General features: G+C 62.0%; 46 protein-coding genes (1 of these 46 running past the window's edge). 27 read left to right on the plus strand and 19 right to left on the minus strand.

Features of this window, described 5'->3' with window-relative positions:
• Positions 1–147 precede the first annotated feature (147 nt).
• Positions 148–1,242, minus strand: coding sequence for a 2Fe-2S iron-sulfur cluster-binding protein (locus DWU99_RS09115; protein WP_233511014.1), 1,095 nt, complete (start codon positions 1,240–1,242; stop codon positions 148–150).
• 39 nt (positions 1,243–1,281) lie between these two features.
• Here DWU99_RS09115 and DWU99_RS09120 point away from each other — a divergent pair, with 39 nt between their 5' ends.
• The 4 genes from DWU99_RS09120 (at position 1,282) to DWU99_RS09135 (ending at position 4,509) form a co-directional block, all read left to right on the plus strand.
• A complete protein-coding gene (locus DWU99_RS09120; protein ID WP_115477741.1) occupies positions 1,282–1,722 on the plus strand; it encodes a hotdog fold thioesterase in 441 nt (146 codons plus the stop codon).
• Between the two features lie 20 nt (positions 1,723–1,742).
• Positions 1,743–2,690 (plus strand): serine/threonine protein kinase, encoded by a 948-nt coding sequence (locus tag DWU99_RS09125; RefSeq protein WP_115477742.1) that lies wholly within the window; start codon positions 1,743–1,745, stop codon positions 2,688–2,690.
• Between the two features lie 23 nt (positions 2,691–2,713).
• A complete protein-coding gene (locus tag DWU99_RS09130; protein WP_115477743.1) occupies positions 2,714–3,151 on the plus strand; it encodes a hypothetical protein in 438 nt (145 codons plus the stop codon).
• A 185-nt stretch (positions 3,152–3,336) separates the two neighbouring features.
• Entirely contained in the window at positions 3,337–4,509 is a 1,173-nt protein-coding gene (locus DWU99_RS09135; RefSeq protein ID WP_115477744.1) for a class I SAM-dependent rRNA methyltransferase, read from the plus strand.
• Here the strand turns inward: DWU99_RS09135 and DWU99_RS09140 are convergent.
• The gene (locus DWU99_RS09140) at positions 4,476–5,147 is read right to left on the minus strand and encodes a Pr6Pr family membrane protein (RefSeq protein WP_115477745.1); all 672 of its coding nucleotides are present in this window, start codon (positions 5,145–5,147) and stop codon (positions 4,476–4,478) included. The two genes, DWU99_RS09135 and DWU99_RS09140, sit on opposite strands and share 34 nt — an antisense overlap.
• A gap of 103 nt (positions 5,148–5,250) precedes the next feature.
• Here DWU99_RS09140 and DWU99_RS09145 point away from each other — a divergent pair, with 103 nt between their 5' ends.
• Positions 5,251–6,609 carry a DNA recombination protein RmuC gene (locus tag DWU99_RS09145; protein ID WP_115477746.1) on the plus strand — a complete coding sequence of 453 codons (1,359 nt, stop codon included), beginning with the start codon at positions 5,251–5,253 and terminating at the stop codon, positions 6,607–6,609.
• A 252-nt stretch (positions 6,610–6,861) separates the two neighbouring features.
• Here the strand turns inward: DWU99_RS09145 and DWU99_RS09150 are convergent, their stop codons facing one another.
• Complete coding sequence (locus DWU99_RS09150; protein WP_115477747.1) at positions 6,862–7,680, minus strand: shikimate 5-dehydrogenase; 819 nt, start codon at positions 7,678–7,680, stop codon at positions 6,862–6,864.
• Between the two features lie 178 nt (positions 7,681–7,858).
• Here DWU99_RS09150 and folE point away from each other — a divergent pair, with 178 nt between their 5' ends.
• From folE to DWU99_RS09210, 12 genes are all read left to right on the plus strand, one after another.
• Positions 7,859–8,458 (plus strand): GTP cyclohydrolase I FolE, encoded by a 600-nt coding sequence (gene folE / locus DWU99_RS09155; protein ID WP_115477748.1) that lies wholly within the window; start codon positions 7,859–7,861, stop codon positions 8,456–8,458.
• Positions 8,458–8,784 carry an EF-hand domain-containing protein gene (locus DWU99_RS09160; protein WP_115477749.1) on the plus strand — a complete coding sequence of 109 codons (327 nt, stop codon included), beginning with the start codon at positions 8,458–8,460 and terminating at the stop codon, positions 8,782–8,784. Before folE ends, DWU99_RS09160 begins: the two co-directional genes overlap by 1 nt.
• Positions 8,785–8,949: 165 nt before the next feature.
• On the plus strand, positions 8,950–10,305 hold the full coding sequence (locus tag DWU99_RS09165; protein WP_115477750.1) for a TCR/Tet family MFS transporter: 1,356 nt from the start codon (positions 8,950–8,952) through the stop codon (positions 10,303–10,305).
• Complete coding sequence (locus DWU99_RS09170; RefSeq protein ID WP_115477751.1) at positions 10,302–10,808, plus strand: DUF1993 domain-containing protein; 507 nt, start codon at positions 10,302–10,304, stop codon at positions 10,806–10,808. The genes DWU99_RS09165 and DWU99_RS09170 overlap by 4 nt, the downstream gene beginning before the upstream one ends.
• 399 nt (positions 10,809–11,207) lie before the next feature.
• The gene (locus DWU99_RS09175) at positions 11,208–14,234 is read left to right on the plus strand and encodes a TonB-dependent receptor (RefSeq protein WP_233511016.1); all 3,027 of its coding nucleotides are present in this window, start codon (positions 11,208–11,210) and stop codon (positions 14,232–14,234) included.
• A gap of 190 nt (positions 14,235–14,424) precedes the next feature.
• On the plus strand, positions 14,425–15,078 hold the full coding sequence (locus DWU99_RS09180; protein WP_115477753.1) for a DsbA family oxidoreductase: 654 nt from the start codon (positions 14,425–14,427) through the stop codon (positions 15,076–15,078).
• A 92-nt stretch (positions 15,079–15,170) separates the two neighbouring features.
• Positions 15,171–16,826 carry an NAD(P)/FAD-dependent oxidoreductase gene (locus DWU99_RS09185; RefSeq protein WP_115477754.1) on the plus strand — a complete coding sequence of 552 codons (1,656 nt, stop codon included), beginning with the start codon at positions 15,171–15,173 and terminating at the stop codon, positions 16,824–16,826.
• Entirely contained in the window at positions 16,816–18,918 is a 2,103-nt protein-coding gene (gene dinG / locus DWU99_RS09190; RefSeq protein WP_115477755.1) for an ATP-dependent DNA helicase DinG, read from the plus strand. The genes DWU99_RS09185 and dinG overlap by 11 nt, the downstream gene beginning before the upstream one ends.
• The gene (locus DWU99_RS09195; RefSeq protein ID WP_115477756.1) at positions 18,915–19,475 is read left to right on the plus strand and encodes a HutD/Ves family protein; all 561 of its coding nucleotides are present in this window, start codon (positions 18,915–18,917) and stop codon (positions 19,473–19,475) included. Before dinG ends, DWU99_RS09195 begins: the two co-directional genes overlap by 4 nt.
• 217 nt (positions 19,476–19,692) lie before the next feature.
• On the plus strand, positions 19,693–20,271 hold the full coding sequence (locus DWU99_RS09200; RefSeq protein ID WP_115477757.1) for an NnrU family protein: 579 nt from the start codon (positions 19,693–19,695) through the stop codon (positions 20,269–20,271).
• 77 nt (positions 20,272–20,348) lie between these two features.
• On the plus strand, positions 20,349–20,546 hold the full coding sequence (locus DWU99_RS09205) for a hypothetical protein (RefSeq protein ID WP_115477758.1): 198 nt from the start codon (positions 20,349–20,351) through the stop codon (positions 20,544–20,546).
• A 31-nt stretch (positions 20,547–20,577) separates the two neighbouring features.
• Complete coding sequence (locus DWU99_RS09210) at positions 20,578–21,177, plus strand: DUF938 domain-containing protein (RefSeq protein WP_115477759.1); 600 nt, start codon at positions 20,578–20,580, stop codon at positions 21,175–21,177.
• Positions 21,178–21,198: 21 nt separating this feature from the next.
• Here DWU99_RS09210 and DWU99_RS09215 read toward each other — a convergent pair whose 3' ends face one another.
• Positions 21,199–23,127, minus strand: a complete 1,929-nt coding sequence (locus tag DWU99_RS09215; protein ID WP_115477760.1) for a CocE/NonD family hydrolase — start codon at positions 23,125–23,127, stop codon at positions 21,199–21,201.
• Between the two features lie 196 nt (positions 23,128–23,323).
• Here DWU99_RS09215 and DWU99_RS09220 point away from each other — a divergent pair, with 196 nt between their 5' ends.
• On the plus strand, positions 23,324–23,725 hold the full coding sequence (locus tag DWU99_RS09220) for a YchJ family protein (protein WP_115477761.1): 402 nt from the start codon (positions 23,324–23,326) through the stop codon (positions 23,723–23,725).
• A gap of 9 nt (positions 23,726–23,734) precedes the next feature.
• Here the strand turns inward: DWU99_RS09220 and DWU99_RS09225 are convergent, their stop codons facing one another.
• From DWU99_RS09225 to gltB, 7 genes are all read right to left on the minus strand, one after another.
• Positions 23,735–24,499: an NRDE family protein gene (locus DWU99_RS09225; protein ID WP_115477762.1), complete on the minus strand. Its 765-nt coding sequence runs from the start codon at positions 24,497–24,499 to the stop codon at positions 23,735–23,737.
• Between the two features lie 10 nt (positions 24,500–24,509).
• Entirely contained in the window at positions 24,510–25,388 is an 879-nt protein-coding gene (locus DWU99_RS09230; protein ID WP_115477763.1) for a methylglyoxal synthase, read from the minus strand.
• A gap of 14 nt (positions 25,389–25,402) precedes the next feature.
• Entirely contained in the window at positions 25,403–26,641 is a 1,239-nt protein-coding gene (locus tag DWU99_RS09235) for a nucleoside recognition domain-containing protein (protein ID WP_115477764.1), read from the minus strand.
• A gap of 167 nt (positions 26,642–26,808) precedes the next feature.
• Positions 26,809–29,652 carry a TonB-dependent receptor gene (locus tag DWU99_RS09240; RefSeq protein WP_158543252.1) on the minus strand — a complete coding sequence of 948 codons (2,844 nt, stop codon included), beginning with the start codon at positions 29,650–29,652 and terminating at the stop codon, positions 26,809–26,811.
• A 457-nt stretch (positions 29,653–30,109) separates the two neighbouring features.
• On the minus strand, positions 30,110–32,956 hold the full coding sequence (locus DWU99_RS09245; protein WP_115477766.1) for a TonB-dependent receptor: 2,847 nt from the start codon (positions 32,954–32,956) through the stop codon (positions 30,110–30,112).
• A gap of 289 nt (positions 32,957–33,245) precedes the next feature.
• Positions 33,246–34,685 carry an FAD-dependent oxidoreductase gene (locus tag DWU99_RS09250; RefSeq protein WP_115477767.1) on the minus strand — a complete coding sequence of 480 codons (1,440 nt, stop codon included), beginning with the start codon at positions 34,683–34,685 and terminating at the stop codon, positions 33,246–33,248.
• Positions 34,682–39,118, minus strand: a complete 4,437-nt coding sequence (gene gltB, locus DWU99_RS09255) for a glutamate synthase large subunit (RefSeq protein ID WP_115477768.1) — start codon at positions 39,116–39,118, stop codon at positions 34,682–34,684. Before gltB ends, DWU99_RS09250 begins: the two co-directional genes overlap by 4 nt.
• A 271-nt stretch (positions 39,119–39,389) precedes the next feature.
• Here gltB and DWU99_RS09260 point away from each other — a divergent pair, with 271 nt between their 5' ends.
• Both DWU99_RS09260 and DWU99_RS09265 read left to right on the plus strand, forming a co-directional pair.
• Positions 39,390–40,595 carry a murein hydrolase activator EnvC family protein gene (locus tag DWU99_RS09260; RefSeq protein ID WP_115477769.1) on the plus strand — a complete coding sequence of 402 codons (1,206 nt, stop codon included), beginning with the start codon at positions 39,390–39,392 and terminating at the stop codon, positions 40,593–40,595.
• 117 nt (positions 40,596–40,712) lie between these two features.
• Positions 40,713–42,083 (plus strand): S41 family peptidase, encoded by a 1,371-nt coding sequence (locus tag DWU99_RS09265; protein WP_115477770.1) that lies wholly within the window; start codon positions 40,713–40,715, stop codon positions 42,081–42,083.
• 82 nt (positions 42,084–42,165) lie between these two features.
• Here DWU99_RS09265 and DWU99_RS09270 read toward each other — a convergent pair whose 3' ends face one another.
• Positions 42,166–44,388, minus strand: coding sequence for a TonB-dependent receptor (locus DWU99_RS09270; RefSeq protein ID WP_115477771.1), 2,223 nt, complete (start codon positions 44,386–44,388; stop codon positions 42,166–42,168).
• Positions 44,389–44,589: 201 nt separating this feature from the next.
• On the opposite strand from DWU99_RS09270, the gene DWU99_RS09275 reads away from it, so the two are divergent.
• Positions 44,590–45,285: a hypothetical protein gene (locus DWU99_RS09275; protein ID WP_115477772.1), complete on the plus strand. Its 696-nt coding sequence runs from the start codon at positions 44,590–44,592 to the stop codon at positions 45,283–45,285.
• Positions 45,286–45,345: 60 nt separating this feature from the next.
• Positions 45,346–46,092, plus strand: a complete 747-nt coding sequence (locus DWU99_RS09280; protein ID WP_115477773.1) for a pteridine reductase — start codon at positions 45,346–45,348, stop codon at positions 46,090–46,092.
• Here the strand turns inward: DWU99_RS09280 and DWU99_RS09285 are convergent.
• From DWU99_RS09285 to tsaD, 4 genes are all read right to left on the minus strand, one after another.
• Positions 46,089–46,949, minus strand: coding sequence for a DUF6159 family protein (locus DWU99_RS09285; RefSeq protein WP_115478147.1), 861 nt, complete (start codon positions 46,947–46,949; stop codon positions 46,089–46,091). The genes DWU99_RS09280 and DWU99_RS09285 overlap by 4 nt on opposite strands.
• An 80-nt stretch (positions 46,950–47,029) precedes the next feature.
• On the minus strand, positions 47,030–47,518 hold the full coding sequence (gene folK, locus DWU99_RS09290; protein ID WP_115477774.1) for a 2-amino-4-hydroxy-6-hydroxymethyldihydropteridine diphosphokinase: 489 nt from the start codon (positions 47,516–47,518) through the stop codon (positions 47,030–47,032).
• Positions 47,518–47,877 (minus strand): dihydroneopterin aldolase, encoded by a 360-nt coding sequence (gene folB / locus DWU99_RS09295; protein WP_115477775.1) that lies wholly within the window; start codon positions 47,875–47,877, stop codon positions 47,518–47,520. The genes folK and folB overlap by 1 nt, the downstream gene beginning before the upstream one ends.
• Before the next feature lie 23 nt (positions 47,878–47,900).
• A complete protein-coding gene (tsaD, locus tag DWU99_RS09300) occupies positions 47,901–48,953 on the minus strand; it encodes a tRNA (adenosine(37)-N6)-threonylcarbamoyltransferase complex transferase subunit TsaD (RefSeq protein ID WP_115477776.1) in 1,053 nt (350 codons plus the stop codon).
• Positions 48,954–49,207: 254 nt separating this feature from the next.
• On the opposite strand from tsaD, the gene rpsU reads away from it, so the two are divergent.
• The 5 genes from rpsU to DWU99_RS09325 all read left to right on the plus strand — a co-directional run bounded on the left by rpsU (position 49,208) and on the right by DWU99_RS09325 (position 52,878).
• Positions 49,208–49,423 (plus strand): 30S ribosomal protein S21, encoded by a 216-nt coding sequence (gene rpsU, locus DWU99_RS09305; RefSeq protein WP_115477777.1) that lies wholly within the window; start codon positions 49,208–49,210, stop codon positions 49,421–49,423.
• 163 nt (positions 49,424–49,586) lie between these two features.
• Positions 49,587–50,033: a GatB/YqeY domain-containing protein gene (locus DWU99_RS09310; protein ID WP_115477778.1), complete on the plus strand. Its 447-nt coding sequence runs from the start codon at positions 49,587–49,589 to the stop codon at positions 50,031–50,033.
• 118 nt (positions 50,034–50,151) lie between these two features.
• A complete protein-coding gene (locus DWU99_RS09315; protein WP_115478148.1) occupies positions 50,152–50,322 on the plus strand; it encodes a DUF1328 domain-containing protein in 171 nt (56 codons plus the stop codon).
• Positions 50,323–50,406: 84 nt separating this feature from the next.
• Entirely contained in the window at positions 50,407–52,200 is a 1,794-nt protein-coding gene (gene dnaG / locus DWU99_RS09320) for a DNA primase (RefSeq protein ID WP_115477779.1), read from the plus strand.
• Between the two features lie 63 nt (positions 52,201–52,263).
• Positions 52,264–52,878 (plus strand): DedA family protein, encoded by a 615-nt coding sequence (locus DWU99_RS09325; RefSeq protein ID WP_115478149.1) that lies wholly within the window; start codon positions 52,264–52,266, stop codon positions 52,876–52,878.
• Between the two features lie 70 nt (positions 52,879–52,948).
• Here the strand turns inward: DWU99_RS09325 and DWU99_RS09330 are convergent, their stop codons facing one another.
• The 3 genes from DWU99_RS09330 to DWU99_RS09340 all read right to left on the minus strand — a co-directional run.
• Positions 52,949–53,743 carry a bestrophin-like domain gene (locus DWU99_RS09330; RefSeq protein WP_115477780.1) on the minus strand — a complete coding sequence of 265 codons (795 nt, stop codon included), beginning with the start codon at positions 53,741–53,743 and terminating at the stop codon, positions 52,949–52,951.
• Between the two features lie 117 nt (positions 53,744–53,860).
• Complete coding sequence (locus DWU99_RS09335) at positions 53,861–55,360, minus strand: efflux transporter outer membrane subunit (protein ID WP_233511018.1); 1,500 nt, start codon at positions 55,358–55,360, stop codon at positions 53,861–53,863.
• Between the two features lie 2 nt (positions 55,361–55,362).
• On the minus strand, positions 55,363–57,671 hold the 3' portion of the coding sequence (locus DWU99_RS09340; protein WP_115477781.1) for an efflux RND transporter permease subunit. The gene runs 787 nt beyond the window's last position; 2,309 of the gene's 3,096 nt are visible here — the last part of the coding sequence; its start codon lies beyond the right edge, outside the window; its stop codon occupies positions 55,363–55,365.

Raw genomic sequence — 57,671 nt, forward strand, 5'->3', positions numbered from 1 at the left:
TGGACATCACCCTTCGGGCCAGTCCTGTCTGTCCGCATCCCTTCGGCCCATCGTCTCAACAGACAGCCAGTCTGCCTTCGCCGATGGCCCTGTGGTCTGCGGACAGACAGGGGCGGTGACGCCTGCGCAAACTTGTTCAGAGCATCCCTAGGCTTCGTTGATGCCGGCACGGCCGGCGAGAATCTGCGCCAGCACATCGGGCGCGTAATCGAACGAGTCGTAATACAGCCGGTCTTCCGCCAGGCCGGCATCGACGAAAAGCTTGCGCCCGGCGTCGATCATCGCGGGCGGTCCGCTCATGTAGACATCGAAGCCGGACAGATCGGGATGATCGTCGAGCACCGCTTCGTGCACGAGGCCGGCACGCATGCCGGCCATGCCCGCCTGCTCCGGATCGGACACCACGGCGTGAAAACGCACGTTGGATGCACCGGCGGCCCATTGCTCGGCCTGCGCGCGCAGATAAAGATCCGCCGCACTGCGCGCGCCCCAGTACACGTCGATCGAACGACGCGTACCCAGCGTCAGAAAATGCTCGAGGATCGCCTTCACCGGCGCAAAACCGGTGCCGCCCGCCATGAAAACGATGGGACGTTCGGAATCTTCGCGAGGCACGAACGTACCCAGCGGACCTTCGATGCGAAGCGTGTCGCCCTCTTTCAGCACATCGCTCACCCATGACGTGAAACCACCGCCGGCGACGTGACGGACATGCAATTCGATCACACCATCCGGCTGCGGTACGTTCGCAATCGAAAACGGACGGCGGCGGCCTTCGTCGAGCAGCACATCGAGGTACTGCCCCGGCAGCCAGTTCAATCGCGGCTCGCCTCGCGCAGGTTGCAGATGCAGCCCGATGACATCGGGCGCGAGCTGCCATTTGCGACTCACCTGCACGTCGAGCTGGCGACGCGCGATGTCTTCGACGGACGTGACTTCGCGCGCCTCCACCAACAGATCGGTGGCGGGAACGGCCTGGCACAGCAACACCGCGTGACGCGCACGATCGTGGACGTCCAGCGCCGTCGGCGGATTGCGTGGATACTCGCAACGGCCTTCGATCAAGGCCGCCTTGCAGCTGCCGCAAACGCCCGCACGGCAGGAATACGGCAGGGCGATGCCGGCGCGCTGCGCAGCTTCCAGCACGGTTTCGCCGGGCAAGACGTCGAAACGACGGCCGGACGTATGGAGAGTGACGGTAAACACGGGCGCATTGTCGTCGCTGGGGTGGTCGGCGGACAATGCGGGCTTCCCACACAAGTATCAACCGAGCATCCGCCCATGCGCATCTGGAAACAGGACATCGACGTCGAACAGCTCAACGGCTGGAGCGCCAACACCCTGATGGAGGCCATCGGCATCCGCATCACCGCGATCGGCGACGATTGGCTGCAAGGCACCATGCCGGTGGACCGCCGCACGCACCAGCCTTATGGCCTGCTGCATGGCGGCGCCTCGGTGGCACTGGCCGAAACGTTGGGCAGCACGGCGGCCATGCTGACGCTCGATCCCGCCAAGGAGCGCGCCGTGGGCCTGGATATCAACGCCAACCACATCCGCGGCGTGCTCAGCGGCACGGTGACGGGCACGGCGCGGCCGCTGCATACCGGCCGGTCCACGCAGGTGTGGGAGATTCGCATCGAAGACGAGGCCGGCAAGCTGGTGTGCATCTCGCGCCTGACCATGGCGGTGGTGCCGGCAGCCGCGGTAGGCGCGCGTTGATGCCGCTGCCGCGCTGATCGATGTCGAACGAAACGCCTTATGCACGGCTCACGCCCGACCTGGTGCTGGACGCGGTGACCACCTGCGGCCTCTGGCCCGACGGTCGTTTGCTTGCGCTGAACAGCTACGAAAACCGCGTCTGGCAGGTGGGTCTGGAAGACGGCAAACCCGTGGTGGCGAAGTTCTATCGCCCTGGCCGGTGGAGCGATGCGGCGATCCTGGAAGAACACGCCTTTGCGCGGGAACTCGCCGACGCCGAAATACCCATGATCGCAGCACTCGCCTTTACCGGGCGCACGCTGCTGCATCACGACGGCTTTCGCTACGCCTTGTCGCCACGGCATGGCGGTCGCGCGCCGTCGCTCGAATCGGCCGATCAACTGGAATGGCTGGGGCGCCTGATCGCGCGCATCCACAGTGTCGGTGCGCGCTCATCGTTCGCGCATCGCGGCCATGTGGATCGCGAGACCTTGATCGCGCAACCCATGCGGGCCGTGCTTGCGTCGAACCTGTTGCCTCCTTCGTCGACGGATCGCTATCGCGCCGCAGTCGAGCGCGTGGACCGCGCCGTCGCCGCGCGCTACGAAGCCGTCGGGCCCGTGCGGAATTTGCGCCTGCACGGCGATTGCCATCCCGGTAACGTGCTATGGACCGATGACGGCCCGCATTTCGTCGACCTCGACGATGCGCGCACGGGTCCGGCCGTGCAAGACTTGTGGATGCTTGCGCACGACGAACGTGCGATGGAGGCATTGCTCGAAGGCTATGGTTCAATGCGTGACTTCGATCACGCAGAACTTGCCTTGATCCCTGCGCTGCGCGCCATGCGACAAGTGCATTATGCAGGCTGGATCGCCGCGCGCTGGCACGACCCGGCGTTTCCCGCTGCGTTCCCCTTTGCCGCCGAACCGCGGTGGTGGGAACAACACATCACGGACCTGCACGAGCAGGCGGACGAACTCGAATAATTTTTCTTTTGATGGGGTGTTGAATGCGTCAGATTCTGTTTCGCCTGATCGGTATCCTGGAAGTCGCCGGCGGCTTTTACGGCATGGCCTCGGTATTGCCGCGACTGCTCGAATTCGGTCCGTTGCGCACGGCGGCGATCGGGTTGATCGAGTTTGCGCTCTATGCGTTTGTATTGATCGCAGGCGTGCTGCTGCTGGAAAACAGCGAGCGCGGCGTCCGCTTTTCCAGCGTCGCGCAGCTATTGCAACTGCCGCTGATCGCCACGCCGATTTTCAGCTATGCATTGCATTGCGGTGCCTTTATCAACTTGTCCTTGATCTTCCACACCCCCGTGCACCCGAGTCTGACCTGGCACTTCGGCAGTCAGGGCTTCGCATTGGCTTTTGGAGGACCTTCCCCTTCGCGGCTGGGCATCAATCTGCTCGCACTGCTGTCCTGGCTGGTCCTCAAGCTGCGCTGATGCACAAGCGCGGCACCCTCTCCCCTTCGGGGAGAGGGCTGGGGTGAGGGGCCACTCTTGCCTCGACTTTTAAAACTGCCGAAGTCCGCTTAAAGATTGCAGGCCGTCGCAAGGCTGCCCCTCATCCCAACCTTCTCTCCAACGGGGAGAAGGGGCCAAAGCCCGCTGCCGGTTATCATAGGCGGATGACTACCTCCGCCGAACTCCCCGTCATCCGCCTCAAATCCGACCGCGCCCCTGGCCACCCCTGGGTATGGTCGGCACAGGTGCACAAGCCCGAATCGCGCCTGCCGCCCGGCAGCGTGGTGGATGTGATGGATGCGAAGTACCGCTTCGTGGGGCGCGGGTTCTGGAACGGTCACGCTCGCATCGCGCTGCGCCTGCTCACGGCCGATGCCGGCGAGTCCATCGACGCCGCGTGGGTCGCATTGCGCATCGATCGCGCCGTCGCGCTTCGCCGCGAGCTGCTCAAACTGGACGACACCACCGATGCATGGCGCGTGGTGCACAGCGAAGGCGATGGACTATCGGGGCTGATCGTCGATCGCTACGCTGACATTCTGGTGATCGAATACTTTGCGGCGGGCATGTGGAAATTCCGCGACGCGATTCATGCCGCGCTGCTGCGTCATTTCCCCGGCGCGCGCCTGTACTGGTTTGCCGAAAGCCACGTGCAGAAGCAGGAGTCGTTCGACTGTCGCCCGATGGAAGCACCCACACCCGTGGAAGTTCACGAACACGGCCTGCGTTTTCATGCCGCGCCGGGCTACGGTCACAAGACGGGTTTCTTCGCCGATCAACGCGAAAACCGCCGTCGCTTCGCCGAACTCGTGCGCGGCCGGCGCGTGCTGGATCTGTGCTGCAACGCCGGCGGCTTTGCCGTGCACGCCATGGCGGCGGGCGCAAAAGGCGTGACGGGCGTGGACATGGATGCCGGCATTCTGGAAATCGCACGCGCCAATGCCACGGCCAACAACCTGCCGGCACGCTTCGAACAAGCCGATATTTTCGATTGGCTGCGTCAGGCGGTCGCGCGCGGCGAACGCTATGACGCGGTGATTCTCGATCCCGCCAAACTCACGCGCGACCGCACCAAGGTGCTCGATGCGCTGAAGAAGTACTTCGCGATGAACCGCCTGGCCCTGGATGTCATTCCACCCGGCGGCCTGCTATTGACCTGCTCATGCACGGGACTGGTCAGCGAAGCGGATTTCCTGGAAATGCTGCGTCGCGTGGCGCTCAACGCGGGACGCGAAATCCAGGTGCTGGAAGTACGCGGCGCAGGCGCCGATCACCCGGTGCGCACCGATGTGCCCGAAAGCCGTTACCTCAAGGCGGTGTTCTGCCGGGTGGATTGACGCGCCCCGCCGATTCGCCAAATCAGCAGCAACACATACGCCATCACCAGGTACGCCACCCATAACAGGAGTGCGTTGCGCAGCGTCGCGACATAACCGAGTGTCGATGCGTTGATGAATGCGTACGGATAGCTCCCGATGATGGCGCCGCGCACCAGCGCGTAAACGAAGTAAGCAACGGGATAAAGGCTCCACCGGAACGGAGCCGACCATCGCAACGCCGTGCCACGCAGCGCGATCAGGCTATAGAGCACAAACAGGATCGGCATCACGTAGTGCATCAGCACATCGGCCAGCAATTGCCATCCTTGCGGCGCCCATACATGCCGCAACAGCACGTAATACGCCACGCCCACAAAAACGATGCTGACCGCAACCCAGCCGATGACCTCGGGCCGCGCGAAAAATCGTCCCGCCGCGGAACGCCGCGCCAGCAGCGGCAACGTCGCGGCCAACGACACCAGCACGTTGGTCAAGACGGTGAAGAAGCCGAAATAAAGCACTACGCCAAAGGCAACCGTTCTTCCATTCGTCAGGGCGAGCCGTATCGATAGATAGAACTGCAAGAGAACGCCAAACCAGCCGAGCACCGCCATCAACGCGGCCAATGACCGCCCCTTGACGACCGGTTCGTTCATGGGGGCTCCTGCGCGGCATGGCGGTACGCCGATACTAACCCCCTGATCTCAGACATTGATACGCCAGCGCGTACACTGTGTCCCGCTGCCACCGGAACCTTCCATGCCCGTGATCGATATCCTGCTGATTCTGCTCGTTGCCCTGCTCGTCCTGCAGGTGTTTGCGCTGCTGCGCGGACGCCACGACGCCGGATTGAATACACGCCTGGACGCGCTGAAAGACGACAACCGCCATCTGCGCGAAGCACTGGCGCAGGAACAGCGCGCCGGACGCAGCGAGCTCAGTCAGGCCTTCCAACAGTTCAGTCAGCGCCTCGAAGCACTCACCGAACGCACCGAAACCAGCATTCAGGCGCTTAACCAGCGACTTGTCGAAGACGCGCGTCGCGGACGCGAGGAACTTGCCACCCAACTCACCCGACTCGGCGAACAACAGCAGCAGAGTTTGGCTGCGATCGCCGCCGACAACGAAAAGCGCCTTACCGAAGTGCGCACCACGCTCGAAACCAAACTGAGCGCCATCCAGCAGGACAACGCGACCAAGCTGGAACAAATGCGCGCAACGGTCGACGAAAAACTCCAATCCACACTCGAAACGCGACTCGGCCAATCCTTCAAGCTCGTCTCTGAGCGACTCGAAGCCGTGCAGCGCGGCCTGGGCGAAATGCAGTCATTGGCCAGCGGCGTGGGCGATCTCAAGCGCGTGCTGAGCAACGTGAAAACACGAGGCATTCTCGGCGAAATGCAACTCGGCGCCCTGCTGGACCAGATGCTCACCCCCGAGCAATACGCCGCCAACATCGCCACCGTGCCCGGTTCCGACGAGCGCGTCGAATTCGCCATACGCCTCCCTGGCAGCGACCGCGACAGCCAGGTCTGGCTGCCCATCGACGCCAAGTTTCCGCGCGAAGACTACGAGCGCCTGCTAGACGCACAACAGCAGGCCGACGCGGAAGCGGTCGAACGCGCCGCTGCCGCACTGGAGCGTCGCGTGCGCGACGAAGCCAAAACCATTCGCGCGAAATACATCGCCCCGCCGTCCACGACCGATTTCGCCATTCTTTTCCTGCCCACCGAGGGCCTTTACGCCGAAATCATTCGCCGTCCGGGCCTGTTCGAAAGCCTGCAGCGCGAACAACGCATCACCATCGCCGGCCCCACCACCCTCGCCGCACTGCTCAACAGCCTGCAGATGGGTTTCCGCACGCTCGCGATTCAACAACGCAGCAGCGAAGTGTGGCAGTTGCTAAGCGCCGTGAAGAACGAATTCAGCAAATTCGGCGATGTGCTCAACACCGTCCGCAAGAAACTCGACGAAGCCGGCAAGCACCTCGACAACACGTCTGTGCGCACGCGCGCCATCGAACGCAAGCTGCGTAATGTCGAATCGTTGCCGGGTGAACAGACCCAGCAATTGCTGGGCGACTCTGTGACGAACGAAGAAGAAGCCGCGGACGATTAAGCAAGCAACGAACGGCTCCTAAGCTCTTCAAGAAGTGCGCGCGCATGCGCGCCGCTTTTGCTCTTGCCTTCGGGGCCCCTTGGACCCGGCCGCCGGCAGGCGGTCGGAACGCCCGCCGCGCAGGCGAGCAACCTAGCGATCAGACACAGGCGCAGCCAAAAGCCAACGCCACTGGATCCCGGCCTACGCCGGGATGACGACCATGAGACGTGGCACAGGCATTGAAGCGATCAGTCGAAAGGAAAGCGAGCGTCAACTCAACGCATGCGCCGCAGCCTGCGCAATCAAATCATCATCCGGCCGCACCCCCGTATACAACACAAACTGCTCCACCGCCTGCAACACAATCACCTCCGCCCCCGTCACCGCCTGCTTGCCAAGCGACCGCGCCAGGCGAATCACCGGCGTCTCAGGCGGCGACGCCACCACATCAAACACCACCCGCGCACGCTCCACATCGCGCACATCAAACGCGATCTCGTCAGCCTCCGCACCGCCTTCCATGCCGACAGGCGTCACATTGATCAACAACTCCGCCGACAACCCTGACATATCAGCCGCCCACGAAAAGCCACTCACTTCGGCCAGCTTCCGCCCCGTAGCCTCATTGCGCGCCACGATATGCCCGTGCCTGAAACCCGCATCGCGAAACGCACAAGCCACCGCCTTCGCCATGCCTCCGCTACCGCGCAACGCAAGGCGCGTATCCGGCGCGATGCCATGCTGCTCGATCAACTTCCGCACCGCGATGTAGTCGGTGTTGTAAGCGCGTAGATAGCCATCGTCGTTGACGATCGTATTGATCGACCCGATCGCGGCGGCCGATGCGTCGACAGCGTCCACCAAGGGAATGACCGCTTCCTTGAAGGGCATCGAGATCGCGCATCCACGAATGCCCAGCGCGCGGATGCCGCCGATCGCCGCAGGGAGATCGCGCGTGGCGAACGACTTGTACACGTAATTGAGACCAAGCGCTTCGTAAAGAAAGTTCTGAAAGCGCGTGCCGAAGTTGCCCGGCCGCGCGGACAGGGACATGCAAAGCCGGGTGTCACGGTTGATGTAAAGGGACATGTCGATGACTCTGCCTATATGTCAAACGGTGTCGTTTGGCCCGCCGTTGGGGCCCATTCCGGGCCGGCGATGGCCGGGGCGATTGTCAAGAACCTTATTAGGGCGCTTCGGCCGGATCAATAAAAGGCTTGACGCGGGCGCTACAATCGACAGCCTGAGTACGTAACAAGGAAGCCGCATGAGCGAGCACGAACCCCACGACGTCACCCGCGAGCAGGCCGAAGAGGCCGTACGCACCCTGCTGCGCTGGGCCGGCGAGAATCCTGAGCGCGAAGGTCTGCTGGATACGCCACGCCGCGTGGTCAAGGCCTACCGCGACTGGTTCAGCGGCTACCAGATCGATCCGGGCGAATACCTGCGCCGCACGTTCGAAGAAGTAGCCGGCTACGACGAGATGGTCGTGCTACGCGATATCGAATTCGAAAGCCATTGCGAACATCACATGGCACCGATCATCGGACGCGCCCACGTGGGCTATCTGCCAACCAACCGTGTGGTGGGCATCAGCAAGCTCGCCCGCGTGGTGGACGCCTATGCGCGCCGTTTCCAGGTGCAGGAGAAGATGACCGCGGAAATCGCGCGCTGCATCCAGGACAACCTGCAACCCGTGGGCGTGGCGGTGGTGATCGACGCCAGTCATGAGTGCATGACCACGCGTGGCGTGCACAAGCGTGGCGTATCGATGATCACCAGCCAGATGCTCGGCAGCTTCCGCGACGACGCACGCACTCGCTCCGAGTTCCTCGATTTCATCGGCATCAACCGCGGCAAGCGCTGATGCGCGCATCGATTGCCGCCCTGCTGCTCTGGCTTCCTGTCGCCGCGCTTGCACAAAACGCGGAGTCGGCGCTTTTTCGGGCCATGGATGCCAACGGCGACGGCCGGATCAGCGAAGCGGAATACGTGGCGTACATGAGCCAGGGCTTCTATCGGCTGGATCGCAATCACGACGGCATCCTGGAGCAGGACGAATTGCCAGGCGGCCACGGCAAGCCGATCACGCTGCAGGAATGGCAAGACAACCTGCGACGCGAATTCCACAAGCTGGACCGCCACCATCACGGCTACCTGACTGAGCAGGAATTGATGCAGCCTCCGCAGTAGCGGGCGCCCTGCCGATCGGGAGAACCCGCACCCTAGAGCAAGCCCCAAAATCCTAAGGTGGGTCGACCTCCGCGACCTTTTGCTCACTTCCTACCCATGCCAAGCCGCCCGCCATCGGCTATCGTTGGGCCTTTGACACTCTTCGCTGGCTATTCGCGCCCCTGCATGGACTCCGCATCGAACACCGCCACGTCGCGCAACAACGCCGCTTTCGCATTCATCTTTGTGACGGTGATGCTGGACATGCTGGCATTCGGCATCATCATCCCGGTGCTCCCGCACTTGATCGTGCAGCTGATCGGCGGAAGCATTGCACGCGCGGCAGTGTGGACCAGCGCATTCGGCACGCTCTACATGCTGATGCAGTTCGTGTGCTCGCCGGTGCAGGGAACGTTGTCGGACCGCTTCGGCCGACGCTCTGTGATCCTGATTTCCAGCTTCGGACTGGGCGTCGACTTCATCGTGATGGCGATAACGCCCGTCTTGTGGCTGCTGTTTTTGGGCCGTGGCGTCTCCGGCATGTGCGCGGCGAGCTTCTCCACGGCGAACGCCTATATCGCCGATATCGTGCCGAAGGAAAAACGCGCGGCGGCTTTTGGCGCACTGGGCGCCGCGTTCGGCATCGGTTTCATCGTGGGCCCCGCGCTGGGCGGCTTCCTTGGCCACTTCAGCATCCGCCTGCCCTTCTGGGTGGCGGCGTGTCTGTCGCTGCTCAATTTCTGCTATGGCTTCTTCGTGCTGCCGGAATCGCTGCCGCCGGAACGTCGCACCAAGCGCTTTGATTGGAGCCATGCCAATCCGTTCGGTGCACTGGTGTTGCTGCGTCGCTATCCGCAGGTATTCGCGTTCGCCGCGGTTTACTTCCTGATGAACCTCGCGCAGTTCTCGCTCAACTCCACCTACGTGCTTTATACCGACTATCGTTACGGCTGGGGCCCGCAGGCCGTGGGCTACACGCTCGCGTTTGTTGGCTTGTGCAGCGGCCTGGTGCAGGCGGTGTTGGTGCGCCAGCTCATGCCAAAGCTGGGCGAGAGCAAACTGATCATGATCGGCCTGCCGTTGTGCGTGGCCGGTTATATGTTCTTTGGTCTGTCGTCGACAGCGTGGCTTTTCCTGCTCGGCATTCCTTTCCTGTGCCTGGGTGGACTGGCGGGTCCGCCAGCGCAAGCCCTGATGACGCAACAAGTCGATCCGCACGAACAAGGCCGACTGCAAGGTGCGCTCACCAGTCTGGCGAGCCTCGCCGGCATTTTCGGACCGGCGCTTTTTGCGAATCTTTTTGCGCTCTTCATCAGCGATCACGCACCCGCGCATCTCCCGGGCATTTCTTTCGTGCTCGCCGCCTTGCTGCTGGTCGTTGCCGCGTTCATCGCCAACTATGCGATACGGCATATGCACCCTCATCATGCGACATCGCATGCCGACGGCGGGGCAGCGGCACTAGCCGCTGAACTCTCGCCGCTGGCAGGGACCGTCGCCCACGAACCTCTCCCCACCGATCAATCGGAGTCATCACCATGAGTATTTCGATGTACCAAGTCGCCGTGCCGGTATTCCTGCGCGCGCTCACGAACCTGCATCACGTGCTGAAGCTCGGCCAGGCGCATGCCAAGGAAAGGAGCGTGGAAGATTCGGTGATGCTGCACACGCGCCTGATCCCCGACATGCTGCCCCTGGTGAAGCAGGTGCAGATCGCCACCGACATGGCCAAGAACGGCGCTGCACGCCTCGCCGGCGTCGATCCGTTGAAGTTCGAAGACAACGAAACGTCGTTCGACGAGCTGCACAACCGCATCGAACGCGCCATCGACTACATCAAGAGCTTCAAGCCGGAACAGATCGACGGCAGTGAAACGCGTGCGATCACGCTGAAGACGCGCAACGGCGAGCAGCACTTCGAGGGCGATGCCTATCTGCTGCACTTCGTCATTCCGAACCTGTTCTTCCACTGCACCACGGCGTACGACATTCTGCGCGCCGCCGGCACGAACATTGGCAAGACGGATTTCATTGGTAAGGCGTAAGGCTTTTCTTCGCGTGCAGGGCGAGGCAATCGCCCTGCATAGCATCTTCTGAGCTGTCGCCTCCGTTGCAGGCGCAGCGGGCGAACCGCCCCTCATCAAGCACAGCACACCTCGTACTCGTCCGCACTGCATCGCGCAGTAGCGGGCTTTTTTTGCGTCCTTCAAATTTCCTGGTCATCGCTTCCTCATCAAATTAGGCGCAGTCCGATTGTTGCAAAAACGTCGGTCGCTTATTTGATCGTTACGGTTCGCAACAAATTTTCCTTCAGGGGGCGAGCCGTGAATCCGCGACGATCACTTCGACAGCCATGCGTCATGGCCAGGGGTGACTTTCGCTTTTGTCATCCGTCGTTCGTTGTACCGCTAGGCGGCGAATGGCGATTCCAGGGAGAGAGCGCTTTGAAGACAGGAAATACTTTTAACTACTCATTGCTGGCGTTGGCATGTGCAACCGCGCTGGCGAGCACGAGTGTCTTTGCGCAGTCCACAACCGGAAGCATCGGTGGCCAGGCGCAACCAGGCGCAACAATCACTGCCACGAGCTCTACCGGCTTGGTTCGCAAAACTACCGTGGACAATTCGGGGCGCTATAGCTTTACCAATCTACCCCTTGGTGCCTACAGCGTCTCGCTTCAGCGAGACGGCGTGGTCGTTGATAAGCGCGACAACGTAAATATCGTTGTGAACTCAAACACGGATGTGTCGTTCGCTTCTGCTTCGAATGCGAAGTCACTTAGTGTGGTCAGCGTCTCCGCCAATGCAATCCCACCCATTGACGTGACGACTGTGGATTCGCGCACAGTTATAACGTCCAGAGAGCTCGCGCAGCTTCCGATCGCTCGCACCGCAGAGTCGATTGCCATGTTGGCACCGGGCGCTGTTGGTGGCAGCAGCTACTTCAGTGGTCCGACAGGCAATGCACTTGTTTCGTTTGGTGGTGCATCAGTCACTGAAAATGCCTATTACATTAATGGCTTCAACACGACAGACCCGCTTTCCGGTATGGGTGGCATCAGCCTGCCCTACGGTTCGATTGATCAGCAGGAAGTTTTCACTGGTGGCTACAGCGCCAAATACGGTCGTTCGGACGGCGGCGTTATCAACCAGGTCGGCATGCGTGGCACCAATCAGTGGCATTTCGGTGCGCAGGTCTTGTGGGAGCCCAGTTTCCTTGCGTCCAACCCCAGGAACGTCTACTACCCCAATGCGGCACTTCCTGCAGGTTATGGTTACCAAAACCCCGCGCTAGCCGGCTCTCTGTACCGTTCGCGTAAGGACAATACGGCCACGCACACGGTTTACAGCTTCTATCTCGGCGGCCCGCTGATCAAAGACAAGCTTTTCCTTTTCGCATCGGCCGAAGCTGAGAAGAGAGACGGTTTGTCGACTTCTTCATCTGCTTCATCTCAACCCTACAATGACCGTTACAGTTACAGCCTTCCCAAGCACTACCTCAAGCTGGACTGGAACATCAACGACAGCAATATTCTCGAGTTCACCAATATATCGAACAAAGAATCCTATAGTGGCAGCTTGTATGCGTACGATTACGACACCCGCTCGCAAGGTCCGCTGTTTGGTTATGACACATCGACCAAGACGGGTTCTGATATCTATATTGGCAAGTACACCAGTTACATCACCGATGACCTGACCTTTTCGGCCACCTACGGCAAGACCAAGGTCATGGATTACAGCCAGATCCCAGGTGCCGACCCAACGCTGCCTTATCTCGGCGGTGTGGTGAATCAGGATCCGAGCATTACCGGAGGTGCCCCCATCACCAACGGCATCACTACGCCATATGTAAAGTCGCCTAATGCCGGAAGCAGCAGCCATGGACTGCGCCTCGATCTCGAATACAAACTGGGAGACCACACGCTTTCCGCGGGCATCGACAACATAACCACTTCATCGACTGACGAAGGCCAACAGGTATTCGGACCTGCCTATGCATGGCTCTATGGCAAGGCCAGCAGGCCAAATACCCCGCTGAATCCGGCTTTTGGCGTTGGCGCACCAGGAGGCAACGGTTATTACGTTCGCAGGTACATCTTCACCACAACGACCAGCATGTCGGTGGGTCAAACCGCACAATACCTGGAAGATCGTTGGCAGGTGAATGACCGCTGGTTGCTGAGCATCGGGCTTCGCAACGACCAGTTCAGCAACTACAACAACCTCCATCAAGCATTCGTGCACAACACGAATCAATGGGCGCCGCGCCTTGGATTCAGCTGGGACGTACTAGGCGATTCCACGTTCAAGGTATTCGGCAACCTGGGACGTTATTACCTTGCATTGCCCAATAGCGTGGCTGAACGCGCTGCAGGCCCTTCCACCTATACCAATGAGTATTTCACCTATACGGGCATTAACCCGACCACCGGCGCACCGACTGGCCTAACTGCTATCGGACCAGGCCCAATCTCTTCCAATGGCGAGTATGGACAAACGCCGGATCCCAAAACGGTCACCGCGATCGATCTTCGCTCGCAATATCAGGACGAAGCCATCTTAGGTTTCACCAAGATGCTTGGCAGCAAATGGATGTATGGCGCCAAAGTCACCGTGCGCAAGCTGCAAACCGACATTGACGACGTTTGCGACGATGATGCCGTGGCAAGAAAGGCCGTTGCGTCGGGAATCAATCCGGACAGCATCGTATTTCCGAACAGCTGCTTGATCTTCAATCCCGGCAAGACCAACACATTCCTGTTGGCCAATGCTGATGGAAATGGCTACTCCAAAGTCACCATGACGACCCAAGATTGGGGTTTCACCGAAGGAGCAAAGCGTAAGTACTACGCGCTTGATCTGTTCCTGGAGCATCCGTTCGATGGTAAGTGGCAAGCCCGCATCGACTACACATTCTCGCGTAGTTATGGCAACACGGAAGGTCAGGTGCTTTCCACCATCGGTCAGGATGACGTTGCCAAGTCGCAGGACTGGGACTTCTGGCAGCTCATGGAAAACAGCAACGGGGTTCTGTCTAACGATCGCACCCATGTGCTGAAAGCCCGAGGTGCGTACCAAATCTCACCAGAATGGATGATTTCCGGTTCGCTGCAAATCGCGTCTGGCGCACCCAGAGTGTGCATGGGTTACTACGGGACTGACGAGTCCGATCCCGTGCTTTACGGTTCCGCGTACCATTACTGCGCTGGCAATCCAACACCGCTCGGTAGTCTGGGAAGGTTGCCATGGACGAAACAGCTCAATCTGGGCGTGACCTATCGACCACCGTTTGCGGACAAGAAGCTCGCGTTCAGCCTCGATGTTTTCAATGTGCTGAACGAACGCAACCCCACGGTACTCGACGCAACCTACGAAACCGCTCCCTATACGGTTTCCAACACCTATGGGATGCCGTTGTATCTGGAGGCCCCGCGCTACGTTCGACTCTCGGCTACGTACGACTTCTAATCCGCGGCTTGAACTGATAGCCAGCGTTTTAACGCTGAATAATGCATAAGATTGTTGTTTTTTACCCAGCCTGGGGCCGGCATTGCCGGCCCCCTTTTTTTATTGCTGCGACTTGCATTTCGCAGCGGTGGGCTTGCCATAGAATTCACTGAACCGCATATAGCACGTACCCAGCTACCCGAGGCCAAATATGGCTGACACCAAACATCTCAAAATCGATTTCGTTTCCGACGTCGTCTGCCCCTGGTGCGCCATTGGCCTGAAGTCACTTGAGCAGGCGCTGCAGCGGCTGGATGGACAGGTCACCGCCGATCTTCATTTCCAGCCCTTCGAGCTGAATCCCGACATGATTCCAGGCGGCGAGGACGTGGTCGAACACCTCACTCGCAAATACGGCAGTACGCCGGAGCAGATGCTCAAGAACCAGGAGGGCATCCGCCAGCGCGGGGCGTCGGTCGGCTTTACCTTCAACATGGGCAAGCGCAGCCGCATCTACAACACCTTCGATGCCCATCGCCTGCTGCACTGGGCTGAACTCGAAGGGCGGCAAGGCGCGCTGAAACTGGCGCTGATGGAAGCCTATTTCGCCAAGGGCGAGGATGTGGGCTCCCATGATGTCCTGGCGCGGGTCGCCGGCGAGGTGGGCCTGGATGCCGCGAAGGCTCGCGAGGTGCTCGACAGCGGGCGCTACGCGGAGGAAGTCCGGGCGCAGGAGCGCTTCTTCCAGGAACAGGGCATTCGGGCCGTGCCGTCGGTCATCGTCAACGGGCGCTACCTGATCCAGGGCGGCCAGCCTCCCGAAGTCTTCGAGCAAACCTTGCGGCAGATCGCGGCCGAGGCCTGAACAGGCTCTTTGGACCCGCCGCTGCCGGGCGCGGCCCGCAGCGGCGCCGGGCGACGTGAGACAATGGCGCGTCCCGTTCCGCCCCGCGCCGCATGCTTCGACTTACCGATATCACCCTTCCGCTGGACCACCCCGAAGAGGCACTGGCGACGGCCATCCGTCACCGGCTTCACGTCGGTGCGCAGGCGATTCGCAGCTATACGGTATTCCGGCGCGGCCACGATGCGCGCCGGCGCGGCGCCATCCAGTTGATCTACACGCTGGATGTGGATGTCGCCGACGAAGCGAAACTGCTTCAGCGCTTCGCCGATGATCAGCATGTGCGCCCTACGCCGGACACGAATTACCAATTCGTGGCGCAGGCACCCGCGAACATGGCGCATCGGCCCGTGGTGATCGGCCTGGGGCCTTGCGGCCTCTTCGCCGGCTTGATCCTGGCGCAGATGGGTTTTCGCCCGATCATCCTCGAGCGCGGCAAGGCCGTGCGCGAGCGCACCAAGGACACCTGGGATCTCTGGCGCAAGCGCAACTTGCATCCGGAATCGAATGTGCAGTTCGGCGAAGGTGGGGCGGGCACGTTCTCCGACGGCAAGCTCTACAGCCAGATTTCCGATTCGAAGCATTACGGACGCAAGGTGCTGACCGAGTTCGTCAAAGCCGGCGCGCCGGAAGAAATCATCTATGTCAGCAAGCCCCACATCGGCACCTTTCGCCTGGTGACGATGGTGGAGAACATGCGCAACACCATCGAGTCGCTGGGCGGCGAGATCCGCTTTGAGCATCGCGTCGATGACATCAAGGTCGAAACCGATGCGGATGGCGTACGACATGTTCGCGGCGTCGTGTTGGCAAGTGGCGAAGAAATCCGCACCGATCATGTCGTACTCGCGCTGGGCCATAGCGCGCGCGATACCTTCGAGATGCTGCACAAGCGCGGCGTTTATCTGGAAGCCAAACCGTTCTCGATCGGTTTTCGCGTCGAACATCCGCAATCGATGATCGACCGCGCGCGCTTCGGTCCGCAGGCAGGTCATCCCCTGCTCGGCGCGGCCGATTACAAGCTGGTGCATCACTGCCGCAACGGACGCTCGGTCTACAGTTTCTGCATGTGCCCGGGCGGCACGGTCGTCGCGGCTGCCAGCGAGCCGGGGCGTGTCGTCACCAATGGCATGAGCCAGTATTCGCGCAACGAACGCAACGCGAATGCCGCGATCGTCGTGGGCATCGAGCCGTCGGATTTCGCTCCCTATGACGGCAGCGGCAGTCCGCTTGCCGGTATTGCCTTGCAGCGACATTGGGAAAGTCGCGCGTTCGAACTGGGTGGTGGCACGTATGAAGCACCGGGACAGCTGGTCGGCGATTTCATCGCGGGACGTCCCTCGCAAGCGTTCGGCGACATCCTGCCCTCGTACAAGCCGGGCGTGCATTTGACCGACCTCGCGCACGCGATTCCCGACTATGCGGTCGAAGCCATCCGCGAAGCGATGCCCGCATTCGATCGGAAGATAAAGGGCTTTGCGCGTCACGACGCCATCTTCACCGGTGTGGAAACACGCACCTCGTCGCCTGTGCGCGTGCGCCGCAACGATGACGACCTGCAGAGCCGCAATACGCGCGGACTGTTCCCCGCCGGCGAAGGCGCAGGTTACGCAGGTGGCATTCTCTCCGCAGGTGTGGACGGCATCCGCGTGGCGGAAGCAGTGGCTTTGAGCATCGCTGCGATGCATCCGATGTCGCATGCTCACTGACACCCTCAAAGACGACATCCGCAATGCCTACGCGCGCATCAAGGACGGGCTGCCCGGCTTCCGCGCTCGCCCTGCGCAGACGCGGATGATCGCGGAAGTCGCACGGGCGCTATCCCAGTCGGGCGGCGCAGCTGCCATCGAAGCACCCACCGGCACCGGTAAGTCGATGGCGTATCTGATCGCAGGCATGGAAGTGGCGCGTGCGCAGAAAAAGAAATTATTGATCGCCACCGCGACGATCGCATTGCAGGAACAGCTGGTCGAGCGCGACATTCCGCTTTATCTGAAACTCAATGGCAGCCATGCGAAAGTAGCGCTGGCGAAGGGACGCGGCCGTTATCTGTGCCCGCGCAATCTGCGCATGGCGGGCGGCAGTCTTGGCGACAGCGGCCAGATGGGACTCGGTTTCGACGCAGATCTTGCGCTGTGGAGCAAGCCGCCGGCCGAACGCGACAAGCAAGTGCTGCGCAAACTCACCGACACCTTCGATCGCAACGAATGGAACGGCGACATGGATGCCGCGCCCGAAACGCCCGGCGATATGTTGCGCGGCATGATCACCACCAGCGCCGGCGGATGCACCGGGCGGCGCTGCGCGCAATTCATGGCCTGTCCGTTCTTCGCCGCGCGCCGCGCGGTGGCGGATGCGGACATCATCGTCGCCAATCAGGATCTGGTGCTGTCCGATCTCACCATGCCGGGCGGCGACGACAACTGGGGCGGCGTGATTCTCCCCAAGCCGGACGACACGCTATACGTGTTCGACGAAGCGCACCACATGCCAGGCAAGACGATCGATCGCGGAGCCTCCGATGTATCGCTCGGCACGGCGACGCGCCAGATCAGCCGCCTCACGCGCCAGGTGCACGCCGCCTATTCACTGACCGACAAGGAAGTGATCGGCAAGCTCTCGCTCGATGCGGGCGACGAGAAACTGCAGGCGCTCAGCGACGCGCTCGAAGAGCTCGAAAAGGAAATCCGCCAGTCGTGGCTGCCCGATCCCGCGGAAACCGAGCCCATGTATCGCGGTTCGCTGGGGCAGTTGCCGGAAACGTGGATGCAACATGCGTCCTTGTTGTACATCGCCACCGCCGAAGTCCAGCGCTGGCTCACCGCCGTTCGTCGCACCGTCACCGAAATGAGCGAAGGCGGTCCCACTCAGGAAGCCTTGTCGCGCGAGCTGGGGATGGCACTGGAACGCATCGACCGGCAAGTGCGCACCTGGCTTGCATGGTCCACGGACGATCCCGAACATGCGCCGCCGCTCGCGCGCTGGGTCACGCTTTCCCACGATCAGCAACTTGTCTGTCACGCTTCTGCCGTGTCCGCGGGCGCATTGTTGCGCACGATACTCTGGGACAACGCCAGTGCTGCGATCATGACCTCCGCCACCCTGAGTGCCGGCGGCAACTTCCGCGGCTTCGCCGATGCCGTGGGTTTGCCGGACGACGCCATCACCATCAGCCTGCCCTCGCCGTTCGATCTCGGCGCCCAGGCGCGCCTTGAAGTGCCTGCGATAGACGCACTACCCGATGCGCGCGAACAACACGCACAGGCCGTCACCGATTGGCTCGCCGAACATCTGGACTGGGATGCCGGCAACCTCGTGCTTTTCACTTCGCGCGCCAAGCTCGAGCGGGTGTTGCAACGCTTGCCGATCGATAAGGTGCGCAAGGTTCGCGCACAAGGTTCGCTCGGGAAGACGCAGCTGATTGCCGAGCATGTCGCGGCTATCGAAGCCGGCAAAGGCAGCACGTTGTTCGGTCTCGCATCCTTCGGCGAAGGTCTCGATTTGCCCGGCAAACTGTGCGAAACCGTCGTCATCACACAGTTGCCGTTCGCCGTGCCCACCGATCCCGTGGGCGCCACCTATGCCGAATGGCTGGAATCGCGCGGACGCAATCCGTTCCTGGAAGTCGCCGTACCGGAAGCAACGCGACTGCTCACGCAATACTGCGGCCGCCTGATTCGCAGCGAAACGGATCACGGCCGCATCGTATTGCTCGACCGGCGCGTCGTGACTCGACACTACGGCAGCCAGATGTTGAAAGCACTGCCTCCTTTCCAACGTGTCATCGAGCGCACCGCATGAGCATCGTCCGCCTGCGCGATTGCCGCGCCACACCCTGGAAGAACGGCATGGGCCGAACGCGCGAACTTGCCGCGTATCCCGAAGGCGCCGGCATGGAAGATTTCATCTGGCGCGTGAGCGTTGCGGAAGTCGATAGCGCGGCGCCGTTTTCCGCGTTTGCCGGTATCGACCGTTACATCGCGTTGCTGCAAGGCGCAGGCTTCACGATGACACTCGACGATGGGAGCACTCACGCACTCACGACACCGTTCTCGCCGTTCGCATTTCCCGGTGAAGCACAGGTAACGGTGAATCTGCTCGGTGGACCGACGCGCGATTTCAATCTCATGCTGCGCCGCGAGCGCGTTCGAGGCGAGTTGGTGGTGTGGGATGTGCCCGGCCGGCAGGTGGTGGATGATGCCGTGGCGCTGATCTATTGCGCACAGGGCCATGTCGACACGGCAGAAGGGCGACTTCAGCCCGGCGATGCCTGGCTCCCCATCCGATCCGTCGGTCGCGTCACGCTCGATTCGGGAACATTGGCACTTGTCGCGCGCGTTGAATCGCGCGGAAATTGAGGCAGTTGTCAGAGGCGACCCATTGCACCCTGCCAAAGCTGCCGTACTTTTTTCCCGTCATTCCGGCGCAGGCCGGAATTCAGTGTCCCTATACTGCAGCTGTGCGTTTACTTCTGAACGCTGTCGCTACTGGATTCCGGCCTGCGCCGGAATGACGAACGATAGGACGATGTACTGAGGTACAACTCATAACACTACTGCCCGTGAGGTTACCGTCATGCTAGTGCTGGTCCTCGGCTTGATTCTTTTTCTTGGCATCCACTCGGTACGCATCTTCGCCAACGATTGGCGCACGCGTCAGATCGAACGAATAGGCCTGAACCGCTGGAAGGGTATTCATTCGGCGTTCGCCATCGTCGGCCTGCTGTTGATCATCTGGGGGTTTGGACTGGCACGGCAGCATCCCGTCCTGCTTTACATACCCCCGTTGTGGCTACGCCATCTCAATGGACTGTTTGTACTGATCTCCTTCGTCTTCTTTGCTGCCGCACGCGTACCGAACAATCATCTGAAGGCGAAGTTCGGCCATCCGCAAACGCTGGCGGTGAAGATCTGGTCCTTCGGCCATCTGCTGGCCACCGGCATGTTGCATGACGTGGTGCTGTTCTTACCCTTCCTGGTTTGGTCCGTGGCGCTTTACATGGTCTCGCGTGCTCGCGACCGACGCGCGGGCGCGGTTTATCCACCCGGCACCGTCAAGGGTGATGTGATGATCGTAGTGATCGGCGTGGTGATCTGGGCGCTTTTCGCGTTCTGGCTACATACGCTGCTTATCGGCGTAAACCCGATGGCCTGAGGGGTGTCGCCAGTCATCTTCGCTTGCGGGGCCGCCTGCGCTACAGTTCAGGCGGTCCCATCGTTCGGGTAATAGCCATGGTCGGTTTCCTGCTCTGGTTGCTGCTGCTGATTTTCTGCTGGCCGCTGGCGCTGCTGGCGCTGGTGCTCTATCCCATCGTGTGGCTGCTGTTGCTGCCGCTGCGTCTGGTGGGCATCACGGTGAGCGCCGTGTTCGCCTTCCTCACCGCGCTGCTGATGCTGCCTGCCCGGGTGCTGCGCGGACGGCCCGTCTGATGTTATCGGCGCGTCAATGCGCCGAGTCGAGATGACTGGCAAACCCTACTCGCCTGCCAGCGACCGCAACCGCGAGCCGATTCTGGCGATACTTCGCACGTGGTTTGCCGATCGGCTGCACGTGCTGGAAATCGGCAGCGGTACCGGCCAGCATGCTGTGCATTTCGCAGCCGCGCTGCCTCATCTCATCTGGCAGAGTTCGGACCGCGCGGAAAATTTGCCAGGCATACGTCAATGGCTCGACGAGGCGGGATTGTCCAACACGCCACCGCCTTTGCAGCTGGACGTGACGGGCGCGTGGCCTGCCGATCGCTACGATGCGATTTTCAGCGCCAATACGTTGCACATCATGGCGTGGCCGGAAGTCGAGCGCATGTTCGCCGCGCTACCTTCGGTGACTAGCGCCGACGCATGCGTAGCGATCTATGGACCGTTCAACATCGACGACCGCTTCACCAGCGAAAGCAATGCGGCGTTCGACCGCGACCTGAAGATGCGAAACGCGCACATGGGCATACGCGATACGGCGGCGGTGGACGCATTGGCCGCCGACAAGGGCTTCGATCTGATCGATGACGTGGCGATGCCGGCGAACAACCGCTTGCGCTTGTGGAAGCGGCGCCAGGCGTAATCGCCCGGCGCCGTTTGCTGCTTACTTCTCGGACACCACCGGCATGCTGATAAAGCTTGCGTGGTCCGGCGTGTGCCAGATTTGCTGCGTGGCTTTCACGTAATCGCTCGGCTTGGCATCGAAGATGTTCTGCACGAACGTTTGCGGATTGCGGTCATACAACGGGAACAGGCTGGATTGCACCTGCACCATGATGCGGTGCCCCGGCAGGAATACGTGATTCACTGTCGGCAGGCCGAAGCTGTATAGCAGCGGCGTGTTCGGCTCGACGGCCTCCGGATGCTCGAAGCTGGTGCGATAGCGGCCGCGGAAGATATCGAGCGAAATCGGCAATTCATAGCCACCCATGCCGGGATTCGACGGCACGGAACCGGGATAGACGTCGATGATCTTCACCACCCAGTCGCTATCCGTGCCGCTGGTCGAGGCAACCAGATTCACTTGCGGCGCGCCACCCACATGCATCGGCTCGGTGAGCGGCTCGCTCACATAAGTGATGACATCCGGACGGCCATCCACAAAGCGCTGGTCGTTCAACAACCAATGCGTCCAGGCCTCGTGGTCGGACCCGATCACCGGACGCGGCTGGTACGGAACGGGCTTCGCCGGATCGGAAACGTATTCGTCGTACTTGGCGTCGCTTGCGCTCGGCGCCTCAAACGACAGACGTCCATCCGCTTCCAGATAAAGCGGCTTCGCCTTCGACGCACAGCCCTTGTCGCACGATAGCGGCCAGTGCGCGTAGCGATCCCAATGGTTCTCGCCGGTGTTGTAAATCAGCACCGGCGGCGTGTTCGCTTTCGGCGCGCCGTCCTTCAGGTATTGATTGAAGAACGGCAGCAGCACGTCGCGGCGAAACTGCAGCGCAGTGTCGCCACCCCACTTCATCGGGCCGAGTTCGCTGCCGTTGTAGTTCACCTGGCTGTGGCGCCACGGCCCCATCACCAGGTAGTTCATGGTGTTGGTCTTGTCCTTCGGCTCCATCACTTCGTAACTATGGATGGCGCCCCACATGTCTTCCTGATCCCACAGGCCCTGCTCCCACATGGTCGGCACTTTCAGCGGCTGCTGCGCCAGGACCTTGTCGAGTGCCTGGGCTGACCAAAAGAGCGTGTAAGCGGGGTTCTCGCGAATCTTGCGCCAGAACGGCAACGCTTCGAGCCCGTTCGCGCGTGCGTAATCGCCGGCGGAACCGGCACGAAGGAAGTTGGTGTAATCGTCCAGTCCTTCGCGCGGGATCGCGTAACCCATGCCTTTCTGCGTGGTCTGGAAGGTGATGTAGTCGAAGTTGGTCTGGCGGAACGCGCCGTAATGGAACCAGTCGTCGCCCATCCAGCCATCCACCATCGGACTTTCCGGCGCTGCGACTTTCAGCGCGGGATGGGGATTGATGAGCGCCATCACCACGGTAAAGCCTTCGTACGACGAGCCGAGCATGCCGACCTTGCCGTTCGATTCGGAAATGTTTTTCGACAGCCAGTCGATGGTGTCGTAGGCGTCGGTGGATTCGTCGACCTTGCCATTGTTGAGCGGGCCGCGCAGCGGCAACGTCATCACGTAGTCGCCTTCGGAACCGTATTTGCCGCGGATGTCCTGGAAGACGCGGATGTAGCCCGCTTTCACGAACACCTCATCGCCCTGCGGCAGGGTGTCGAGCATGTGCGGCGAGACCATGCGTTCGGCACGCATGTCGGCGTGATACGGCGTACGCGTCAGCAGGATCGGTGCGTGCGCTGCGCCTTTGGGAATCACGATCACGGTGTGAAGCTTGACGCCATCGCGCATCGGAATCATCACCACGCGCTTGATGTAATCGTTGGCGGTGGTCGGTGCGGTGAAGCCGCCTGAAGGGATGTCGGGCGTAAGCGGTGCGGTTTGCGCCTGGGCGCCAGCCACGAACATCGCCGCCGCGAGCGCGGTGACGGCAAGGAAGGAACGAATCGGGTGCATGGGGGATCTCCGCAACGGCCGCCCATACCCATGGCGGCGGATGCATGCGATGTCTGAAAGGCGCTGCTCTCCCGGCAGCCTGGTGACTGTACGCGATCCACGCCGAAAGCCATGCATGACTTTTTGCACAGTTCCCCCTTGCATTTGTCGCCAGCAGGTGGAGGATGGGGCCCGAACCACGGCGGGACTTCGTACGTTGCAAGCGATCGACACACTCACTCCCTGCCCCTGCGGCAACGACGCCGGATATGCGCGCTGCTGCGGACCGCTGCATGAAGGCGCCATCGCGCCATCCGCCGAGATCCTGATGCGCTCCCGCTACAGCGCCTATGTGATGAAGCGCGAGGATTACCTGCTCGCCACATGGCACCCCAGCACGCGGCCTGCGAGCCTGAAGCTGGCTGCGCAGCAGCCCTCGCCCACGTGGCTTGGCCTGGATGTGAAGCGGCATGAGGAAAACGGCGAGCACGCCATCGTCGAATTCATCGCGCGCCTGCGCTACGGCGGCGGCAAGGCGCAACGCATGCACGAGATCAGCAGCTTTGTGCGCGAGCAGGGATGCTGGTACTACCTGGACGGTCGGTTTCCGGAAGGTTGAAACGCGCCGTCACACGGTGTGGATGGTCAATTCGCTCTCGCCTTCGAAGCGTCCTTCCGGCCCGAAGCGACGTTCGAGCACGCGCCCCTTGCCGTGGTAATCGATGGCTACGATCGTGCTTGCCCGCGTGCCGTAGCGCTCGCCACGGATGAACGCCGACGAGAGCCAGCGTTCGCGCTCCAGGCCCACGCCGGTGTCCGGCAGTGTCTCGTCCGGCGCCTGGTGCTCATCGGCCAGCCCGCGGAACAACGGCGAAAAATCGTCTTCGTGGCCCGCATCCATCCATGCCTGCAGACGGGTCATCCATGCACGCGTCTTGGGCCACGGCGTATTGAAGTCGGCATTGGACAGACCATGCACGCCCGGTTCGATCGGCTGCGCGCGCGGCTGCGGCCGATTGCCGATGTAGAACCCGTGGGTCGCATCGAACGTGAGCAGATTGAAGGGACGATAGTCGGCTGCGGCACCGAGCAGTTTCGCGGCATGCGCGGTCGCGTCGTCAGGCCCTTTCAGATAGTCCGTGGCGAGCAGGCCGCGCGATACTCCATGCTGCGGGTCGCGCGGATCGCGCACGTTGGTGACGACGCAGCATCGCCCCGTGCCCGACACGCCAAGCCAGGTACCGCCCGCTTCCAGATCGCGTCCGGCGAGGATGGGCAGATCGTCCCAATGCGACAGCGGCGCACTGGGGCGCGCGTGGAATTCGTCGCGATTGCCCGCCAACAGCAGGCGCCAGCGAGGGTGGATCTGCCAGGCAAACGCAATCAGGCACATATCTGCACTCCTACGCGTTGTATGTGGCGCGCTGCTTCACCGCACTGGCCCAGCGCGTGGCGACCCGCGGCGACGTCATGCAAACCGTCTCGTCGGTGACCGTGGTGACGGCGCGCTCCAGCAGTTGGATGTCCGCCTCGTGCTGGCGCGCGACGTGCGGGTCCTCGAAAAATACCGCGCGCTGGCAGCGCCGTTCCAGCACCAAATCGGCGATTTGTGCGTCGCCGCCCATGGGGCCGCTCTGGAAGCGCTCCACCCAGTTCCTGTCTTGCGGCCAGCCGCGGCTCCAGGCCAGTTCGTTCAATTGCTGGCCTGTGGTGCCGGTCGCCACGCGCCGCGCAAAACGTGACAGAACGTCGAAGTGGTCGGAGGCGTACGCCATCATCTGCGGCTTCATGGCGTCGTGAGCGATCAGGGCAAGGGTCTGGGATTCCAGCGCGAACAGGTCGTCGGCGCCGGCATCGGGGGCAAGTCCCGCATGGATGCGTTCGACTTCGACCCAATCGCGGGCGGACGCCACGGTCGAAATAAAGGGCTTTTGATGGATGACGCACTGGCGCTTCAGCGCCACCGCCTCGGGAAAGGTCGAGGACGGATCGACGGGGTTGATGAGGTAAATGGCACCATCCAGCGTGCGGCCGGACTCCGGCATGCCCACCACTTCGGCAACCAGCTTCATCAAACCGCCTTCGTGACCGTAGGGATAGCGCACCAGGCCCGGGTAATCCGCAAGCAAGCCGACGCGGGCAATGGCGGCGTATGTGCGCCCTACGGCGTGCAGACTGATATTGAGCTCGCGAACACCCCGCTCGGATGCGCGCAGCCAGCGAAAGAGCGCCGCGTCGTCCTGGTCGTGATGAAGGGCGTTGGCCGCCAAACCCATGCGCATGCAACTTTCTCCCGCTAAGTGATTTTCCCGAAGAACCAATAGCACACCGCAATCGATGCCACGACCCCGGCCAGATCGGCGAGCAACGCACAGCCCACCGTGTGGCGAACCCGCCGGATACCCACTGCCCCGAAATACACGGCGACCACGTAGAACGTCGTCTCGGTGCTTCCCTGCACGGTGGCCGCCGCCAAGGCCGGGAAACTGTCCACGCCCGAGTGATGCATGGTCTCGATCAGCATCGCGCGTGACGCGCTTCCCGAAAACGGCTTGACCAGCGCAGTGGGCAACGCATCGACGAAGCGCGTATCCATGCCTGCATGTTGCGCCAGCCAGCGCACGCCATCCAGCGCGAAGTCCATCGCGCCGGATGCGCGCAGCACGCCCACCATGCAGAGCATGGCGACCAGATACGGCAGTATCTCTTTCGAGACTTCAAAGCCTTGCTTGGCGCCGTCGATGAAACTTTCGAACAACGGCACCCGCTTGTACGCACCGGCGCAGAGAAACACGATGATCACGCCGAACAACATCAGATTGCCGAGCAAAGACGACAGCGACGCGAGCGCCGCCGATGTCAGCGAAGCAAGAAACGCCAGAAACCCTGCCAGCAGCAAACCGCCGCCGCCCAGCCACGCCAGCACCACCGGGTCCCACAAGCGCAGGCGCTGCATGTACGCCACCGACAGCAGCCCGGTGAGATTGGAGGCGAAGTGAGCCAGCAGTATCGGCAGGAACACCAGCGTGGGATCGTGCGCACCGGCTTGCGCGCGATACATAAAAACCGTCACCGGCAAAAGCGTCAGCGACGATGCGTTGAGTACCAGGAACAGAATCTGTGCATTGCTTGCCGTGCTGTCGGATGGATTGAGCGTCTGCAACTCGCGCATCGCGCGCAATCCGATCGGTGTAGCTGCGTTATCAAGCCCCAGCGCATTGGCGGCGAAATTGAGCGTGATCAGCCCGATCGCCGGATGCCCGCGCGGCACTTCCGGCATCAATCGCGCGAACAGAGGGCCCAGGAGGCGTGCCAGCCCGTCCACCAATCCAGCACGTTCCGCGATGGCGAGAAAACCCAGCCACAGGGTCAGCGTGCCGAACAGCATCAGCATGAGCTTGACGGAAAGATCGGCCATGTCGAACAGCGCGCCGACGATCGCCGCAAAAACCGTTTCGTCGCCGCCGATCAACCAGCGCGCAAGCGCCGCCAGCGCGGCCACCATGAAAAAGCCGAACCACAGTCGGCTTAGCATGCGTGTTGGCCGGAAGCGGATCGGATGGGCATGCCCGCATTGTCGATGACATCGCCGTGGCTCGCTACCTCTCGCGCCAATGCATCGACAAAAAAAAGCGGCGTGCCGGGTTATCGGCACGCCGCGCTGGGTAGGCACGGATGCTCCCGTGCGATGTTTGGCCTAGCTTAGAACTTCACCTTCACGCCGACGTTCCAGAAGCGACCGACGATACCGGCGAAGTCATAGGTCGGGTTGTACAGGTTGGCCGCATAGTTCAGCGGATCAATCGGTGGCTTGCGATCGGTGACGTTGTCCACCGACGCCGTGAACGTGATGTGGTCGTTGAACTTGTAGCTGCCTACGAGGTTGCCATAGGTGAACGAGGACATCGTGCAGTTCCCGGCGAGCGGACCACCGTTTGGACCCAGGGCGTCGAAGCATTTCACGGTGCCGGTCACGTCCTCCGCCGATTCATACTCCTTGCTCGTGAAGTAGATCGTGGCCGTCAGACTGAACGGGCCGTACTCGACGGTGTTCGCCCAGTTTGCGCGGGTACGGGGCGTACCAGCACCCGAGGACAGGTTGTATGGACCCTGCGTGCCGACGTAGCTCTCGACCTCGCCAGCGACGTCTTCCTTCCACTCGAAGATCTGCGTGCCCTGCAACTCGCTGATGTATGTGATGCCGTTGCCGAAGGTGAAGTGTGCTTGCAGGTCCAGATCGACACCCGTGGTCTTCAGCCAGTTACCGTTGATGTAATCGGCACCCACGAACACCGGACGCAGTGGGGCCGTGGGGTGCAGCGGATCGGGTGTATCGAACTGCATGGTGTACCCCGGCAATACCGTACCGGTCTGGTAGTAGTTCAACAGTGCCACACCCGGGTCCGCTGGAACGATCACGTTGCTCTTGCGGATGTTGTAGTAGTCGATCGATGCATTCAGCCAGCTGACCGGCTGTATCACCAGGCCTGCGGTAAAGCTCTGCGACTTTTCCGGCTTCAGGTTGGGATTACCCGCACTACCCTCCTCGAGCGCATACGGTATGGTCACGTAATTGGAGTTGCCGTGCGCTGCCAGGAATGAGGCTGGCGCGCCCTGGCCTTCAACTGAACTGTTGACGAAGCCGGCACTGAAGCTGCCGGCACTTTCACCGAATTGCGGAGCGCGGAAACCCTTCGAATAGGTGGCACGCAGGGCTACCCAATCAAACGGCTTCCACTTCAGGCCAACCTTCGGCGAGAAGTTGTTGCCGACGCGCGGGTAATGGTCGAAACGACCCGAGGCATCCATTTCCAGGTTCTCGAGCAACGGTGCGTCGAATTCGGCGTATATACCGCTCACGTTGCGCGCGCCGGTAATGAACGTATCGCCCAATCCCTGATAGATGCCGCCCGGATTGAGCTCCTGCTGCAACTGCGCTTCGTGACGGAATTGGACGCCGCTGGCGAAACCTGCGGGACCACCGGCCAAGTCGAACAGCTCACGGTTGACGGAGAAGTCGAACACGTCCATATCCGCGTGATTGTTCGCGATGTCGGGCGGCGAAACCGAATTGCGTACGGATGCACTATTCGACGCCGGGTTGGCGAAGTTGTACGTGCCGTTCGTGATGGCGTTGAGCAGACCCTGATAGCTGATAAGGCCCAGGTTCGTGTATTGCATCCACTGGCGGTTGCCTGCGACCGACGCTTCATAATTCCAATCGCCGAAGGTGCCTTGCAGGTCGAGCACCGCGCGTAGGTTGTGAGTATCCGTGTCCGTGGCGGTCGGAATATCACCAAACGCATAGTTGATCAGTGCGTACTGACCCGGGAACGGGTTGGACGGGTTGCCGGGCGGCAGCGTGATGGTGTCGGTGTTGTTGGGTACGCCACTTTGAATCTGCGACGGAGTGCCATTGGCGTGAAGCTGGGACTCGTAGTAGCTCAACGACGCATAAGCTCTGGTGGTGTCATTGAACTTGAAGGTATAGCGCGCATAGAGGCCTCCCCTATTCGTGTACTGCTGGGCGAATCCATATTGATACGCGTTATCCTGCGCGCAGTACGTGCCCGTGCCAGGGCCCGTGCCCGGGACGGTTACGGCTTGAGTACCGTCAGTACACGGACGCAGCGGCTGGAAGGGCCCCGTGGCCACACCCGTCAGCAGGTTACCCGGCGTTCCCAACGTAGCCGGCGCTACCGTGCCGATCGTGGAACCATTGGTGTTGAGCGGATTGCCGACGCGAAGATCCGGACCACCGATGCCGGTCAAGTTCTGGCTGTTGAAGGGATAGTCGCGATCGCGCAGGCGAATCGGCTGATCCTGTTCCCATTCCGCACTGAAGTAGACGTTGTAGTGATCCGTATCCAGATCACCCATGCCGGCTACCAACGTGGCGTTTTTGTGGAAGCCGCCGCCGTGCTGCGAATTGCCGACTTCGGCACTGCCTTGAACGCCCTGGAAGCTGGGCTTGAGGATGACGTTGACAACGCCCGCGATCGCGTCGGAGCCGTAAATCGATGAAGCACCATCTTTCAGTACTTCGATGCGCTCTACGGCGGCAAGCGGAATCGTCTGCAGGTCGACGAACGAGCGGATACCGTCGTCCACCAATGGATAGCTTGCTGCACGCTTGCCATCGATCAACACCAACGTGGAGTTGACCGTCAAGCCGCGCAACGCGACGCCCGCCGAACCTGCCGCGAAGCCTGCATAGAAAGATGGCGGGATGGTACCGCTGTTGTCAGCCGAGACAGCACGCACCACGTCGGAAACGGTGGTAAAGCCCGAACGTGCGATGTCCTGTGCGGTGATCACCGTCACCGGCGATGGTGTTTCCGTGTCCACACGCGGCAGCGCAGAACCCGTCACGGTGATGGTCTGCAGTTGTTTTGCGTTGGATGGTGCCGGAGCGGCTTGTTGCTGCTGAGCGGGGGTTTGCTGATCCAGTGGGGCTGCAGCAGGCGCACTCTGCGCGAAAGCGACTCCGGCGGCAGGCCCTAGCAACAAACCTGCCAACGAAAGTGCAAGCTTATTACGTTTCATTTCTACCCCTCCAAAGTGGAACCACGAAAGGTTTAACCGCTTATGCGTTACCCGTTCGATCCGACGGTGGAAGTGAATTCGGACCCCTCCGATCCGAGTCCCGGGTCTACCACACCGGGTTCCTATAGACAAGTAGTTAACAATGCGCAAGTTGTTGCGCATTTATGGACTCGCCCCCTCCTCTTCCAAGTGCGCGCCACAGCAAGCTTGTAAACGTTTTAGGAAAAAAGGGGCGCAAACTAGTTGTTTAGCTGTCGTAATTTATTGCGCCGCCATGGCTACGCATTTTTAGCAGGAATGCGACTCCATCCACGGGCCATCGCGCCACCTTGCGTCAGAAAACAAAACGGCGCACCGATTTCCCGGTGCGCCGTTTTGCGCAAACACTAACCTTGGTTCTTCGTGCTTCAGCTCACTGCCTGCCGCAAATCACACGACAGGCAGTGACGTAGGACGATTAGAACTTCACCTTCACGCCGACGTTCCAGAAACGGCCGATGATACCGGCGTAGTCGTAGGTCGGGTTGTAGCCGTTGCCGGCGTAGTTGATCGGATCCAGCGGCGGCTTGCGGTCGGTGACGTTGTCCACCGATGCCGTCAGCGTGACGTGGTCGTTCAACTTGTAGCTGCCCACCAGGTTGCCGTAGGTGAACGACGCCATCGTGCAGTTCGGAATCAGCGGGCCACCGTTCGCACCCAGCGCGTCGTAGCACGCGGTGGTGCCGGTGATGTCTTCGGCCGACTCATATTCGTGGCTGGTGAAGTACACCGTGGCCGTCAGGCTGAGCGGACCGTACTCGACGGTGTTCGCCCAGTTGCCGCGCGTGCGAGGCGTACCGGCACCCGAGGACAGGCCATACGGACCCTGCGTACCGACGTAGCTCTGGACCTGACCGCCGATATCTTCCTTCCACTGGAAGATCTGCGTGGCCTGCACTTCGCTGATGTACTTGATGCCGTTGCTGAACTCGAAGTGCGCCTGCAGATCCAGGTCGAGACCGCTGGTCTTCAGCCACTGGCCGTTGATGTAGTCGGCGCCGACGAACACCGGACGCAGCGGCGCACCCGGATGCAGCGGATCGGGCGCATCAAAGGTCATCGTGTAGCCAGCCGGAATCGTACCGGCGGTCAGGTACTGGGCCAGGGCGGTACCCGGGTTGGCCGGCAGGATGACGTTGCTCTTCTTGATGTTGTAGTAGTCCAGCGACGCGTTCAGCCAGCTGAGCGGCTGCACCACCACGCCGAACGTGAAGCTCTGCGACTTCTCCGGCTTCAGGTTGGGATTACCCGAGCTGCCCTCTTCGATCGAGTACGGGTTGGTCACGTACGCATCGTTGCCGTGCGCGGCGAGGAATGCGGGCGACGCACCCAGTCCGGCGACCGACGTGTTCACGAAGCCCGCGCTGTAGCTGCCAGCGCTCTCACCGAAGGCCGGTGCACGGAAGCCCTTCGAATACGTGCCACGCACCGCCAGCCAATCCGTCGCCTTCCACTTCACGCCGACCTTCGGCGAGAAGTTGTTGCCGACGCCCGGGTAATGGTCGAAGCGGCCGGAAGCGTCGACTTCCAGGTTCTCGAGCAGCGGCGCATCGAACTCGGAGTAGATACCGCTTACGTTGCGGTTACCGATGATGCGCGTGGAGCCCAGATTCTCATAGATGCCACCCGGGTTGAGCGGCAGTTCGTTCTGCGCCTCGTGACGGAACTGAACGCCACCGGCGAAGCCCGCGGGGCCGCCGGGCAGGTCGAACAATTCGCGGTTGACGTTGAAGTCGAACACGTCCATGTCCGACGTATCGGTCACGGCATACGGCGGCGCCACCGAATTGAGCACGGCCTTGCTGTTCGCCGACGGATTGACGAAGTTGTACGTGCCGTTCTGGATCGCGTTGATCAGACCGTTGTAGCTGAGGAAGCCGGCTTGACGGTAATCGAGGGACTCGTGGTTGCCCACCACCGAAGCTTCATAGTTCCAATCGCCGAAGGTGCCCTGCAGGTCGAGCACGCCGCGCAGGTTGTGATCGTCGGTGATCGTCTGCTGCGGGATATCGCCGAAGGCGTAGTTGATCAGCGCATACTGGCCTTGAGCCGCGAACGGATTGTTCGGGTTCAGCTGGCCATTCGCCAGTGTCGGCGGCAGCTCGATGAAGTTGGTGTTGACGGGCACCGAGTTCTGGATCTGCGGCGGCGTACCGAGAATGGTCGTCTTGTTCTCGTCGTAGCTCAGCGACGCATAAGCCTTGGTGCTGTCGTTGAACTTATAGGTGTAACGACCGTAGATGCCGCCACGGTTCTGCTTCTGCTGGAAGTAGCCGTAGTCGGAAATCTGGTTCTGCTGGCAGTACGTGCCCGTGCCAGGGCCGTTGCCCGGCACCGTGACACTCTGGCTGCCTGTGCCGCAAGGACGCAGCGGCTGGAATGGACCGGTAGCCGTGCCGCCTGGCGTAGTCCCGGCCGGTGCCACCGTACCCCAGATCGAACCGATGCCCACGCCATTGAGGTTCGGGTTACCCCAGCTGGTGTTCTGGCCGCCGATGTTCGTCCAGTTCGGGCTGTTGAACGGATAGCTGCGATCGCTGGCGCGGATCGGCTGGTCCTGTTCCCATTCCACGCTGAAGTAGGTGTTGTAGTGGTCGGTATTCAGATCACCGGTACCGGCCACCAGCGTCGCCTTCTTGGTGAAGCCGCCGCCGTGCTGCGAATTGCCGACATCCGCGCTGCCTTCCACGCCCTGGAAGCTGGGCTTGAGGATAATGTTGACCACGCCCGCGATCGCATCGGAACCGTAGATCGACGAGGCGCCGTCCTTCAGCACTTCGATGCGCTCGACGGCTGCGAGCGGGATGGTGTTGAGGTCGACGAACGAACGGATGCCGTCGTCCACCAGCGGGTAGCTCGCCGAGCGCTTGCCGTCGATCAGCACCAGGGTGGAGTTGACCGTCAGGCCGCGCAGCGCGACGCCCGAGGAACCGGCCGCGAAACCGGCGTAGAACGAATTCGGGATGGAGCCGCTGTTGTCAGCGGAGATCGAACGCACCACGTCGGAAACGGTGGTGAAGCCCGTGCGTGCGATGTCCTGGGCGGTGATCACAGTCACCGGCGAGGGTGTTTCCGTGTCCACACGCGGCAGAGCCGAACCGGTCACGGTGATGGTCTGCAGCTGCTTGGTGTTGCTCTGGGAAGCAGCAGGCTGGCTCTGGGACTGATCCTGCGAGGCTGCGGGGGTGGTCTGCGCGAAGGCGGTGCCGGCAATAGGGGCCAGCAATAAACCCGCCAACGAAAGCGCAAGCTTATTCCGAGTCATTTTTCATACCCTCCAAAGGTACAACTGATTGTGATGAGCCCAACTAGCTGTGGGTGATGACTAGGGGAAGTTGGGCGTGTGGGGACACCGCCGGAGTTTTCCATACCCCACGGTCTTCATACAAGTCCTTAACATCGCGCAATTTCTTGCGTGAAGATCTTGTCAGGCGGCACCTAAATTTTGCGACCGCATCTAATTGTTCTAAAAAGACATGCAAGAAAACGCCAGTAACCGAGGGTTACTGGCGTGTGACAATATCGCAATATCTTACGCAGATCGTGAAGGCCAATTAACGAGCCAGGGCGACCTCTTTCTCCGATTTGCGCATCAGCTCGGCGGCAATTCCAACGGCAGCTTCGCGCCCGTCGTAAACGGCCCGTACGACCAGGTCGGCACCCCTGACGTTGTCGCCACCGGCGAAAATACGGGGATGGCTGGTCTGCTGCGGCAAGCGGCCATGGGCGCCGGTAACCACCTTTCCTGACGGCGACAATTCGACCCCGTGCGCGGCGAGCCAATCCGGCGGGCTGGGCAGAAAACCGAACGATTGAATGACGACATCCGCCACGATGTCGGATTCCGTACCCGGCACGTTTTGCGGCTTTGGACGTCCATCGCCAGTATCCACCAAGCGCGTTTCGACGACGCGCACACCACGCACCTGTCCATGCCCGTCATCCAGAATGGAGACAGGCTGGCGATGGAACAAAAAGGTCACGCCTTCTTCGCGACTGTAAGCCACTTCGCGCGCCGAACCGGGCATGCTCGCTTCATCGCGACGATAGACGCACGTCACCGATGCGGCACCCAGGCGTATCGCCGTGCGATTGCAATCCATGCCCGTGTCGCCGCCGCCGAGCACCACCACATGCTTGTCGCGGAAATCGAATGTGGAGGAAGGCTCGCCGCGCAGCAGCCGCTCGGTATTGGCGATCAGGAACGGCAGCGCATCGTGCACGCCTTGCAAATCACGACCCGGCAGCTTGGCATCCACGAACGTGTAGGCACCGGTGCCGATGAAGATCGCATCGTATTCGTCCAGCAGCGTGCCGAATTCCACATCGCGCCCGACGTCCATGCCGAGCAGGAAACGCACGCCCATGCCTTCGAGCACGTCGCGCCGCGCACGCACGACGGCTTTGTCGAGCTTGAACGGCGGAATGCCGAAGGTGAGCAAGCCACCGATCTCGCGCTGACGATCGTAAACATCCACGGCGATACCCGAGCGGCGCAGACGATCCGCGCACGCGAGACCTGCCGGGCCGGCGCCGATCACCGCCACGCGATGACCTGTCTCGCGCACGTTGGAAAGATCCGGGCGCCAGCCTTGCCTCAGCGCCTCGTCCGTCACCCATCGCTCGATGCTGCCGATGGTCACCGCGCCGAAGTCGGTTTGCTCCAGCGTGCATGCGCCTTCGCAAAGACGATCCTGCGGACACACGCGGCCGCAGATTTCCGGCAGCGGATTGGTCTCGTGCATCAACGTGGCCGCTTCGAGAATGCGACCTTGCTGCACCAGCTTCAGCCAATTGGGAATGTAGTTGTGAACCGGACACGCATGCTCGCAATAGGGATTGCCGCAGTCGATGCAACGCTCCGCCTGCGTACCCGCTTGCGGTGCTGCGAAGTCGCCGCCGATTTCACCGTAACCGAGCACGCGCACCGCCACCGGGACGGTGCGCGGCGGCTGTCGAGGTACGTCGAGGAATTGGAAAAGCTTTGCGCTCATGCCGCCCTCCGCAGTTCTTCGGCCAGCACGGCGAGGCTCGCAGCTTTCGGTTTCACCAGCCAGAATTTGTATTGCAGGCCGCGGAAGTCGCGCAGGATCTGCCGGCCCCAATCGCTGCCGGTCAATTCGACGTGACGAGTCACCAGTTTCCGCAGATGCTGCATGTAGTTTTCCATCCCCTCGGGTGAAATGCGCAGGATGTCGACCAGCTCATGGTTGTAGCAGTCGACGAAATCGCGCTCGATGTCGAGCACGTAGGCAAAGCCGCCCGTCATGCCCGCGCCAAAGTTGAGGCCGACTTTGCCGAGCACGGCAACGACGCCGCCGGTCATGTATTCGCAGCAGTGATCGCCCGCGCCTTCGACCACCGCCAGCGCACCGGAATTGCGCACGGCAAAACGCTCGCCGGCACGACCGGCCGCATACAATTCGCCATCGGTCGCGCCGTACAGGCAGGTGTTGCCGATGATCGCGGCATCCTGGCTGGCATACGGCGCATCGGCCGGCGGACGCACCACGATGCGTCCACCCGCCATACCCTTGCCAACGCCGTCGTTGGCCTCGCCGATCAATTCGATGTGCACGCCGCCCGCGTTCCATGCACCAAGACTCTGGCCCGCCGCGCCTTCCAGCTTCAATTCGATCGGATGCGCATCCATGCCGTGGTCGCCATGGCGACGCGCGACATCGCCCGACAGACGCGCACCGATCGCACGGTCCGTATTGGCGATGCGATACGAGAAGCTGCCGCCAGTCGCACCCGCCACGACCGCAGCCGTGTCGCGCGCGATGCGCGAGGCAAGCTCTGCATCGTCGCGCATCGGATTGCGCGCCAGCGTGCATGCGAAATCGCTGCTTGCGCTGAGTCCCGCACCATCGATCAGGGGCGTGAGATCCAGCCTGTGCTGCACCGGCGTGGAACCTTCCAGCTGTTCGAGCAGGTCCGTGCGGCCGACGATTTCGCCCAGCGTGCGCACACCCAGCCGCGCAAGATGTGCACGCACGTCTTCGGCAACGAACGTGAAGTAATTCATCACCATCTCGGGCAGGCCGATGAAGTGATCCTTGCGCAACACCGGATGCTGCGTGGCCACGCCCGTCGCGCAATTGTTCAGATGGCAGATGCGCAGGTATTTGCAACCGAGCGCCACCATCGGGCCCGTGCCGAAGCCGAAACTTTCGGCACCCAGCAAGGCGGCTTTGATCACATCCAGGCCCGTCTTCAAACCTCCGTCGGTCTGCAGACGCACGCGGCCGCGCAGATCGTTGCGCCGTAGCGTCTGCTGCGTTTCGGCAAGCCCCAGCTCCCACGGCGTGCCGGCGTATTTGATCGACGTCAACGGACTCGCGCCGGTACCGCCGTCGTGACCGCTGACCGTGATCAGGTCTGCGCCGGCCTTCACCACGCCCGCCGCCACCGTGCCGACGCCCGCGTGCGAAACGAGCTTCACCGACACCAGCGCTTCCGGATTCACTTCCTTGAGGTCGTGGATCAGCTCGGCCAGGTCTTCGATCGAATAGATGTCGTGATGCGGCGGCGGCGAGATCAGACCGATGCCGGGCTTGGCATAACGCAAACGCGCAATGGTGGCGTCCACCTTGTGACCGGGCAGCTGTCCGCCTTCGCCCGGCTTGGCGCCTTGTGCGATCTTGATCTGCAACACTTCGGCGTTGACGAGATAAGCAGGTGTGACGCCAAAACGTCCCGACGCCACTTGCTTGATCTTCGATGCACGCTCGGTGCCGTAGCGCGCGGGATCTTCGCCGCCCTCGCCGGAATTGCTGCGAGCGCCAAGGCGATTCATCGCAATCGCCAAGGCTTCGTGCGCTTCTGGCGACAACGCGCCCAGCGACATGCCGGCTGAGTCGAAACGCTTGAGAATGGACTGCGCCGATTCGACCTGATCGATCGAAATAGACGCACCGGAAGGCTTGAGTGCCAGCAGATCGCGCAACGCCGACGGCGGACGTCGGTCGACAAAATCCGCGTACGCGCGATAGTCGGATGGATTGCCCGTGCGCACGGCCTTCTGCAGGCTGCCGATCACGTCGGGGTTGTACATGTGGTATTCGCCGCCGTGCACGTACTTGTACAAACCGCCTGCGCGCAACTGCAGCGCTTCGTTCCACGCTTCGGCGGCGAGCAGCCGCTGTTCATGCTCGAGTTCGGCGAAACCCGCACCACCGATACGCGATGGCGTGCCGGGGAAACACAGCGCCACCACTTCCGGCGCCAGGCCCACGATCTCGAACAACTGCGCACCGCGGTAACCCGCAACGGTGGAGATACCCATCTTGGAGAGGATCTTCAGCAGTCCCTTGCGAATACCGCGACGGTAACTGCGCCCGATTTCCTGGCGGTCGCCTTCGATATGTCCTTCACGACCGAGTTCGAACAGGCTCTGGTAGGCAAGCCACGGATAGATCGCCGTCGCGCCAAAGCCGATCAGGCAGGCGAACTGATGCGGATCGCGCGGCGTCGCCGTCTCCACGACGATGTTGCACTGGCAGCGCAAACCTTCTTCGATCAGATGCGCGTGCACCGCGCCGGTGGCAAGCAAAGCGTGGATCGGCAACTGATCGCGCTGCGGATAGCGGTCGCTGAGAAACACCAGCGCGCATCCCTCGCGCACCGTCTTCGCCACCTGGCGACACAGGCGGCGCAGGGCCGTTTCAAGTCCTTCTTCCGGCGCATACATCAGATCGAAGCGTGGTGCCCCGACGTACTGCGGCATGGCCAGCAACTGACGCAGTTTGCGCTGCGAAAGGATCGGCGAGTTGATCAGAATCTGCTTGGCGTTCTCGGGCTTGAGGTCGAAGACGTTGCCTTCGGGCCCGATCTGCGTCACCAGCGACATCACGAGCTTTTCGCGCAGCGGATCGATCGGCGGATTGGTCACCTGCGCGAAGCCCTGGCGGAAGCGATCGAACAGCGGACGCACCTGCCGCGACATGGCGGCGATCGGCGTGTCGTCGCCCATCGAGCCGGTGGCTTCGGCCTCCAGTTCGGCAATCACCTTGAGCACGGTTTCGCGCTCTTCGCGCGAAAGGCCGTAGAGCTTCTGGTAACAGCGCAGTTCTTCGGCCGGCAGAGGTTCGGCGGCGAGCGAAGGATCGATCAGATCCGATTCCAAATAGCTGACGCCTGCGCGCAACCAGTCGCGATAAGGTGCGCGCTTGCGGTTGATGTCATCGATATCGGCATCGCGCAGCAGACGATGGGTGGCGAAATCCACCGCGATCATTTCGCCCGGCGCAAGACGCCCCTTGGCGATGACACGCGCGCTCGGCACGTCCCACAGACCGGCTTCGGAAGCGACGATCAGATGGTTGTCGTCCGACAAAGCCCAGCGAGCCGGACGCAGACCATTGCGATCGAGCGTGCACGCCGCATAGCGGCCATCGCACATCACCAGGCCTGCCGGACCGTCCCACGGTTCGCTATGCAGTGCGTAGTACTCGTAAAAAGCGGCAAGGTCTTCATCGATACCTTCGCGCGCGGCGAACGCCGGCGGCACCAGCGCGCGCATGCTGGCGAGCAGATCCAGGCCGCCCGCGAGCAGCAGTTCCAGCGCGTTGTCTAGGCTTTCCGAGTCCGAACCGGTCTGGCGCACGAACGGCCCGATATCGCCGAGTTCCACCAGCGGCGAGCGCCAGATCTGCGCACGCGTCTGCATCCAGCGGCGATTCGCGCGAATGGTGTTGATCTCACCGTTGTGCGCCAGCAACCGGAACGGCTGCGCCAGTCGCCACTGCGGCGTGGTGTTGGTGGAAAAGCGCTGATGGAACACCACCGCATCCGCCGTCAGGGCCGGATGACGCAGGTCGCCGAACACATCGCGCAGACGCCCCGGTGCCGCCATCGCCTTGTAGCCGATGACTTGCGCCGACAGCGAAACGACATAGAACTGTGGATCGTCGTGCAACGCTTGCTCGGCCCGACGCCGCGCACGGAACAACGCGCGCTCGAACGCAGCCTCGTCCATGTCCGAGCCGGCGTTCACGAAAATCTGCCGTACATGCGGGCGCGCAGCAGCGGCCAGCGGTCCGCAGGCTTCCGCATTCACGCCCACTTCGCGCCAGCCGGCGACGTGCGCTCCCTCTTCGGCGAGATGGCGTTCCAGCACCTTGATCGATTCGTCCTCAACGCCTTCGAGGAACACCAGTCCGGCCGCGAAGCGTTCGCCCAGGGCGATACCGGCTTCCACCGCCAGGGCTCGCAGCCACGAATGCGGATGATGGATGAGCACGCCGCAGCCGTCGCCGCTGATGCCGTCGGCATTGACGCCGCCGCGGTGGGAAAGTTTGGCCAGTGCCTCGAATGCCGTGTCGACGACCCATTTGCTGGCGTGACCGTCGATCTGGGCAACCAGACCGAAGCCGCAGCTATCGTGCTCAAAACTGGCGTCGTACAAACGCGGCACAACCGACATGATCAAAATCCTCTTGGCTTTCTCCGGTTCGCTGGGGCGCAAAAGACCTGCTGCAGCGAGGCGGCAGGCGGATGCGAATGGGGCTTGCAGCCCGACTTTACGCATAACTTGTGCGTCGCGTCAAAGCCTTCTAGACGTCCAAATGAAAAATCGGGGTTAGCCGTTACAGCGCGCGCTAACAGACCACTTCCCGATCGAGGGCCGCCGGGGCGCTTTGCGGCGCCATCCGGGCCGTCTCGCGGGAACAGTCCAGCTCGGACATAATCCGCGCATGCCGACACATTCCAGCGCCCTTCGCTCGCCCTTATTCGTCTTGATCGCCTGCGCGATTTCACTCTCAGCATTCCCGCCCGGCCCGGCCCAGGCGGCGCAGGACGCCAAGACGGAGGCCACACAGGCCCAGACCCGACAGCAGCTGGCTGACCTGCGCAGCAAGATGCAGGCACTGGCCAAGGAACAAGCCGACACCGCCGCCCGACGCGACAGCGCCAACGCGACGCTTGCGAAGCAGTCCGATGCAGTCGCCAGCGCTGCCAAATCCGTGCGCGACACCGATGCGCAGATCGCCGCCAAGCAACAACAGCTGGATCAGTTGCAAATGCAACGAACGACGCTCAATCAGAATCTGGACAGCCAGCGCGCCGCCATCGCCGACCTGTTGCGCGCCACGTATGAGATCGGCCACGGTTCGGATCTGCGATTGCTGCTGGGTGACGAGGACGTCGCGCGCATCGCCCGTTCGCTCGCCTACTCCAAATACTTCCAGCAGGACCGCGTGCAGAAAGTGCAGCAGCTGATGACCGAGCTGACCAAGCTGCAGGATCTGGAAACGCAGATCACCGCCGAACAGCAGGCGCTGGAAGCGACGCGCGCCCAGCGCCTGCAACAGGCCAGTGCCCTGGAAGATCAACGCAAGGAACAGCAAAAGCTGGCCAGCCAGATCGACGCGCAATACAAGAGCGAGGCACAGCGGCTGGCTGCCATGAAACAGAACGAGCAGTCGCTGGACGACCTGATGGTCAAGTTGCAGAAAGCCATCGACGAGGCCGCCCGCGAGGCAGCGCGCCGTTCACGCCCCAATCCGGCACTGCCCGGCGTGGAGCCCGGCAAGGTACTGGCCAATATCCGCGGCAACCTGCCCTGGCCTTCGGCCGGCACCGTGCACAACTTCGGCAATGGTGTGCTGATTGCGTCGCCCCGCGGCAGCGAGGTGCACGCGGTGGCGCGCGGCCGGGTGGTGTATGCCCATTTCATGCGCGGCTACGGCCAACTGATCATCCTCAACCACGGCAACGGCTGGCTGAGCATGTACGGCAACAACGAAACCCTGCTGCACGGGGTGGGCGACGACGTCGCGGCCGGCGAGGCACTGGGAACCGCCTCGCTCACCACCAGCGACAGCACCGGCGTCTACTTCGAACTGCGCCATGACGGGAAGCCGGTCGATCCGCGCAGCTGGCTGAGCCAGCAGCGCTGAGGTCTGGACCCGAAAACGCCCAGACAACCGGGATCGGCGTATTCTTTGATGCTGAATTCTGGCGGTGTGGAGTGGTCCCACGCCTACCGCCGCGTGATTTTTCTGTGGAGCTGCCCCATGCGTCTTCCCCGCCATTGCCTGCTCGCCTTGATTCTGGCGGCTCCCCTGCTGCACGCACAGGCGGCGCCCGAAGCGGCGCCCCAGGCCACAGCCCAACCCGACAGTCCCGCGAAAGCATCGAGCAGTGCCGCCGCATCCTCGGACCAGGTCAGCATGGACGACGTGCGCAACTTCGCGCACGTCTACCAGATCATCCGCCAGGCCTATGTCGAGAAGGTCGACAACAAGACCCTGATGAACGATGCGATCAGGGGCATGCTCGCCGGCCTTGATCCGCACAGCGCCTACCTCGACAAGGAGGGCCTGCAGGAACTGGACGAAGACACCACCGGCCAGTACGGCGGCCTGGGCATCGAAGTGATGGAAGACAACGGCCTGCTGCGCATCGTCTCGCCGATCGACGACACCCCCGCATCGCGCGCCGGCATCAAGCCAGGCGATGTGATCACCGCGATCAACGGCAAGACGATCACCCCGGACAACATCGACAACATGTTCGACGCGCTGCGCGGCGACCCCGGCACCAAGATCACGCTCGGTATCCTGCACGAAAAGGCGCAGCAGCCGGTCTCCATGACGCTGACGCGCGAACGCATCTCGATGAGCAGCGTGAAAGTGCGCGAGCTCGAACCCGGCTATGCGTATATCCGCATCAGCCAGTTCCAGGACGACACCGCCAGCGACCTCGAAAAGAAACTGGGCGATCTCCTGCATAAAAACGGAGCGCAAAAGGGCGCGATACTCGATCTGCGCTCCAACCCCGGCGGCCTGCTGACGGCCGCGGTGAGCGTCAGCGACGACTTCCTGGACTCGGGCACCATCGTCACCACGCGCGGCCGCCTGCCGGATTCCAACCTCACTTTCAGCGCGCACCCGGGCGACCTGCTCAACGGTGCACCGATGGTGCTGCTGACCGACAACGGCACCGCGTCGGCCGCCGAGATCGTTTCCGGCGCACTGAAAGACAATCACCGCGCCCTGATCGTCGGTCGGCGCACCTTCGGCAAGGGCGTGGTGCAGACGGTGTTGCCGCTGGATGCCGAGCACGCGGTGAAGCTGACCACCGCCCGCTACTACACGCCCAATGGCACATCGATCCAGGCCGAAGGCATCAAGCCCGATATCGCGCTGGGCGATTTGACCGTGGCCAAGGTGGACGACTCCAGCGAGCCCATCAGCTCCGAAGCGGACCTGCCGCATCATCTGGCCAACGAAGCCACCGCCAAAGGCAGCGACATCAACAACGACGGCAGTGCCGAGAACGAAAAACTCGCCACCAGCGACTACGCGCTTTCGCAGGCACTGAACATTCTTAAAGGCCTGGCCTTGCGTCGCGATTCGGGAACACCCGCTGCTTCGGCGCATTGAAACGCATCGCGAGTGACCCGCGCCTCGGATGCAGACATGTGCGCTGCCCTCTCCTTAAAAGGAGAGGGCATTGCGTTCAAACTCAGAAGTCCTTCTGCAGCGTCAGATACAAGCCACGCCGCGGTCCGTACTGCGGCGCGCCCACGCCGATACCGGTGCCGCTACGCAGCCGGAATGAACGATCCAGCGCGTTGATCAGCGCAAGCTGCGTGTGGATCTTGCCGATGCTGTCGAAGTTGAAATCGTGCGACACGTCGAAGTTGAGCTGGAAGTAGTAAGGCAACGAGAGGCCATTGGGTACCAGGCCTTCCTGCCGCAGACCGCTACCGAACAGATAGTCGGTACCCACCTTGGTATTGTCGGTGATGGCATAGGTCACGCCACCCGATGACGTCAGCTTCTGGTCGTGGTCCAGGTGAATCCAGTTGTCGGCGATGTAGGCCAGCTCGGCCGCACCGAAGTTGTATTGGCTGGTGATCACATCCTTGCCCATCGCACGACTGTAGGCGCCGTTGAAGTACGCGGTCAGCGGGCCGTGGTTGTAGGAAAGGGTGAACTCCGTGCCGCGCACGCGGCCGTACTTGTAGTTGAACGTGGAGTACACCAGCGCGGTGCCGAACTGGCCAAGATCCTGCAGGCGATCCACCTTGCGATAGTACTCATCCAGGCCCAGCGTCCAGTCCGAACCGATACTTTGCTGCACACCGACGTCGAAATAGTTGGAGCGCTCGGTCAGGGGCGTATTGTTGCCGTAGTTCTTCACCGCGTTGGTGGTGTTCGCGAAGGCTTCGATGTTCTCGGTGGAGATCAGCTCAGTCTGCGGTGGTGTGAAGTAGCGCGAATAGCCGGCATGCACGGTGGTGCTGTCGGTAGCCTGCCATAGCAGACCCACGCGCGGGCTCAGCTGGCTCTCCTCGCGGAATGCGGTATAGCGGTCACCACGCAGGCCGTAATTGAGGGTGAGGGTATCGCTGATGTCCCACTCATCCTGCAGATAGAGCGCCTCCGTCTTCGCGAGAATGCGATCGCCCGTGGAAATATTGAACGGTACCGTGCTGGCCTGACTGCCGTCGGGATTGGTCGGAAACACCAGCGAATTGGTGCTGGTCGTGGCGCGATCGAATTCGTAGTACAGGCCATAGCGCAAGGTGTGCGAACCGCCCCACGGCGTGGCGAAATCCGCCTGCAGGGTCGAGGCGCGGTCGCCCTGATTGATCTGACCGGCCACGCCATTGAACATCAAATCGCCGATGTCGTCGGGGTAATACTGCAAGCCGCTGAAACGCTGCCCCACCGACACCTGATAGGAGGTATCGCCGAACTTGCTCTGCAACGTCACCATGCCGAAACGTGTCTGCTCGTCCTGGCGCTCGTTCAAGTTGGCGGAGTTGAAATGGGTCACATCCAGATAGCCGAAATTAGGTGTCTGGCTGGGATTGTTCGGAATCTGGAAGCGATTGTTGGTGACGCCGAACAGGAAGCTCAGGCGCGTGTCATTGTTGACCACGTAGGAGATGTCGCCGAAACCTTTCACCTGATTGGTGCGGTCGTGAATGGGGTCGCGGCTGCGCGTCGGATTCTCGATGCCGACGTTGTTTTCCATGTAGTTGCCGGTAAAGAAGTAACTCCAATTGCCGCTGTGGCCCCAGATCGACGCATACGGGTTGATGGTGCCGAACGAACCGCCGGTGATGCCCACCGAGCCACCATTGCCCATTTCGGCACCGCTCTTGGTAGTGATGTCCACCACCGCGGCCGTGCGATCGCCGTACTGTGCCGGCAGCGCGCCGTCGAGCAATTTCACGTTCTGGATCAAGCGCGCGTCCAAGGTCTGGCCGAAGCCGGAGATCGATTCCGGCAACAGGACGCCATCGATGCGGTACTGCAGGTTGGCGTGGTCGCCGCGCACGTGCAACTGGCCATAGGAATCCTGCACGACGCCAGGCGCCTGCAGCAGTACCTGATTCAAGGGCGTGGAATCTCCCAGCGGCAGCGCCTGGATGTTCTGCGCGGTGATCACGTACTGACTGCTGCCGGTGTCCGGCGACAACGCATTGCGCGCCTGATCCAGGGCCGCATTCACATCGACCGCACCCAACTGCTTGACCTTGTTCGGGCGGCGATTGCGTGAATCGTTGTCGTCGCTGGCGTCGTTGTCGGTCGGCTGCGCAGGGGAAGAACTTGTCGATGTAGCGGGCGCCGGTGCCGAATCGGCTCCATGAGTCGCGTTGGTTGCGGCAGCTGCGTAACCGGACGCGGCGTACAACGCGAGGCTGAGGCCAAGGGCAAGCGGAGACAATTTCATTCGGGAGGTTCCGGGCGGCGTAGTCGGGGATCAAGTCCGATATGTTATAACATTTCCGTTACAACCTAACGCCTGTACCAGAAGTCATGCCCGTGACAAACGGTAGGCCCGGAGCCCGGGTTTTCAGGGATTTACCCTGCTCTCATCGGAAGGTAACGCCCCCGGTCTATGATCCCTGGGCGCTTTAATCAGGAGCACGGTATGACCGAGCCCAACCCGCCCTCAGCCCGCACCAACCTTCCCGCCGTCGTCAATCAGGATGAAGCCAGCAGCCGGGTGACCCGGGCGATTCTCGACTTCATCAGCCAGATTCCGGACAGCAAAGTGCACGGCGCTGTCGATCCGGTAGCGGAAGCGCGCCGCCTCACAGGCCGTGCCGCACAACGCGCCGCGCTCACCGCCGGCACGCTGGCACTGCCTCCGGGACCGCTCGGCTGGCTCACGATCCTGCCGGAGCTGATCTCGATCTGGAAAATCCAGGCGCAACTGGTCAGCGACATTGCCGCGGCTTACGGCAGGCACGCCGAGCTGGGACGCGAGCAGATGCTGTGGTGTCTGTTCCGCCACACTTCTGCGCAGGCATTTCGCGATCTGGTGGTGCGGCTGGGCGATCGCCTGATTTTCCGGCGCGTGTCCTACAGCGTGATCGAGCGCGTCGCCAAGCAGATCGGCGTGAAAGTCACGCAGCGCGCGCTGGGCGAAGGTCTGTCCCGCTGGATGCCGGTCATCGGCGCCATCGGCGTGGGTGGTTACGCCTATTACGACACGCGCCAGGTGGCCGCCACCACCATCGCCATGCTGAAGAGCGAGATGGGCGTTGCGGACGACGAAGCGCGTAGCGAAGCGGCGGCATCGCAAGAAGTGCAGGCCCAGCGCGAACATCGCGTACAGGGATGACGTCGCGAACCGTTTGCGTCAAGCTGCGCGCCGACACCGCTATCGCGCAGGAGCCCTGGCATGAGTTCGTTCAACGAGCGCCCTGTCGCGCTGATCACCGGCGGCGCCAAACGCGTGGGCGCAGTGATCGCGCGCACCCTGCATGCAGCCGGATACGACCTGGCTGTGCATTGCCGCCATTCGGTCGCTGAAGCCGAAGCGCTCGCCGCCGAGCTTCACGCGCAACGCGCGGACAGCGTGCTCGTCATGCAAGCCGATCTGGCCGACATACCTGCCTTGTCCAAACTGGTCGAGACCACGCTATCGCGTTACGGACGGCTCGATGCGCTGATCAACAACGCGTCGGGCTTCTATCCCACACCGATCGGCGAAGCCAATCCCGCGCAGTGGAATGAGTTGTTCGCGTCCAACGCGCAGGCGCCGTTCTTTCTCGCGCAAGCGGCATTGCCGGCGTTGCGCGCGTCTCACGGTGCCATCGTGAATCTGGTGGACATCTACGCGGAACGCGCGATCGCCAATCATCCCATCTACGTCATGGCCAAAGGCGCACTCGCTGCGATGACGCGCACGCTGGCGCTGGACCTCGCGCCCGAGATTCGCGTCAACGGTGTGGCGCCCGGCGCGGTGATGTGGCCCAGCGACGGCAAGCCTTACGACGATCAACAGGCCATGCTGGCGCGCACGCCGCTGGGACGTGCCGGCACACCCGAGGATGTCGCCAGCACGGTGCTGTGGTTGTTGCGCGATGCGCCCTTCGTCACCGGACAGATCATCCGAGTCGACGGCGGGCGCAGCGTGTCGATCTAGGTCCTGGAACGGAACGCGTTTTTCAGCATGGCCTGATCGAAACCACCGCCGGCCTCGCCTTCGTCCACGTAACGATACAAGGCGACGGCGTAAACCACCTGCAGGGAGGACTGGATCATGCCCAGCAGCGCAAAACCGATCAGCGCCACGGCAACCACCATCACCAGCAGCGGAATCGAATGCGCCGTGGCGGCGGCGATGGCGAGCAATGTCACTGCAAGAACAGCTGCCATGGTGATGAACCCGAACGCGAAACCGATGCCGGCGTTGCCGATCAGGTTTTCGCCCCAGCTTCGCCTGAGCAAATCCACGCTGCGTTGAACCGCTTCCAAAGGTCCCACGTCTTCGTTCGCCAGCACCGGCACGACAAGAAACGTCGCCACCGTCCACGCCAGGCCGATCATGCCTATCACTATGCGACCGAGCCAACCGGCCCGCTCCTGCAGGCTGCGTAGCAGCGTGCCCACCGTCGCGGCAATGACCGCATAACCGAGAATGGACCCGAAGCGCGAGCGCGCCACCGCCAGACCTTCGGACACGCTGGCCTCGTCTCCGCGCAGACGCGCCGTCGCCACGCTGGCCAACGCCGTGTTGAAGAAAATGATGACCGTGTACTGCGCCAGGTAAAACAGAAACAGGAACACGTAATGCGATGGAGCCACGTGGTGCGCGACGCCGTAAGCGCGTATGCGTTCGTCGTTGAGATATTCGAAACCCACCGGCGTGAGAAACGTCGCCGCCACGATCAACGTGCAGATGCCGGACATCAACGGAAACACCAACAGCGATTTATCGGAGCGCAACACTTCCGCGCTCGCCTTAAGCAGTGCCCAACTGCGCGCAAACTTACCCGCCATGTTCATCCCTCCCCCGTGTGATCCCTGCTATCCAGCATAGCGCGAGCAGCGCTGCCGTGTTGCGAGAGCTTGCGCCAGTCTTACGCTTGCAAGGGTTCTGCAAAAAGAGGTTCGCTTTCAGCGGGAAAAGCCGCCCACAATTCCGCCATCGTGCGTCCGTTCACCGGGTGACGCAATTGGGGTGCGATGTCGACGATCGGCTTGAGGACGAACGCGTGTTTCAATTCCTTGCGCGGGATATCCAGATGCCCTGGCCCCTGAGTCACCAGATCGTCATAAAGCACGATATCCACATCGAGTGTGCGATCGGCATAGCGCGGCACATCGCGACGGCGGCCATGGCGGTCTTCCAACGCATGCAACCAGTCGTTGAGTGCCATGGGCGATAGATCCGTGTCCATGCCCACGGCGAGATTGATGAAGTCGGCACCTTTAAAACCGACGGCGGCGCTTCGATAGGCCGGCGACACATCAATTGCACCGAAGCGCGCACGCAATTCATCCAGCGCGGCGCATAGATAACGATGCGGCTCCTGATTGGAGCCCAGGCTGAGATACACGCGAGCCATCAGCCAGGCCGCTTGCCGCGTTCGATGCGGACACCCACGGCTTTCGCGCCACGCACGGCGCCGGGCTTGGAGAGTTTCAACCGCACCCATGACACGCCGAATTCATCGCGAATGATGGCGGCGCAGCGTTCGGCCAGCGTTTCCACGAGGCCGAAGCTGGATTCGCTCACATAAGCGATCAGACGCTTGGAGACGTCCTTGTAATTGAGCGTATGCGCGATGTCGTCGCTGGCGGCAGGTACGGTGTTGTCGAACGCCATCTCGATGTCGAACGACAAGGTCTGGCGCACGCGCCGCTCCCAGTCGTAGATGCCGATGACGGTGTCGATGCGCAGGTCTTCGATGAAAACAATATCCATGCGTGCTTTGGCGTGCGATGCGGTCAGGCCGCGGGTGGCAGGGTTTGCAGATCCCAGCGCGGAAACACCTGCACCGATTCGTCCTGGTGCTGGCCATGCGCAAGGCGGATCGCGCCGGCAAGCGCGATCATCGCGCCATTGTCCGTGCAGAACTGCAAACGCGGAAAATAGGTCTTGAAGCCATCCTTCGCGCCGGCCGCCGCCAGTTCCTCGCGCAGGCGCCGATTGGCGCCGACGCCGCCGGCGATCACCAGACGCCCGGCGCCGGTTTCGGCAAGAGCGCGCCGGCATTTGATCAGCAAGGTGTCGACGATGGCTTCCTCGAAGGCCCGCGCGACGTCGGCACGGGTTTGCTCGCTCTGATCCGATTGCTGCCACGCCAGCAGCACCTGGGTCTTCAGACCCGAGAAGCTGAAGTCGAGGCCAGGGCGATCGGTCATCGGGCGCGAGAAACGGAACACGCCGGGTCGGCCGCTACCCGCCAGGGCCGCCAATGCGGGCCCGCCCGGGTATGGCAGACCCATCAGCTTGGCGGTCTTGTCGAAGGCTTCGCCCGCCGCGTCGTCCAGGGTGTCGCCCAGAATCCGGTAATGCCCGACCGCCTGCACTTCCACCAGCATCGAGTGGCCGCCGGACACCAAAAGCGCCACGAACGGCGGTTCCGGTGGATCGTCTTCCAGCAGCGGCGCCAGGAGATGCCCTTCCATGTGATGAACACCGATGGCCGGCACGCCCAGCGCCCAGGCCATCGCGCGCCCGGTCGCCGCGCCAACCAGCAACGCCCCGACCAGGCCGGGACCGGCGGTATAGGCCACGCCGCCCAGATCGGCCGGCGTCAGTCCCGCCTGCGCCAATGCCTCGCGCACCAGCGGCAGCAGCTTGCGCACATGGTCGCGGCTGGCCAGTTCCGGCACGACGCCGCCGTAGTCGGCGTGCAGCTTGATCTGGGTGTAGAGGGCATGCGCCAGCAATCCCTGCCCGGGTGCTGCCGGCTCCCAGCGCAGCAGCGCGACGCCCGTTTCGTCACAGGACGTTTCGATACCCAGAATGGGGCGGGGAGCGGTGACGGGGGTCATGGGCTGCCGTGTGGGACAATGGGCGAGTTGGCCAGGGCTCTTTCGGTAAGGAGTCGCGCCGTGCCGAACCTCGATTCAGCTTGAAATGGTATCGGTAAAACCGGAAACCCGCATGCGCGCGCGCTGCGAGGCAGGCCCAACGGTGGGCAGGACCTGATTTTTTACCGTCCGGCACTTTGAAATCCTCACGGTTCTGAGGGTATACTTTGCGGCTCGCCCGCTCTGCACGGGCTTGTTTACTATCCGGAGTTTCCATGCCCAGCGTAAAAGTCCGCGAGAACGAACCGTTCGAACTCGCCCTGCGCCGCTTCAAGCGTACCTGCGAAAAGGCCGGCGTCCTCGCCGAGACCCGCAAGCGCGAGTTCTACGAAAAGCCGACCCAGGAACGCAAGCGCAAGCGCGCTGCCGCCGTGAAGCGTCACCTGCGCCGTCTCTCGCGCGACGTTTCGCGCAAGACCCGCCTGTACTGAGCGCCGTCCGCCCCGGCGGACCTTAGGTTCAGCCGCGTTTAGCGCTGAACTCGCAGATCGCACGCAGCCGGCGCGTCCACTCGCAGCCGCTGCCAGCTAGGCACTTGCACTGGCCGACGTTGCCCCGCAACGTCGGCTTTGTGCTTTCCGAAGGAGCCTCACCATGTCCCTCAAGCAGCAGCTCACCGAAGACATGAAGACCGCCATGCGCGGCGGTGACAAACACCGCCTGGGCGTGATCCGCCTGGTCCTGGCCGCCATCAAGCAGCGCGAAGTCGACGAGCGGATCGAACTGGACGACGTCCAGACCCTCACCGTGCTGGAAAAGATGCTCAAGCAGCGCAAGGATTCGGTCAGCCAGTACGCCGCCGCAGGCCGCGAAGACCTGGCGGATGTCGAGCGCGCCGAAATGGTGGTGATCGAAGGCTACCTGCCGGCCAAGCTGAGCGACGAGGAAGTCGATGCCATCATCACTGCCGCGATTGCCGAAACCGGCGCCACCAGCGCGCGCGACATGGGCAAGGTGGTCGGCGTCGTGAAGAACAAGGCCGCCGGCCGCGCCGACATGGGTCAGGTGTCCGCACGGATCAAGGCGCGCCTGGGCGGCTGAGCGCCATGAATATCCGCATGGCGCCGCACGTCCGCGTGGCGCCATGTTTACATCGCCTCCCGTTTCGTTAGGCTACGGTGTCAGCAAGGACATCGCGCAACAGGGAGCACCCATGCATCTGATCAAATGGGCTGTCATCTTCGGCCTTGTCTCGCTCGTCTCCGGCTGGCTGGGCTTCGGCACCCTGTCCGGCGTGACGGGCACGATCGCCAAAGTGCTGTTCGCGATCTTCGTGATCATCTTCCTTGTCGTGATCCTGGCGGTCATCGGCCTGATCCATCTCCTGTAACTGTCCTCGGCCTGCTCGCCCCGCAATCATTGAGGGACGACAACACCCGATTTCCGAGCGGCGTCCGGCTAGACTAAACGGACTATGCGCGGCCGCATCCCCGACAGCTTCATTGACGAACTGCTAGCCCGCGTCGACATCGTCGACGTGATCGAGCGGCGCGTGCCCTTGAAGAAAGCCGGGCGCGAATGGACGGCATGCTGTCCGTTCCACAACGAGCGCACGCCCTCGTTCTACGTCAGTCCTGCCAAGCAGTTTTTCCACTGCTTCGGCTGCGGCGCGCACGGCAGCGCGATCAAGTTCCTGATGGACTACGAGCGGCTGGAATTTCCGGATGCCGTGGAAGAACTCGCACAGGCCGTCGGCCTCAAGGTTCCTTACGAAGGAACGCGCGACAACGCGCCGCGCGAAGACAAAACCGATCTCTATGCGGTGCTCGATGCCGCCGCACGCTGGTACGAAGGCGAGCTGCCGAAAAGCGCGGAAGCCAAGGCGTACTGCACCAAGCGCGGCCTCGATGCCGAAACCATGACGCGCTTCCGCATCGGCTGGGCACCGGCTGGCTACGACGGCGTGATTCGCTCGCTGGGCACCAGCGAACGTCGCATGCAGTTGCTGACCGAAGCCGGCATGGTCGCCAGCAGCGAGCGCGGCAGCAAATACGATCGCTTCCGCGAACGACTGATGTTTCCGATTCTGGATCGCCGTGGGCGCGTCATCGCGTTCGGCGGCCGCATTATTTCCAGCGCGCCTCCTGCGCGCGAAGATCAAGAAGCGGGCATCCATGCCCGCACTTCTCAACAAAGCACGGGACCGAAGTACCTCAACTCCCCGGAAACGCCGCTCTTCCACAAAGGCCGCGAACTGTTCGCGCTGTGGCAGGTGAAGCAGGCCAACAGCAGCCTTGCGCGCATCGTGGTGGTGGAAGGCTACATGGATGTCATCGCGCTGCATCAGGCCGGCTTGCCGATTGCCGTGGCGACGCTCGGTACCGCGACCACGCCCGAGCACACCGAAGTCTTGTTCCGCGCCGCGCCCGACGTGGTGTTCTGTTTCGACGGCGACCGCGCCGGCCGCGCCGCGGCGTGGAAGGCGCTGGAATCGGCCCTGCCCCGCTTGCGCGACGGGCGCCAGGCGTATTTCCTGTTCCTGCCCGAAGGCGAGGACCCGGATACGCTAGTGCGCAAGGAAGGCAAGGAAGGATTCGAGAAGCGCCTGCGCGAAGCCACGCCGCTCTCGGAATACTTCTTCGGCGAACTCTCGCACGACGTCGACATGGCCAGCCTCGACGGCCGCGCTCGGCTCGCCGAACGCGCACGTCCCTTGATCGCGCGTCTGCCCGACGGCGCCTTCCGCGACCTGATGGCGCAGGAACTGGAAAAGCGCAGCGGCGCACGCGCCGTGCTCGAGCCCGATCCCGGCACGCGCCGCGCCGTGCAACGACCCGTGGCCGTGCAGCGCTCGCTTGTCCGCAGCGCCATCGCACTGTTGCTGGCGCAACCCGGGGTCGCCGATCAGGTCGAAAAGCCGTACGGCTTTCTGCGCTTCGACAAACCGGGCGTGGAACTGCTCGCAGAACTGCTGGACACGGCACGCACCCGCCCCGGCATCAATCCGGCGATGCTGGTGGAGCACTTCAGCGGACGATCGGAGTATGCAGCGCTGCAAAAGCTGATGGCTGCCACCGTGGTCGGCGAACCCGAAATCCAGCGTGTCGAATTCTTCGATGCGCTGACAAAGATGGAACAACAGGCCATCACGCAACGGCGCGATGCGCTCGTCAACAAGAACCGCGAAGGCGCGCTCAGCGATGCCGAAAAAGCGGAGCTGCGCGAACTGCTGGCGGCGCGCGTACCTGCACCTACGGCATCCTCATGAGTAAGATCCGCGTATCGCGGGATGCGACGTCATGCGCGCCTGCTTCGACAAAAAGGACCGTGGATGGATCTCCTTGAGCGTCTGATCACGATCTTTGCCGAAAACGGCTATGTCGCGGTGTTCCTCGCGCTCCTGCTTTGCGGTGCGGGCATACCCATTCCCGAAGACATCACCCTGGTTGCCGGCGGCGTGATCGCCGGCCTTGGCTACGCCAACGTGCACACCATGGCGGCCGTGACGATGGTCGGCGTACTGGTGGGCGATGCGGGCATGTTTCTGCTGGGCCATCACTACGGCGTGCACATGCTGCAATGGAAACCCATCGCACTGCTGATGCCGCCGCGCCGCTACGCGAAGATGCAGGAAAAGTTCCAGCGCTACGGTAATCGCCTGATGTTCTTCGCGCGCTTCCTGCCGGGCATGCGCACCGCGGTATACATCACCGCAGGCGCCACGCATCGCGTGACGTTTGTCCGGTTCCTGATGCTCGACGGCCTGGCTGCGCTGATCAGCGTGCCGTTCTGGGTTTATCTAGGTTATTTCGGCGCGAATCGACGCGAATGGCTGAGCATGTGGATTCGTCGCGGGCAAAGCAGCCTGTGGGTGCTGGGCGGCGTCATTGTCCTGAGCATGCTCGCGCTATGGTGGTACCGGCGCGGGCGTAAATCCCATTCCTGACACGCATGGGCGATCGGGAACGCGTCTTAGCCCCTGATGCTCGGCCCATGCTGTCAATCGCACTCGGGTACTAGTGGTTGCCTGAGCTGTTCGCGCCAGGCAGCTGCATGTGCAGGTCTTCGCTCAAGCTTTGCATGCTCTGTTGACTGACCTGGATAAAGCCGCTCGCCGGCGTATCGAGGTCAGCGATCAGGCTCATCGAAATCGCCACCATCAACACGGGAATGAAGGTCGACATCCACGCACGATGCCGTTGCCCGTAGCCGACGACCAGCGACGTCATGACCGACAGCGCCCCCAGCAAGATCCATATATCCAGGGGAATTCGATTGAGCACGGCAGCGACACGCTTGCCATCCAGATCGATCATGTCGTTCAGCGAGGACTCGTAGAGCGCAACGATCGGCGTCGGCGTTTGCTGTGCCTCGGCGCTCACTTCATTCCAAAGCTCATCCTGGATCTGCTTGGAACGTCCGGCCGCACTCTCGCGCTCCCCGTCCCGCACGTTGCTGCCGAAGATCGAAAGACGTGAGTCGACATATTCGCGCAGCAACGCCGGCGCATGGCTGCGCACCGGCTCCGCTTGCGTGGCCGTACGCAGATAGACCGTACCAATGGCGTTGGCCTCATCGATGACCAGGTGCTTGCGCTCATCGAAACGGCTCAACCCCATCGTCATGGCAAAACCGAGCAACAGACTCAACAAGACCGCGATTTGGTTGCGTGTCTCATGCACCTGCTTTTCCCACTCCTTCTCTTCACGATCCTTCGTCAGAGCGCGCAAGCGAAAGCCAGTCTCGTGCGCCAACAGCAGCACGACGGTGGCGACGAAAAAAAGATGAATGGGGTGATCCAGCAAATACATCGCAGTTCCTTCTTTGGTGCATTCCTATTTTATCCCGGCTTTCACCAGGATGGCATGCGCGCACCGCACACTCCCTACGCGAAAGGCCATCCAGACGTCTGGATGGCCTTTTTAGAATTATTTCGAAGATGACGCCACGTCCTGACGATTCCACCAGCCGCCACCCAGCGCCTGGAACAACGCCACCGTGTCGGAGTAACGATTGGTGCGCGCCTGGATGAGGGTGAGCTCAGCCTGCCGGTAAGTCACCTGCGCGTTCAGCAACGCAACCTGGCTGATATCGCCCAGCGCATATTGACGCTGCGCAATCGCAAGGCTGTGCGCAGCCGCCTGCTCCGCGCGCGCATCGGCCGCCATCGCATCGGAGTCCGACTGGATGGCATGCAAGGTATCAGCCACGTTCTGCAGCGCAGACAGCACCGTGCTGCGGTACTGTTCGGCGGCCTGGCGATACGCCGCCTCTGCGGCACGCTGGCGATGCTTCAGAGTACCGCCGTCGAATATTGGCGCCGTGATGCCTGCGCCAATATTCCAGAAGCCCGTGCCGGAGCCGAACAGGTTATGCATCTGGTCGGTGGAACTACCCCAGTTGGCAGTCACCTGGATATTGGGCAAACGCGCGGCGAACGCCACCCCGACCTGCGCACAAGCGGCATGCAGCTGGGCATCGGCCATGCGTACGTCGGGACGCTGCTCGACCAGACGCGCCGGCAAGGTCAGCGGCAGATCCTGTGGCAGCTGGAAACCATCCAGGGTGAAATGAGCACTGACATCCTGGTCGGGGGTGAGACCGCTGAGTACCGCCAGCACGTCGCGCTCCAGCGCAAGTTGCTTGTGCAAGGGCGGCAGGCCGGCACGCGTCTGCTCAAGCACGGCCTCCTGCGCGGCGACGTCGTTGTCCGACGCATCGCCCAACGCCAGCTGCTTCTTGGTGGTGTCCAGAATCTTCGACTCGCTGTCGATCATGTCCTGCGTTGCCGCGAGCTGTGCTCGCAGCGACGCCTCGGTGATCGCCGCATTGGTGACGTTCGTCGTAAGCGTGAGATACGTCGCCTCCAGCTGAAAGCGCTGCACGTCGGCCTGGGCCACCAGCGATTCCACCTGCCGTCGGTTGGCGCCCCACAGATCCGGTGAGTAGGAGATGCTCAACTGCGCCGTGGTAAAGGTGTCGAAGTACGCGTTCGAGGACAGGGGACTGGCCAGCGTTCCTGCGGTCTTCTGCCGGGCCGAATTGACATTGGCGTCCACCTGGGGCCAGTAGAGACCGCGCTGTGCATAGACGTTTTCCCAGGCGGACTTCAGCGCGGCTTGCGCGGCGGCGACATCGGGATTGTTTTTCAACGACGCGTCGATCAAGCCATTCAACGGCTCGGAGTGGAACAGCGTCCACCACTGGCCGGGAATGTCCATCTGCTTGAAGTGCTGTGCCTGGCCATCCGGACCAGGCGCGGAGGCGGTGGCCGATATCGGGCCCTGTTCCAGATAGCCCTTTGCCGGCGGCGGCGCAGGCCGGTGGTAATCCGGCCCGACCGCGCATGCGCCTAGCGCCAGGGTGATGCCAAGGGCGAGCAAACTGCGGCCGACGCGCCACGATGTCATGCGATGAATAGCGTGCATGGTCAGATCTCCACCGCCGAAGGCGCATGGCCCCAGCGCTTCTGGATGAAGTTCTCAAGGCCGTAGTAAAGGGCCGGGAGAATGAAGAGTGTCAGCAAGGTCGCGATCGGCAAACCGCCTACGACGACCGTCGCCAGGCCGCGCTGCACGTCGGTACCGATGCCGGTCGCCATCGCAGCGGGCAACATGCCGATACTGGCCACCGTCGCCGTCATCAGCACGGGACGGAATCGTTCCGTCGCACCGACCAGCACCGCCTCGTTGAGCGACAAACCTTCTCTTCGAACGCGGTTGATGTTCGACACCATGATGATGCCGTTCTGCACCGCCACACCGAACAAGGCGATGAAGCCGACGGCCGTCGCGATGTTCAGCGTTTCGCCGCGCACATGCAGCGCGACCAGGCCGCCCACGGTAGCTAGCGGCACCACACCAAGCACGAGCACGGCCTGATGGAACTTGCCGAATTCGGCAAACAGAAGCACCGCCATGAGCGCCATCACCATGCCCATCACCACGATCAGGCGCGCCTGTGCACGCTGCTCGTTCTCGAAGTTGCCGGCCCATTCCAGGCGATACTTGTCCTGATCGAAGCGGACCTTCTCGGCGATCTGCTTCTGCGCGTCGATAAGGTAATCGGACAGCGCGCGATCACGATTGTCGATACGGATGGTCAGCTGTCGATGACCCATTTCGTGGGCAATGGTGCTTTCGCCCATGGCCAGCTGGATATGCGCCACCTGCTTGAGGGGCACCTGCGCACCCGTGGCGGACGTCAACGGCAACTCGCCCACCGCCTGGAGATTGTTGGCCACGTCGTTGGATACGCGAGCCGTGACATTGTAAATGCGGTCGCCCACGTAGACCTGCGTAATCGGCGCACCGCCGATAGCCGTCTGGACCAGGTTGGTGATGTCGCCGACGTTGATCCCATAACGTGCCGCTGCATCGCGATCGGCGGTAATGGAGAGCTGCGGAATCGGCGGTTCCTGGAAGATGGATGCCTCGGCCGTACCGCGCACGCCCTGCAGCACGGTCACGATCTCTCCGCCGATACGGCGCAGCTCCTTGAAATCGTCGCCGTAAATGCGCAGCACCAGCGGGCTGTGCGCGCCGCCTATCATGTCGTTTTCGCCGTCGACGATCGGCTGGCTGATACCCACGCTGATGCCCGGGATCTTATCCAGGCGCGCGCGGAACTTGCGCAGGAATTCGGATTTGGTCTCGCCGTTGGCCCAGGTACTGTAGGGCTTCAATCCCACGGCGGACTCCACATGCGAGGGCGTCCACGGATCCGTACCGGTGTCGTTGCGGCCCATCTGCGTGACGATGAAAGAGACTTCGGGAAACTCGCGCACGGCCTTGCGAAGTTGCGCCGTCATGGCGCTGGCCTTATCCAGCGACAGGCCAGTCGGCATTTGTACCTGCAACCACAATGATCCTTCGTCCAGATCGGGAAGGAATTCGCGGCCGATCGTCGCGCCAAGAATCAGCACGCCGCAAAACGCGACAATGGCAATCGAGTACGCGATAGGCAACCTGTGCAGCAACTTGCCCAGGGTATGCGTAAAGGCGTCCTGCAGTTTTTCCAGCGGCTTGTTATGGAACAGCTTGCGTGGTTTGCGCAGCGCCAGATAAGCAAGCGCCGGCGTCAGCGTCACCGTGCACAGCAGGGCCGCCAGCAGCGCATAGCCCACCGTGAACGCCATCGGCCGAAACAATTTCCCTTCGGCATGCTCGAAGGCGAACAACGGGAGATACGCGGTGATGATGATCAAGGTGGCGAAGAAGATCGAACGACCGACGTGCCCCGTCACCAGCATCACATCGTCTTCGGTGAGCACTTCGGTGGGCTTGTGTTCGCGCTGCCGAAGAATGGCCTCTGTCACCACGATGGCGCCGTCGACGATCACGCCGAAATCGATCGCACCGAGCGAAAAGAGATTCGCCGACATGTGCGTGAATTGCATCAAAATGAATACGGTCACCAGCGACATCGGGATCGCCACGGCAGCGACCAGTGCCGAGCGCGGGCTTCCAAGGAACAGGATCAACACGATGCAGACCAGGCCGATGCCTTCCATCACGGTGTGGAAGACTTTTTCCTTGGTGGCGTTCACCAGATCGTCGCGATCGATGTACGGCACGATGCGCACATCTTGCGAGGCAAGCTGTTTGTTGAGTTCATCTACCTTGGCATGGATGCCATCGAGCACTTTCGATGGATTCTCATACTTGAGCAAGTCGCAGATGCCCTCGATGGTATCGGGGTTATTGTCCTTGCCGAGAATGCCTTCGCGTACCTGATGAC

The organism is Dyella psychrodurans (assembly GCF_003363265.1).
GTDB classification, from domain to species: Bacteria; Pseudomonadota; Gammaproteobacteria; order Xanthomonadales; family Rhodanobacteraceae; genus Dyella_B; species Dyella_B psychrodurans.

Excerpts from the sequence above, each read along its gene's own strand:
- DWU99_RS09120 (WP_115477741.1), top strand. The coding sequence starts at position 1,282 with ATGCGCATCTGGAAACAGGACATCGACGTCGAACAGCTCAACGGCTGG.
- DWU99_RS09125 (WP_115477742.1), top strand. The coding sequence starts at position 1,743 with ATGTCGAACGAAACGCCTTATGCACGGCTCACGCCCGACCTGGTGCTG.
- DWU99_RS09130 (WP_115477743.1), top strand. The coding sequence starts at position 2,714 with ATGCGTCAGATTCTGTTTCGCCTGATCGGTATCCTGGAAGTCGCCGGC.
- DWU99_RS09135 (WP_115477744.1), top strand. The coding sequence starts at position 3,337 with ATGACTACCTCCGCCGAACTCCCCGTCATCCGCCTCAAATCCGACCGC.
- DWU99_RS09140 (WP_115477745.1), bottom strand. The coding sequence starts at position 5,147 with ATGAACGAACCGGTCGTCAAGGGGCGGTCATTGGCCGCGTTGATGGCG.
- DWU99_RS09145 (WP_115477746.1), top strand. The coding sequence starts at position 5,251 with ATGCCCGTGATCGATATCCTGCTGATTCTGCTCGTTGCCCTGCTCGTC.
- DWU99_RS09150 (WP_115477747.1), bottom strand. The coding sequence starts at position 7,680 with ATGTCCCTTTACATCAACCGTGACACCCGGCTTTGCATGTCCCTGTCC.
- folE (WP_115477748.1), top strand. The coding sequence starts at position 7,859 with ATGAGCGAGCACGAACCCCACGACGTCACCCGCGAGCAGGCCGAAGAG.
- DWU99_RS09160 (WP_115477749.1), top strand. The coding sequence starts at position 8,458 with ATGCGCGCATCGATTGCCGCCCTGCTGCTCTGGCTTCCTGTCGCCGCG.
- DWU99_RS09165 (WP_115477750.1), top strand. The coding sequence starts at position 8,950 with ATGGACTCCGCATCGAACACCGCCACGTCGCGCAACAACGCCGCTTTC.
- DWU99_RS09170 (WP_115477751.1), top strand. The coding sequence starts at position 10,302 with ATGAGTATTTCGATGTACCAAGTCGCCGTGCCGGTATTCCTGCGCGCG.
- DWU99_RS09180 (WP_115477753.1), top strand. The coding sequence starts at position 14,425 with ATGGCTGACACCAAACATCTCAAAATCGATTTCGTTTCCGACGTCGTC.
- DWU99_RS09185 (WP_115477754.1), top strand. The coding sequence starts at position 15,171 with ATGCTTCGACTTACCGATATCACCCTTCCGCTGGACCACCCCGAAGAG.
- dinG (WP_115477755.1), top strand. The coding sequence starts at position 16,816 with ATGCTCACTGACACCCTCAAAGACGACATCCGCAATGCCTACGCGCGC.
- DWU99_RS09195 (WP_115477756.1), top strand. The coding sequence starts at position 18,915 with ATGAGCATCGTCCGCCTGCGCGATTGCCGCGCCACACCCTGGAAGAAC.
- DWU99_RS09200 (WP_115477757.1), top strand. The coding sequence starts at position 19,693 with ATGCTAGTGCTGGTCCTCGGCTTGATTCTTTTTCTTGGCATCCACTCG.
- DWU99_RS09205 (WP_115477758.1), top strand. The coding sequence starts at position 20,349 with ATGGTCGGTTTCCTGCTCTGGTTGCTGCTGCTGATTTTCTGCTGGCCG.
- DWU99_RS09210 (WP_115477759.1), top strand. The coding sequence starts at position 20,578 with ATGACTGGCAAACCCTACTCGCCTGCCAGCGACCGCAACCGCGAGCCG.
- DWU99_RS09215 (WP_115477760.1), bottom strand. The coding sequence starts at position 23,127 with ATGCACCCGATTCGTTCCTTCCTTGCCGTCACCGCGCTCGCGGCGGCG.
- DWU99_RS09225 (WP_115477762.1), bottom strand. The coding sequence starts at position 24,499 with ATGTGCCTGATTGCGTTTGCCTGGCAGATCCACCCTCGCTGGCGCCTG.
- DWU99_RS09230 (WP_115477763.1), bottom strand. The coding sequence starts at position 25,388 with ATGCGCATGGGTTTGGCGGCCAACGCCCTTCATCACGACCAGGACGAC.
- DWU99_RS09235 (WP_115477764.1), bottom strand. The coding sequence starts at position 26,641 with ATGCTAAGCCGACTGTGGTTCGGCTTTTTCATGGTGGCCGCGCTGGCG.
- DWU99_RS09240 (WP_158543252.1), bottom strand. The coding sequence starts at position 29,652 with ATGAAACGTAATAAGCTTGCACTTTCGTTGGCAGGTTTGTTGCTAGGG.
- DWU99_RS09245 (WP_115477766.1), bottom strand. The coding sequence starts at position 32,956 with ATGACTCGGAATAAGCTTGCGCTTTCGTTGGCGGGTTTATTGCTGGCC.
- DWU99_RS09250 (WP_115477767.1), bottom strand. The coding sequence starts at position 34,685 with ATGAGCGCAAAGCTTTTCCAATTCCTCGACGTACCTCGACAGCCGCCG.
- gltB (WP_115477768.1), bottom strand. The coding sequence starts at position 39,118 with ATGTCGGTTGTGCCGCGTTTGTACGACGCCAGTTTTGAGCACGATAGC.
- DWU99_RS09260 (WP_115477769.1), top strand. The coding sequence starts at position 39,390 with ATGCCGACACATTCCAGCGCCCTTCGCTCGCCCTTATTCGTCTTGATC.
- DWU99_RS09265 (WP_115477770.1), top strand. The coding sequence starts at position 40,713 with ATGCGTCTTCCCCGCCATTGCCTGCTCGCCTTGATTCTGGCGGCTCCC.
- DWU99_RS09270 (WP_115477771.1), bottom strand. The coding sequence starts at position 44,388 with ATGAAATTGTCTCCGCTTGCCCTTGGCCTCAGCCTCGCGTTGTACGCC.
- DWU99_RS09275 (WP_115477772.1), top strand. The coding sequence starts at position 44,590 with ATGACCGAGCCCAACCCGCCCTCAGCCCGCACCAACCTTCCCGCCGTC.
- DWU99_RS09280 (WP_115477773.1), top strand. The coding sequence starts at position 45,346 with ATGAGTTCGTTCAACGAGCGCCCTGTCGCGCTGATCACCGGCGGCGCC.
- DWU99_RS09285 (WP_115478147.1), bottom strand. The coding sequence starts at position 46,949 with ATGGCGGGTAAGTTTGCGCGCAGTTGGGCACTGCTTAAGGCGAGCGCG.
- folK (WP_115477774.1), bottom strand. The coding sequence starts at position 47,518 with ATGGCTCGCGTGTATCTCAGCCTGGGCTCCAATCAGGAGCCGCATCGT.
- folB (WP_115477775.1), bottom strand. The coding sequence starts at position 47,877 with ATGGATATTGTTTTCATCGAAGACCTGCGCATCGACACCGTCATCGGC.
- tsaD (WP_115477776.1), bottom strand. The coding sequence starts at position 48,953 with ATGACCCCCGTCACCGCTCCCCGCCCCATTCTGGGTATCGAAACGTCC.
- rpsU (WP_115477777.1), top strand. The coding sequence starts at position 49,208 with ATGCCCAGCGTAAAAGTCCGCGAGAACGAACCGTTCGAACTCGCCCTG.
- DWU99_RS09310 (WP_115477778.1), top strand. The coding sequence starts at position 49,587 with ATGTCCCTCAAGCAGCAGCTCACCGAAGACATGAAGACCGCCATGCGC.
- dnaG (WP_115477779.1), top strand. The coding sequence starts at position 50,407 with ATGCGCGGCCGCATCCCCGACAGCTTCATTGACGAACTGCTAGCCCGC.
- DWU99_RS09325 (WP_115478149.1), top strand. The coding sequence starts at position 52,264 with ATGGATCTCCTTGAGCGTCTGATCACGATCTTTGCCGAAAACGGCTAT.
- DWU99_RS09330 (WP_115477780.1), bottom strand. The coding sequence starts at position 53,743 with ATGTATTTGCTGGATCACCCCATTCATCTTTTTTTCGTCGCCACCGTC.
- DWU99_RS09335 (WP_233511018.1), bottom strand. The coding sequence starts at position 55,360 with ATGCACGCTATTCATCGCATGACATCGTGGCGCGTCGGCCGCAGTTTG.